Below are 52,256 nucleotides of genomic sequence, written 5' to 3'. Positions count from 1 at the left end.
AACTCCGCAACGAAGGGATCAGCATGGCCATCGCCACGTACAGCCTCGTAGCACTCGACTGCCCGGACCCGCCCGCCCTGGCGGAGTTCTACGCGAGCGTCCTGGGCGGCGAGGTCAAGCCGTACAACGACAACTGGTACGACCTCTACGCGCCCGGCGGGCACCGCATCTCCTTCCAGCGGGTCCCGGACCACCGCCCGCCGGACTGGCCGAACGCCGACTCCAACTCCCAGCAGCTGCACCTCGACTTCGACGTGCCGGACATCGGCGCGGCCCAGGCCCAGGTGCTGGCCCTCGGCGCCACCCCGCTCGACCTGGACGACGAGGGCGGCACCCGGGGCTTCCGCGTGTACGCGGACCCCGCGGGCCACCCGTTCTGCCTCTGCAAGGGCTGACCGGGACCGACGACCGGCTGACCACGAAAGAACAACCGCACGAAAGAAACAACCGAACGACCGGCGGAGGAAGCACCGTGGGTGTGCGCAAGCGGCTCCAGGACTGGCCCGTCTACCGTCAGCTCACCGGGGCGGACCCACTGGGCCGCGGCAGCGCCGTCACCTCGGCGCGCACCCAGCAGCTGCGCCCGCGCACCGAGACGGCCGACCGGGTCGCCCGGTCCGTCTGCCCGTACTGTGCCGTCGGCTGCGGTCAGCAGGTGTACGTGAAGGACGACAAGGTCGTCCAGATCGAGGGCGACCCGGACTCGCCGATCAGCCGCGGCCGCCTCTGCCCGAAAGGCTCGGCGACCCTCCAGCTCACCACCGGCGACGCCCGCCTCCACCAAGTGCTCCATCGCCGCCCGTACGGCACCGAATGGGAGCCCCTCGACCTGGAGACGGCGATGGACATGGTCGCCGACCGGGTGGTCGAGACGCGGCGCCGCACCTGGGAGTGGGAGCACGAGGGGCTGCGTACGGCCCGCACGCTCGGTATCGCGAGCCTGGGCGGCGCGACCCTCGACAACGAGGAGAACTACCTGATCAAGAAGTTGCTGACCGGCCTCGGCGTGGTCCAGGTGGAGAACCAGGCCCGGGTCTGCCACAGCTCCACCGTGGCCGGCCTCGGCACCTCCTTCGGCCGGGGCGGCGCCACCACCTTCATGCAGGACCTCCAGCACGCCGACTGCGTCGTCATCCAGGGCTCCAACTTCGCCGAGTGCCACCCGGTCGGCTTCCAGTGGGTCATGGAGGCCAAGGCGCGCGGAGCCCGCATCATCAACGTCGACCCGCGCTTCACCCGCACCAGCGCCCTCGCCGACCTGCACGTCCCGCTCCGGGCCGGAACCGACATCGCCTTCCTCGGCGGGATCATCAACCACGTCCTCACCGAGGAGAAGGACTTCCGCGAGTACGTCCTGCACTACACCAACGCGGCGGCCCTGGTCGGCGAGGACTTCCGCGACACCGAGGACCTCGACGGAGTCTTCTCCGGCTTCGACGAGGACAAGCACCACTACGACCCGCACAGCTGGCAGTACGAGGGCGTCGAGGTCCAGCAGCCCACCGGCGAGGCCGACGAACAGTACGAGGACCGGGTGCGCAAGGCGGCGGGCCCCGAGGCACACGGCTCGGGCGGAGCCAGGACCGGCCGCCGCGCCCCGTCCGACGAGACACTCCAGCACCCGCGCTGCGTCTACCAGGTCCTCAAGCGGCACTACGCCCGCTACACGCCCGAACTGGTCGAGGACGTCTGCGGCGTACCCCGCGAGACCTTCCTGCGGGTGTGCGACGAGCTGACCTCCAGCTCCGGCCGCGAGCGCACCAGCGCCTTCGTCTACGCGGTCGGCTGGACCCAGCACTCGGTGGGCTCCCAGTACATCCGCGCCGCGAGCATCCTTCAGCTGCTCCTCGGCAACATCGGCCGGCCCGGCGGCGGCATCCAGGCCCTGCGCGGCCACGCCTCCATCCAGGGCTCCAGCGACATCCCGACCCTGTTCAACCTGCTGCCCGGCTATCTGCCCATGCCGTACGCCCACGAGAACGAGACCTTCGACGACCTGATCACGGCGAGCCGTACGGACAAAGGCTTCTGGGGCAACATGCGGGCCTACTTCGTCAGCCTCCTCAAGGCCTACTACGGCGACGCGGCCACCCCCGAGAACGACTTCTGCTTCGACCACCTGCCCCGGCTCACCGGCTCCCACTCGACCTACGACACCGTCCTGGCGCAGCTCGACGGCGTCTGCAAGGGCTACTTCCTGATGGGCGAGAACCCGGCGGTCGGCTCGGCGAACACCCGGCTCCAGCGGCTCGGCATGGCACAGCTGGAGTGGCTCGTCGTCCGCGATTTCTCGCTCATCGAGTCGGCGACCTGGTGGCAGGACGGACCCGAGATCGAGAACGGGGAGCTGCGCACCGAGGAGATCGGCACGGAGGTCTTCTTCTTCCCCGCCGCCGCGCACACGGAGAAGTCGGGCTCCTTCACCAACACCAACCGCTGGGTGCAGTGGCACCACGCGGCCGTCGAACCCGAGGGCGACGCGCGCAGCGACCTGTGGTTCATGTACCACCTGGGCCGCCGCATCAAGGAGAGGCTGGCCGGCTCCACCGACCCGATGGACCGACCGGTCCAGGACCTCACCTGGGACTACCCGGTGGACGGCCCGCTGCGCGAACCCCAGGCGGCCTCGGTGCTCGGCGAGATCAACGGACACGCCGCGGACGGCAGCCCGCTGAGCGCGTACACCGAACTCAAGGACGACGGTTCCACGCGGTGCGGCTGCTGGATCTACTGCGGTGTGTACGCGGACGGCGTCAACCAGGCCGCCCGCAGAAAACCGGAGTCGGAGCAGGACTGGGTCGCCGCCGAATGGGCCTGGGCCTGGCCCGCCAACCGGCGCATCCTCTACAACCGTGCCTCCGCCGCGCCCGACGGCACCCCCTGGAGCGAGCGCAAGGCGTACGTCTGGTGGGACGAGGCGGAGGGGAAGTGGACCGGCCACGACGTCCCCGACTTCGTGCCCGACCGGGCCCCGGGCCATGTGCCGGACCCGGACGCGACGGGCCCGGACGCGCTGCGCGGCGACGACCCGTTCATCATGCAGGCCGACGGCAAGGGCTGGCTGTACGCGCCCGCGGGCCTTGAGGACGGTCCGCTGCCCACGCACTACGAGCCGCAGGACTCGCCGTTCCGCAACGCCCTGCACCCCTCGACCACCCGCAACCCGGCCCGGCAGCTGCTGCCGCACGAGGGCAACCGCCACCACCCGAGCGGTGACGAGCAGGGCTCGGACGTCTTCCCGTACATCGTCACCACCTACCGGCTGACCGAGCACTTCACGGCGGGCGGGATGAGCCGCTGGTCCCCGTACCTCGCCGAGCTGCAGCCCGAGTTCTTCTGCGAGATCTCGCCCGAGCTGGCGGCCGAGCGCGGTCTCACGCACACCGGCTGGGCCACGATCGTCACGGCACGGGGAGCGGTCGAGGCACGGGTGCTGGTCACCGGGCGGATCCGGCCGCTGACCGTGCGGGGCCGCACCGTGCATCAGATCGGACTGCCCTTCCACTGGGGCCCGAACGGCCTGTCCAAGGGCGACGCGGCCAACGAACTCGTGGCCATCACGCTCGACCCCAACGCCCATATCCAGGAGGACAAGGCCCTCACCGCCGACATCCGCCCGGGCCGCCGCCCGCGCGGACCCGAACTGCCCCGGCTGCTGGCCGAGTACCGCACCCGCGCGGGGATCACCGCCGCCACCGGAACGGAGACCCGTACATGACGGAGACGACAGGCACGACAGGGACGACAGGGACGACAGGCACGACAGGGACAGCGGGGACGGCGGGGACGGCGCAGGCGGGCGACGGCCGGGAACGGGTGGGGTTCTTCACGGACACCTCCGTGTGCATCGGCTGCAAGGCCTGCGAGGTGGCCTGCAAGGAGTGGAACGCCATCCCGGAGGACGGCCTCTCCCTGACCGGCATGTCGTACGACAACACGCAGGCGCTCGGCGCCTCGACGTGGCGGCACGTGGCGTTCATCGAGCAGCCGGCGCGACCGGCGCCCGAGGGCCGGACCCAACTGCCGCTCGCCGACGGGCCACCCGAACCCCCGCCCGCCGACGGCGAGTTCCGCTGGCTGATGTCCTCCGACGTGTGCAAGCACTGCACCCACGCCGCCTGCCTCGACGTCTGCCCGACCGGCTCCCTCTTCCGCACGGAGTTCGGCACGGTCGTCGTCCAGGAGGACATCTGCAACGGCTGCGGCTACTGCGTGCCGGCCTGCCCGTACGGCGTCATCGAGCAACGGCCCGCCGACGGACGGGTGTTCAAGTGCACCATGTGCTACGACCGGCTCGGCGCCGGACAGGAACCGGCCTGTGCGAAGGCCTGCCCGACGGAGTCGATCCAGTTCGGCCCGCTGGACGAACTGCGCGAGCGGGCCGCCCTGCGGGTCGACCAGCTGCACGAGGCGGGCGTGAGCGACGCGCGCCTGTACGGCCACGACCCGGACGACGGAGTGGGCGGCGACGGCGCGTTCTTCCTGCTGCTCGACGAGCCCGAGGTCTACGGCCTGCCGCCGAAGCCCCGGGTCACCACCCGCGACCTGCCCGCCATGTGGAAGCACGCGGGCGCGGCGGCCCTCTCCCTCCTCGGGACCGCCGCCCTGTCCTTCGTCCTGCCGGCGCTCGCCCGACGGAAGAGGACCTCATGAAGGGGGCGAGGGGAACGAAGGGCGAGCAGGCGATGGTCCCGCGCGCCGAGTTCGCGTCGTACTACGGACGGCCCGTGATCAAACCGCCGTCCTGGTCCGCGACCGACATCGCCGGGTACTTCTTCCTGGGCGGGCTCGCGGGCGCCGGCTCGGTCCTGGCGGCGGCCTCGCAGCTGACAGGGCGACGCAGAACGGCGACGGCCCTGAAGGTGTCCTCGGCCGCCGCCGTGTCGTGCTCCGCGGCGGCGCTCATCCACGACCTGGGCAGGCCGGGCCGCTTCACCCACATGCTGCGCGTCTTCAAACCGACCTCGCCGATGAGCATGGGCTCATGGCTGCTCAGCGTCTACGGTCCGCTGTCCGGCGTGGCGGCCCTCACCGCCGTCACCGGCCGGCTCCCCAGAACCGGCACGGCCGCGACCGCGGGCGCCGCGCTGCTGGGCCCGGCCGTCGCCACGTACACCGCCGTCCTCGCGGCGGACACGGCCGTCCCCGCCTGGCACGGCGCCCACCGTGAACTGCCCTATCTGTTCGCCGCCTCGGCGACGGCCGCCGCGGCCGGGATGGCCCTCGTGGCCGGGCCCCCGGGCGAATCCGCCCCCGCCCGCTGCGCCGCCGCCCTGGCCGCGGCGGCCGAGACGGCGACCGACCGGGCCGCCGAACACCGCCTCGGCATGGTCGCGGAGACCTACCGTGAGGGCCGCGCGGGCACCCTGCTCCGTACGGCCAGGACCCTCACCCTCGCGGGCGCCGCCGGCGCGGTCCTGCTGGGCCGCCACCGCCCGGCAGCCGCCGCGAGCGGTCTGGCCCTGCTGGCCGGTTCGGCCTGCACCCGCTTCGGGGTCTTCGCCGCGGGCGTCGCGTCGGCGGAGGACCCGAAGTACACGGTGGTGCCGCAGCGCGAGGAACACTGAGGACGATCAGTACCGGTGGCGGGGAGGGGGGCGGTCACGACGGCCGCTCCAGATGGCTGAGCACCGTGCGCACGGCCAGGGCCACGGCCTCCCGGGACTCGTCCGTCGGTTCGTGGGTCTCGAAGCCGTGGCGGCCGTGCGGGACGTCGATGATCTCGACCGGGGCCTTCGTCTCCTCGGCCGCGGTCACGAACTCCGCCACCGTGGCGGCGATCTGCGGCGTCTCCAGGCCCGCCCGGGTGAGCACGAGAGGCGGCGGCGTCCCGTCGCCGGCGCGGAGCGCGCCGACCGGGCCGAAGCGGGGACCGACCGCGCCCCAGCCCGGCAGCGGCGCCAGGATCGGGTAGGTGAGGGCCAGGCAGCGCAGCCATGGGGGCGGGTCGGCGATCCAGTCCGCGGCGAGCAGCCCCGCGCCGGAGAAGAACCACACCGCGATGCGCCGCGCGTCCACACGGTGGTCGGCCCGCAGCAGTCCGACGGCCTCGGCCACGTCGTCCGCGGCCCGCGCGTAGTCGGTGATGCCGTGCAGACGGTGCTCCACGACCGCGCCCACCGCGCCCAGGCTCGCCGCGTACCGGGCGTATCCGACGTAGAACGCGGAGTCGCGCGGCGCCGGCACGAGGTCGGGCGGCACCGGGCCGCCGTGCACGAACAGCACCGCGGGACGGGGCTCTTGCGCACCTCCCGGTTCCGGCAGGTGCAGGTCCACCCGCCCGCTGCGCACCCGCGTCCGCTCCGGGGCGTCGAGCAGGAAGGGCCGCCGGGACGGCGCCTCGCACTCAGGTACGGTCAGCCGCCGCCCCTCGCCCGCTGCCGCGCGGAGCAGCACCCCGGCCAGTTCGTCCGGGCAGGAGAGCATCGGCCAGTGGCCGGTGGCCAGTTCGAAGAACCCCACCCGCGGATCGGCCAGCTTCCGCAGCTGCGGCGGACCCGTGCGTACCAGCGCCTCGACCAGCTCCAGGGTCATCCCGCCCGCCGTGCACAGGATTCCGCTGGTCGGTACGGTCGCGGCGGCGCCGATCAGCCGCAGCGGCTGCGTCAGGGTACGCGGCGGCTGCGGGGCGGCCAGCCGGCTCAGCAGCTCCAACTGCCCTGCCGACAGCCCTTCCGTGCTGCCCCACAGCTGCCACTGGTCCGGTTCCGGCGGTGGGAGGGGCCCGGCGTCCTCCGCACGCAGCAGGTCGTGCACCGACGGGTCCTGCACCAGGGCCAGCGCCGTATCCCCGTCCTGCGGCAGCCCGGCGTCCAGGTGAACGATCCGCGCCACCCGCTCCGGGCGGCGGTCCGCCGCGCCCAGCACGGGGTGGACGGCGTAGTCGTGGCCGACCAGCACCAGCTCGCCGCTCGGCGCCAGGGAGTCGATCAGCCGGACCACGTCCTCGACATGCGTCCGAAGACCGGCCTCGGGCTGTCTGCTCAGGGTCACCGGGTACGCCTCGGCGCCCGACTCCCGCAGCCGTCCGACCACCTCGCTCCAGATCCGTCCGTCGGTGAACGGGCCGGAGACCAGGATGAACACGGACATCAGCACCTCCAGGGGGTGAATGCGTCGTGGGTACCCTAGGAACTCCCCCTGAGGGAGGTGCAACCCTTGCCAGCTGACGGCGCCCTGAGCATCGGCGACCTCGCCGCGGGGGCGGGGACCACGGTCAAAACCGTGCGCTTCTACTCCGACCGGGGCCTGCTGCCCGAGGCCTCGCGCAGCGGTGGCGGCCACCGCAGGTACGGCCCCGAGGCGCCGGCCCGCCTGCGCACGATCCGCGCGCTGCGCTCGCTCGGCGTGCCCGTCCCCGAGATCGGGCGGCTCCTCGACCGCGGGGACACCCTGGAGGCCGTCGTGGCGCGCCGGCTGGACGACCTCGGCACCGAGCTCGCCGCCCTGCGCTGGCGCGAGGCCGCACTGCGGGCACTCCAGGACGGCGCCCCGGAGCAGCTCGCGGAACGCCTGGAGCTGATCGGGGCGGTCAGCGTCCCGCCCAGCACGTCCGCCCTCGCGCACTACTGGCGCCGCGTGCTGCCGGTCCGCCTCTCCGCCCGGCTCCGCGCCGCCGTCACCGAGCGGGCCGTCCCGCAGCCCTCGGCCGACCCGACCGCGGACCAGGTCCTCGCCTTCGCCCGCATCCACGCCCTGGCGACGGCCGCCACCGACCGCTGCCTCGTGTCCCACCGGCCCGTCACCGCCGCACACCCGGACCTGCTCTACGACGGCCTGCACGAGGCGTACCACCTGGTGGACGCCGCCCTGCGGGCCGGCCGCGCCCCCGGTCCCGGCGAGGCGCTGGACTGCTATGTCGCCGCCCACGCCCGCGACGGCGGCACCCGCGACAGCCCCGCCTTCCGCCGCGCCCTCACCGTGCGCCTCGCCGCGGCGGATCACCCGGTGATGTCCCGCTACTGGCAGCTGGCAGGGGAGCTGACGCCGGACCTGACCCTCGGCGGCGCGGACTCCTGGCTCCGCGAGGCGCTGACGGCGAGCACGGCGGCGGGCTGAGCGCCGCGGGCTGAGCAAGGCGGGGCCGACCCCTGCGGGACTGCGGGACTCGCCCCTACCGCGCTCAGAGCCGGCCTCAAGGGCGGTACCGCAGGGGATGATCTTCCGGGACCTCACAGATGACGATCTCTGTTCCGTCCGGGTCCGCGAGCCACATCTCGACGAGCCCCCACGGCTCCTTCACCGGCGGCCGGCGCACCTCGATCCCCGCGGCCACGAGTTCCTCGTACACCGCCGTCACGTCGGCCACCTGCAGCCACAGCTTGACGGCGGGGGAGGGGGGTTCCCCGGAACGGCCCGAGATCTCCAGGAAGCCGCCGCCGAGGAAGTAGACGGTGCCGCGCTCGGGGCCCGTACCGAACTCGCGGTAGACGGGCAGACCGAGCTTCTCGCCGTAGAAGGCACGGGATCGCTCGGGGTCGGTGGGGCGGAGCAAGGTCCGGCTGCTCAGTACATGCACCATGCGCCCCGAGCCTAGAGGGCTTCTGAAGGGAGCGACGGCAGCGACGGCAGCGACGGGAGCGTTACTCTCATCGGTGCCCGGGCCGCGCCGAGATCGGAGAATGTTCCATGCACATCGCCCCCGACGGACCGACCATCGACGGACTGACCTTCCGTGACGCCGTCGACGCCGACGTGGACACCCTCGTCGCACTGGTCGAGTCGGCCTACCGAGGCGACTCCAGCCGCGCAGGCTGGACCACCGAGGCAGACATACTGGAGGGGCAGCGGACGGACCCGGAGGGCGTCCTGGCGGTCGTCAGGTCGCCCGACAGCCGCCTGCTGATCGTCGAGCGCGACGGCGCGGTGGTCGCCTGCTGCCAGCTCGAACACCGCGGTACGCACGCGTTCTTCGGCATGTTCGCGGTCAGCCCCGCGCTCCAGGGAGCGGGGCTCGGCAAGGTGATCATCGCCGAGGCGGAGCGGCTGGCCCAGGAGACCTGGGGCGTCACGGAGATGCACATGACGGTGATATCCGTGCGTGAGGACCTCATCGCCTGGTACGAGCGGCGCGGCTACCGCCGTACGGGAGAGACGACTCCCTTCCCGTACGGCGACGAGCGGTTCGGCGTCCCACAGCGCGACGACCTGCGGTTCGAGCTCCTGGCGAAGCCGCTCGGACAGCCGCTCGCTTAGTCGTTTCGGCTGGTCGTCACGCTGTCGACGGTCACGCCGTGAAGCGGCCGGTGCGTTTGATTTCCGGGTAGTCGGTGGTCGCGCCGTCCAGCTCCAGGGCGCGGACCAGCCGCAGATGGTCCTGGGTGTTCACGACCCAGCCGATGATCCGCAGGTCCGACTTGCGCGCGCGCTCGACGACCTCCAGGGTCAGCCGCCGGATGTTCAGCACGAGGGTCGTGGCGCCGACCGCGGTCGCCCGCTCGACGACATCGATGCCATAGCGGCTGGCGACCAGCGCCGTGCGGACGCCGGGCACGAGCCGCGCGATCTCGGCGATCGCCTCGTCGTGGAAGGACAGGACCTCGACCCGGCCGACCAGGTCGCGCCGGTTCATGACCTCGGCGAGTGCCCGGGCCGCGGCCACGTCCTTGATCTCGGCCTGGAGCGGGGCCGTGACGGCGTCCAGGACCTCCTCGAACACCGGGACGCGCTCACCGCGTCCCGCGTCCAGCACCCGCAGCTCGGCGAGGGTCTTCTCGGCGATCGGCCCGGAACCGTCGGTCGTACGGTCCACGTCGGCGTCGTGCATGACGACGAGCGCGCCGTCCTTGCTCAGATGCAGATCCAGCTCGATCAGGTCGAGGCCCGCCTGCTGGGCGGCGGTGAAGGAACGAAGGGTGTTCTCCGGTTCGACACCCATGATTCCGCGATGACCGATGGTGAGGAAGTTCAAGGGTTGACTCCGCTTCCGTCGACGGCGGCTCGGCTGCCGCGTGCTGCGGTCCCGTGCCCACGCGGCAAGGCCGCAGCTTAATGGTCCCGACCGGCGTTGGACCCGCTCCGGTGGCCGGGAATGAGGCCTTCCCGCCGCGCGAGCGGGCCCTGCCGCACCCTTTCGGGCTCACCCCCTCGTGGGCGAGTCCCCGGCGGGTTGACCGGACGTCGCCAGGGGACTGGCCGGAACTCGGCGGCTACCCAGCGAACGGCCGAAGTAATCGCCTCAACGGTTTCTCGCAGGAAAAATAGCGGTGAAGTCGCGAGGTGACGGGACAATCTCCCGAGTCTCCACTTGTGGCGGAGAGTCCCGCACGCATACCGTGTCCCTACGCGAGGTTCTCCCGTGGAGGATGGGTCATGACGGAAATTCTTGTGCAGGTGGGTGCGGAGGAGCGGGTTCCTCCCCGGAGCAGGGTGGTGAACCACCCGGCATGGCCCGTGCTCAAGGACGCCGTGGAGCGAATCCGGCCATGGCAGTCGAAGGACGGCTCGATCGACTTCGACGCCGAGAGTGCCCCCGACCCGGCCGACATCGAACTGGCCGTGCGCCGGGTCATGGACGCCGTACAGGAGCTGTCGCCGCTCGTCCCGCACGACGCCGAGTACCACGCCGCGCTCGTCAAGGACCTGCGCCACTGGAGCGACGGCGGTTTCCGGGTGCCCGACTTCCTCGACTCGCTGCTGGCCTTCCAGCCCGCTGCGCACCGCGAGGACGGCCTTGAGCACCTGGTCCTCTTCCCGATGTACACGCAGAACGGCAATCCGGACCGCAACTTCGAAGCGGTCGTGCTGCGCATGGTCTGGCCCGACTGGCTGGCCGACCTGGAGCGCACCCGCTACGACAACCCGCTGTTCTGCGGCATCACCTTCGAGGACTTCACCGCCGGATACGACACCAACTCGGCCGTCCTCTTCCCCGAGACCATCGCCGTGCGCGAGGCCCCGGAGCGGTTCAGCTGGGGCGGCATCTTCTGCGACCGCGAGGCCGCCCGCTTCCGCCGGGTCACCGAGGCCGCCGTCGGCACGCTCGGCCTCGAACTGCCCGACGACATCCGTGAGATGGTCGGCGACCAGACACGCTGCGAGCAGGCCTTCGTCCTGTGGGACATGGTCCACGACCGCACCCACAGCCACGGCGACCTGCCCTTCGACCCCTTCATGATCAAGCAGCGCCAGCCGTTCTGGATGTACGGCCTGGAGGAGCTGCGCTGCGACCTCACCGCCTTCAGGGAGGCCGTGAAGCTGGAGGCCGACGGCTTCCCGCAGGGCCGTGACGTCCAGTACGCGGTGCTCTTCGACCGGATGTTCCGCTTCCCCGTGACCGGAGACCGCGTCCGCAACTACGACGGCCTCGGCGGGCAGCTGCTCTTCGCCTACCTGCACAAGCACGATGTCGTGCGCTGGACCGACAACAAGCTGTTCATCGACTGGCAGCGCGCCCCGCAGGTCACCAACGAGCTGTGCGCCGAGATCGAGAAGCTGTACCGCGACGGCATCGACCGTCCGAAACTGGTCCACTGGTTCGCCGCGTACGACCTGGTGTCCCAGTACCTCGCCCCGCACCCGGGTTCCCGCTGGGCCAAGGGCCCCGACGCCCTCGACGTGTCGCTGCCGCCGCGGAAACTGGTGGACGACGTGCTTCCGGACGAGTTTCCCCTGAGCATGTTCTATGAGGCACTCTCCAAGAAGCTGAAGAACGTGATCGCCTCGACCCGGGGCATCACCGCTGCGAGTGTCGAGCGGTCGGCCGCGTGAGCGACCGAGTCGGGAACACTGCTCAGGAGGCGAGGATCATGGCGAACGGTAACGGGGCGCTGAGCGGCGCGGTGATCGCGGTGGCCGGCGCGGGCGGGCCCGTGGGCCGGGCGACCCTGCTGCGGCTCGCCGAGGCCGGTGCCGTGGTGGTCGGCTCCGACAACGATCCCGTGCGGCTGGCCGAGGCCGTGGACGCGGCCCGCTACGCGCACGGCGGCGCCACCGTCGTCGGCGACACGGTCGACCTGCTCGACCGGGACTCCGCGAAAGACTGGGCCACCCGCGTCGAGAAGGACTTCGGGCGGGTCGACGGCCTCGTCCACCTCGTCGGCGGCTGGCGCGGCAGCGAGACCTTCACCAAGACCAGTCTCGACGACTGGGACCTGCTGGAACTGCTGCTCATCCGCACCGTGCAGCACACGTCCCTCGCCTTCCACGAGGCCCTGCAGCGCAGCGACCGCGGCCGGTACGTCCTGATCAGCGCCGCGGGCGCCGGCAAGCCCACCGCGGGCAACGCCGCGTACGCGGCCGCCAAGGCCGCCGCCGAGGCGTGGACGCTGGCCATGGCCGACTACTTCCGCAAGGCGGGGATCGCGGGCGGCGCCGACGGGCCGACGTCCGCGGCCGCCATCCTGGTCGTGAAGGCGCTGGTGCACGACGCGATGCGCGCCGAGCGCCCGAACGCCAAGTTCGCGGGCTTCACGGACGTCAAGGACCTGGCCGAGGCCATCGCCGGTGTCTGGGACCAGCCCGCCCCCGAAGTGAACGGAAAGCGTCTGTGGCTGACCGAGAAGCCGTGAACCCACCGAAGACGGACGCCCGGCGGCGCCACGACCCGCAGGTGCGCGGCTTCGCCAGCGACAACTACGCGGGGGCCCACCCCGAGGTGCTCGCCGCCCTGGCCCTGGCCAACGGCGGACACCAGATCGCGTACGGCGAGGACGACTACACCGGCCACCTCCAGCAGGTGATGCGCGGCCACTTCGGCGCGGGCGCCGAGGCGTTCCCCGTCTTCAACGGCACGGGCGCCAACGTCGTGGCACTGCAGGCGCTCACCGACCGCTGGGGTGCGGTGATCTGCGCGGAGAGCGCGCACATCAACGTCGACGAGGGCGGCGCTCCCGAGCGCATGGGCGGGCTGAAGCTGCTCACGGTGCCCACGCCCGACGGCAAGCTCACCCCCGAGCTGATCGACCGGCAGGCGTACGGCTGGGACGACGAGCACCGGGCGATGCCGCAGGTCGTGTCGATCACCCAGAACACCGAACTGGGCACGGTCTACACCCCCGACGAGGTCCGCGCGATCTGTGACCACGCCCACCGGCACGGCATGAAGGTGCACCTCGACGGGGCCCGGATAGCCAACGCGGCCGCCTCCCTGGACGTACCGATGCGGGCGTTCACCAACGCGGTCGGCGTGGACGTCCTGTCCTTCGGCGGCACGAAGAACGGCGCGCTGTTCGGCGAGGCCGTCGTCGTCCTCGACGCGGACGCCGTCAGCCACATGAAGCATCTGCGCAAGCTGTCGATGCAGCTCGCCTCCAAGGCGCGCTTCGTGTCCGTGCAGTTGGAAGCCCTGCTCAGCAAGGACCTGTGGCTGCGCAACGCCCGCCACGCCAACGAGATGGCGGAGCGTCTCGCCGAGGGGGTGCGCGCGGTGCACGGGGTCGAGATCCTGTACCCGGTGCAGGCCAACGCGGTCTTCGCCCGGCTGCCCCACGACGTGAGCGAGCGCCTGCAGAAGCGGTACCGCTTCTACTTCTGGGACGAGACCGCGGGAGACGTCCGCTGGATGTGCGCCTTCGACACGACAGAGGACGACGTCGACGGCTTCGTGGCGGCACTCAAGGAGGAGATGGCCCGCTAGGGCCCTTCTGATGGATCTCCGCCCGGGCCAGGACCGGATCACCGTCCAGGCCCCGCGGCAGCGGCTCAGCGGGCCTCGGCGGCCTTCACCTCTTCAGGTGTCGGAGCCGTGCCGCCGAGGTGCGCCGGCATCCACCACGTGTCGTGCGCGTCCCTGGGGCGTACGGGATAGGCGCGCTGCGCCGCTTCCAGGAGTTCCTGCACGCGCTCGCGCAGCTGCCGGGTGATCGCGCCCGCGTACTTGTCGCGCGAGGCCTCGATCGCCTCGCCGACGCGGATGGTGATCGGGATGTGGCTGCGCTTGAAGTTGCGCGGGTGGCCCTTGGTCCACAGCCGCTGCGTGCCCCACACGGCCATCGGGATCAGCGGGACGCCCGCCTCCTGGGCCATGCGCGCGGCGCCCGACTTGAAGCTCTTCAGCGTGAACGACTGGGAGATCGTGGCCTCGGGGAAGACGCCGATGATTTCACCCGAGCGCAGCGAGTCCAGCGCGTGCGCGTACGCCGTCTCGCCCTTCTCGCGGTCCACCGGGATGTGCTTCATGTTGCGCATCAGGGGGCCGGAGATCTTGTGCCGGAACACGGATTCCTTCGCCATGAAGCGGACCAGGCGCTTCTGCGGCAGGGCGGTGAGGCCGTCGAAGATGAAGTCGAGATAACTGATGTGGTTGCTCACCAGCACCGCGCCGCCCGAGCGCGGGATGTTCTCCGATCCCTTGAGATCGATCTTCAGGTCCCAGGCCTTGAACAACGTCCGGGCGGCACCGATGGCGGGACGGTAGACAAGCTCAGCCATGGACGGAGTGGACCCTTCTCTCTGTTCTGCCTGGGAAGGGGGGCTCCCGGCGGGAAACTTACGCTGCCGTAGGTTTACGGCATTGCGCAGATCGTGCCCCAAGAACGGACGAGTGACCAGTCCTGGTGCCGGAGATTGGCGAGATTCTCGTCACGTCCCCCTTGATCCACCCACCTCGGTGTTTTGCGGCGCCTTTACTCTGCGCGAACCGCCACTCGTCGCACCAGCAGGTACATCTCGCATCCGAGGCAGTACCCGAACGCCGCGTTGAGAAACGCCGCCGCGAGGGCCGCCCCGGCCGCCGTGAGCCCCAGCCACTCGGGGCCGACCGTGTATCCGACGAGACCGATGACCGCGAACGCGAGCCCGACCGCCTGGGCGAACCTCGGTGGCTCGGGCGCCTCGAACTCCGTCGGCGGCCCGATCCGGGGCCGTACGACCCCACGGAAGAACAGGCCGTACGGGGAGCGGCCGACGCCTCCCGCCGCGCCGAGCGCGAACGCCAGCGTCTGCCAGGCGAGCAGCCAGGCGCTGCCGGTGATCAGTACGGCCGCCAGGATCACGGTCGTCACGGCCGCTCCGAAGCGCGGCCCTCTCGCGTCGATGTTCATGAATCAAGTATTCCGCAGGGAGACTTCGGGAGTCACGGGAATCTTTGCGGCCTCGTGAACGCTGAAGCCGGGGATGACCGGGCTTGTGGTGTGTGTGGTGGTGCTCGCGGTGGCGAGCGCCTTCGGAGTGCTGAACCGACGGCGGAGCGGCAGAGTGAGAGTGCGCGTACGGGACGGCGGAAAGCGGCTGGGCGCGGCCGAGTTGGGCGAGGACCTCGGCGAGCGGGCCACCCTCGTCCAGTTCTCCAGTGCGTTCTGCGCCCCCTGCAGGGCGACCCGCAGGGTGCTCGGTGAGGTGGCCGGGATGGTCCCGGGCGTGCGGCACGTCGAGATCGACGCCGAGGACCGCCTCGCCCTCGTGCGTGAACTGGACATCCTCAAGACGCCGACCGTGCTCGTCCTCGACGCCGACGGCCACATCGTGCGCCGCGCGACCGGACTGCCGCGCAAGGCGGACGTGATCGCCGCGCTCGGTGAGGCGGTCGGGACCCCCTGATCGTGAGGCTGGAGGCCCTCGGTGACGCATCTCCCACATACCGGGACGCACTTGACTGCATCCACCACCTATCGTCAGTCTGACCGTATGCCCATGGAACCCCTTCTCTCCGAGCGTGCACGCCGTCGGGCCGCGGCCCTCGTCCGCGGGGCGGACGGGCGCTGTCCGGGCCGCTGAGCAGCCCAGGACCGTCCCCGCTCCCGGCTTCGAGAAGGACAACTGCATGACGGCCACGCCCGATCTCCGCACCTCCCGACTCGCCTCCCCCGACCTGCTCCGCTCCGTCTTCCGGCAACACGCGGCAGGCGTCGCCGTGATCACCGCGCGGGGCGACCAGGGGCCCGTGGGCTTCACCGCCACCTCGCTCGCCTCCGTGTCCGCCGAGCCCCCGCTGATCTCCTTCGGCGTCGGCACCGCCGCCTCCAGCTGGCCGGCGATCTCCCGGACGGACCACGTGGGCGTCCATGTGCTCGGCGAGCATCAGCAGGACCTGGCCGCCACCTTCGCCCGCAGCGGCGCCGACCGTTTCGGCGAGCCCACCGTCTGGCGGGAGGGCCCCGAAGGCGTTCCCGTGCTCGACGGCGTACTCGCCTGGCTGATGTGCCGGATCGTCACCCGTGTCCCGGCCGGGGACCACCGCATCGTGCTGGCCGAGGTGGTGCTCGGGGACCCCGCGGGTGCCGGGCGTCCTCTGCTGTACCACCAGGGGCGCTTCAACGGACTGCGGGAATGACGGGCAGGGCGCGCATCCATGAGGGCGTTTCCATGAGCGCGTGCATGAGGGCGTTTTCGTGAGGGTATCGACTTCCGGTTACGCTGCGTTGCGAAGGTCACAGTTCAAAGCGCTTGCTTAGTGGGAACCACTTGCGGGAGCGTAGTAGGTGCGTACTGGCGAGTAATATCTCGCTCGGAGCGTGGGTCGCCCCCACCGGGAACGGCCGCTTCAGGCGCCTATGCTGCCCATGAGCAGGCAGTCCAGAAAAAGACGATGCAGTAGGAGAGCCGGCGTGAGCTTGAGGATCGTTGTCACTGTGAAGCATGTGCCCGACGCCACTGGCGACCGGCACTTCGCCAAGGACCTGACCGTCGACCGTGACGACGTGGACGGCCTGTTGTCGGAGCTCGACGAGTACGCGGTCGAGCAGGCGCTGCAGATCGCCGACGCGGCGGACGACGCGGAGATCACCGTGCTGACCGTGGGCCCCGAGGACGCCAAGGACGCACTGCGCAAGGCGCTGTCCATGGGCGCGGACAAGGCCGTCCACGTCGAGGACGACGACCTGCACGGCACGGACGCCATCGGTACGTCGCTGGTGCTGGCCAAGGCGATCGAGAAGGCCGGCTACGACCTGGTCATCTCCGGCATGGCCTCCACCGACGGCACCATGGGCGTGCTCCCGGCCCTGCTCGCCGAGCGCCTGGGCGTCCCGCAGGTCACGCTGCTCTCCGAGGTCTCCGTCGAGGACGGCGTCGTGAAGGGCCGCCGTGACGGCGACAGCGCCTCCGAGCAGCTCGAAGCCTCGCTGCCCGCGGTCGTGTCGGTCACCGACCAGTCGGGCGAGGCGCGTTACCCCTCCTTCAAGGGCATCATGGCGGCGAAGAAGAAGCCGGTGCAGTCCTGGGACCTGGAGGACCTGGAGATCGAGGCGGACGAGGTCGGCCTCGACGGCTCCTGGACCAAGGTCGACGGCGCCACCGAGCGCCCGGCGCGTACCGCGGGCACGATCGTCAAGGACGAGGGCGAGGGCGGCAAGCAGCTCGCCGAGTTCCTGGCGGGCCAGAAGTTCATCTAGGACCGCGTGCCCGCCGCAGGCTCCCTGAGCGCCCCTCATCTTTCGCAAGATCTTCCGCAAGCAGGAGAGAAGAAGTCCCATGGCTGAAGTTCTCGTCTACGTCGACCACGTGGACGGTGCCGTCCGCAAGCCCACCCTGGAACTGCTGACGCTGGCCCGCCGTCTCGGCGAGCCCGTCGCCGTCGCGCTGGGCAACGGCGCCGCGGACACCGCCGCCGTACTCGCCGAGCACGGCGCCGTCAGGGTCCTCACGCACGAGGCCGCCGAGTACGCCGACTACCTCGTCGTACCGAAGGTGGACGCGCTGCAGGCCGCGTACGAGACGGTGTCCCCGGCCGCTGTGCTCGTGCCCTCCTCGGCCGAGGGCAAGGAGATCGCCGCCCGTCTCGCGGTCCGTATCGGCTCCGGCATCCTCACCGACGCCGTCGACCTGGAGGCCGGCGACCAGGGCCCGGTGGCCACGCAGTCCGCGTTCGCCGCCTCTTACACCACCAAGACCCGTGTCTCCAAGGGCACCCCGGTCATCACGGTCAAGCCGAACTCGGCCGCCGTGGAGGCCGCCCCGGCAGCCGGCGCGGTCGAGGCGCTGTCCGTCACGTTCTCGGACCAGGCGACCGGCACGAAGGTGACCGGCCGCACCCCGCGCGAGTCGACGGGGCGCCCCGAGCTGACCGAGGCCGCGATCGTGGTCTCCGGCGGCCGAGGCGTCAACGGCGCCGAGAACTTCTCGGTCATCGAGGCGCTGGCCGACTCCCTCGGCGCGGCCGTCGGCGCCTCGCGCGCCGCCGTCGACGCCGGCTGGTACCCGCACACCAACCAGGTGGGCCAGACCGGCAAGAGCGTGTCCCCGCAGCTGTACATCGCCTCCGGCATCTCCGGCGCGATCCAGCACCGCGCCGGCATGCAGACCTCCAAGACGATCGTGGCGGTCAACAAGGACGCCGAGGCCCCGATCTTCGACCTCGTCGACTACGGCGTCGTCGGCGACCTCTTCGAGGTCGTCCCGCAGCTCACCGAGGAGATCAAGACCCGCAAGGGCTGAGCACTCTCCCCGGGACGAGGCCTCCGCGACCGGTACGGGACACCGCGTCCCGGCACGGTCGCGGGGGCCTCGCCGCATGCAGGAGGCGGAGGCCCCGCTCACGCCAGGGTCAGCGACGCCTGTACGGGCAGATGGTCGCTCGGGAACTGGCCGTCCGCGGAGAAGGTGTTGATCGACGCCCGGTGCGTGCTCACGCCGGGCGAGGCGAGGATCCAGTCGATGCGGTCGCCGTCCGGGGTCAGCGGCCGGTAACCGTGGAACGTGGCGTACAGCCTGCTCCGTTCGGCCGCCGTGTCCCAGGTGTCGAGGAGTCCGGCGCCGAGCATCGTGTCGTAGACCGGGTTCCGGTGGGCGGCGACGTTGAAGTCGCCGGTCACCACCAGCGGCAGGGAGCGGTCGAGGCCCGCGATCCGCTCGGCGATCAGGGCCGCGGCACGCGCGCGTGCGTTCTGACTGGCGTTGTCCAGGTGGGTGTTGAGGAAGTAGAACTCCCGCTGCCCGTCCCGCAGATCGCGGAAGCGGACCCAGGTCACCATGCGTATGGACCCGCCGCCCCAGGTGTTCGAGCCGATCACGTCGGGCGTGTCGGAGAGCCAGAAGTGGTCGTACGCGACCGGCGCGAGTCTGCGGGTGTCGTAGAAGACCGTCATGAACTCGTCCCGGCTGCCGCCCGCGCGACCTGTGCCGATCCATTCGTAGTGCGCGCCGAGGTCCGCCCCGATGTCGCGCACCTGCTGGTAGAGGCCTTCCTGGGTGCCGATGACGTGGGGCCGTTCCTGGCGCAGCAGTTCACGGGTGACGGGACGGCGGACGGCCCAGCTGTTGGGTTCGGCGGTGCTCGCGTACCGCAGGTTGAACGACATGACCTCCAGCCGGCCACGGCGGTCCGCCGCCGAGGCGGGCGACCTGGAGAACGCTGTGCCGGCCAGGGGCAGGGCGACCGCGGCGGTGAGCGCCGCCTTGAGTCCCAGGCGACGCGTGACTCGGCTGTGATGGGGCACGGGATGCTCCTTCTGTGGCCAATGGCGGTTCTGCGGGGGGCTGTCGGTCGAGTCGTACGCTCCGCAGTCTCGAAGTTGGGCGTGAACATGTCGAGATGTCGGGATGGACCCCGAGGGAAGTCCGCGTTCTCGTGAGTGGCCGGCTTCGAGGCCGGGGAGCGGGGATTCTGGGAGCGTTCCAGCGAGAATGTGGGTGTTGACCAGCCGGAAGGTCGCGGATAACTTCGCTCTACGGATTGTTGATTCCGCGTAGCGGAAAACGAGAGGGTGTGGAATGGGTCAGGGTCAGCAGGAGAAGGTGGCCACCAGCCTCGCGGGCACCGTGAGCGAGGAGATCAGCGCCTCCCTCGCCCCGGTCGACGCCGAGTTGGAGCGCCGTTACCCCGGAGACCCCGGCATCCGTCAGCCCGTCCACACCGTGTACGTCCCCGGGGACGCCTTCACCGCCGGCACCATCCGCTCCTGGGGCGACCAGGCCCTCGCCGCCCTCGACGAGCACGCGCCCGACGCCGCCTCCTTCGCCGCCGTCCTCGGCCTCTCCGACGATCTCGCGGCGCCCGTGTACGACCGCGTACGCGCCAAGCTGGAGCGCGAACCCGTGGAAGACCTGCGCGTCGACTTCGAGGACGGCTACGGCCCGCGCCCCGACGCCGAGGAGGACGAGGCGGCGGCCCGCGCGGCCCGGCTGATCGCGGAGGCGTACGAGGAGGGCACGGCGGCCCCGTACATGGGCATCCGGATGAAGTGCATGGAGGCGCCGGTCCGCGACCGGGGCATCCGCACGCTCGACATCTTCCTCACCGGGCTGATGGCGGCCGGCGGGCTGCCCGCCGGGCTGGCGCTGACGCTGCCGAAGGTGACGTACGCGGAGCAGGTCACCGCGATGGTGCGGCTGCTGGAGGAGTTCGAGAAGGCACACGGTCTCGACCGGGGCCGGATCGGGTTCGAGATCCAGATCGAGACCAGCCAGTCCATCCTCGCCACCGACGGCACGGCGACCGTGGCCCGTATGATCCAGGCCGCCGGGGGCCGCGCCACCGGACTGCACTACGGGACCTTCGACTACAGCGCCTGTCTCGGCGTCTCCGCCGCGTACCAGGCCAGTGACCACCCGGCCGCCGACCACGCCAAGGCGATCATGCAGGTCGCGGCCGCAGGCACGGGCGTGCGTGTCTCGGACGGCTCCACCAACGTGCTGCCGGTCGGCCCGACATCCAAGGTCCACGACGCCTGGCGCCTGCATCACGGGCTCACCCGCCGCGCTCTCGCCCGCGCCTATTACCAGGGCTGGGACATGCACCCCGGTCACCTCCCGACCAGGTACGCGGCCGTGTTCGCCTTCTACCGCGAGGGATTCGAGCAGGCCGCGGCGCGGCTCGTCGCGTACGCCCACCGCGCCGGCGGCGACGTGCTGGACGAGCCCGCCACCGCCAAGGCGCTCAGCGGTTACCTGCTGCGTGGCCTGGACTGCGGGGCCCTCGACATCGCGGAGGTGGCACGGGCCACCGGGCTCACACGCGCGGACCTGGAGGGTTTCGCGGTGCCGCGGCGCGCCGACCTGACCGTCTCGGCCAGGTAGCGGCCCTGTCACAGCCGCGGCCATCGGCTTCCGCCGTCACCGCCTCCCCGTAGTCTGGTCGGCACTTCATTGAGTGCCACAGGGAACAGGAAACGGGGAACGGGGCAGCGGTGTCTGCGGGGGAGAACCACGAGCCGGGGGAGACGGACCGGCCCGGAGAGACGGAACGACACGGCGAGAAGGGCCCACTCGGGGAGGCGCAACAGCCGGAGGGGATCGGGCGGCTCCTGGTCGGGCGCTACCGCGTCCTGGCGCAACTGGGCCGCGGCGGCATGGGTGTGGTCTGGCGTGCCCTCGACGAGGTGCTCGGCCGCGAGGTGGCGGTCAAGGAACTGCGTACCTATACGGACGCCGGCGCGCCCGAACTGGCCGACCTGGGGCTGCGCATGCAGCGCGAGGCACGCGCGGCGGCCAGGGTGCGCCACCCCGGCGTCGTCGCCGTGCACGACGTGGCCGAGATCGACGGCCGCCCTCTGATCGTGATGGAGCTGGTGGACGGGCCCTCCCTGGACGACGTCCTGCGCGAGCGCGGCACCCTCGACGCCCGTGAGGCAGCCGATATCGGCGCGAAGGTCGTGGACGCACTCGCCGCGGCCCACAGAGCAGGGGTCCTGCACCGTGACGTGAAGCCCGGCAACATCCTCCTCGACCGCTCCGGCCGGGTCGTCCTCACGGACTTCGGCATCGCGACGATGGAGGACCCCGGCGACGGTTCCACCGCGCACCTCACGCGCAGCGGTGAACTGGTCGGCTCCCTGGACTACCTGGCACCCGAGCGCGCCCAGGGCCACGAGCCGGGCCCCGCCTCGGACATCTGGGCGCTGGGCGCCACGCTCTACGCGGCCGTCGAGGGGGTCTCGCCGTTCCGTCGTACGTCCACGTGGTCCACGCTGACGGCGATCGTGGTCGAACCGCTGCCGGAACCGCGGCGCGCCGGGCCGCTCGGTCCCGTGCTGCGGCAGCTGATGGACAAGCGGCCCGAGGCCCGTCCGGATGCCGGTCAGGCGGGTGAACTGCTGGAAGCGGTGGCCGGGGGGACGACCGACCGCGACTCGGCGACCCGCGGACTGAGGCCGCAGGCACCGCCCGCACCGCCGGCCCGGGACACGACCGAGCGGAACGTACCGGCGCCACCGCCGGGCTTCGGACCGCCGCCGCAGCAACAGGGCGCGGATGCGCCGGCGTTCGGGCCCGCGGACCCCGGGGCGGACCATCCGGAGTCCGGCAGTCCGCATGCGGGCGCCTCCGGCACTCCGGGTTTCGGGGCTACGGGCTTCGGTGCCGCTCCGTATCCGGGTGCGTCCGCCACCCCGGCGTCCGGTTCTGCTCCGTACGCGGGCGCGTCCGGTACCCCGGCCGCCCCGGTGTCCGCCGGACCGAGCGGGTCACCCGGCTCCGGAGGCTTCGGACCGCCGGAACCGATGCCTCATGCGGCCGGTCCGGCCACGCCCGCCTCAGCCACCCCCGCAATCCCGGCTGCCCCTGCCAACTCCCGACGCGGCAAGGGCCGCGTCCTGCTCGCCGCCGTGGCCGTCACCGTCGTGCTGGCCGCGACCGGCGTCGCCCTCGCCCTGCTGAAGAACTCCGACGGGTCCGGGACCGCCGCCGGGTCGCCCGAGGCCTCCCGGAGCGCGGGCGACACCGCCTCCCCGGGTGCCTCCCGAGGCTCGGTCGACCTGACGGACGGCGCGTCGCCCACGGAACAGGGCGACAAGAAGAAGTCCTCGTCACCGAGCGAGAAGCCCGACCGCGCCGAGGACGCCGAGCCGACGGACAAGGCCCCCGCTCCCTCGCCCGAAGGCACCGACGGCGGTACGACGGGAGGGAGTTCGGGCGGCGGTACGGCAGGCGGAGGGGACGAGGCAAGTCCCGCACCGGTCTGCCATGCCATCGGCGGCGGCAAGTACAACTGCCAGGTCTGGAAGACCGCGACGTCCTACACCGCCGCGGGAGCACAGGCGGGCACGCTCAACACCGGCACCAACTACTTCTACTGCCAGCAGAACCTGGGGCGCCGCGAGACCTCCGGGCAGTGGACGAACACCTGGTGGGCGAAGACCGACGACGACAGCGGCAACACCGGCGTCTACGTCAGCGACGTCTACATCAAGGGCGGCGACAACGACTCACCGCTGCCAGGACTGCCTGTCTGCTGACCGCGTACGAACGACACTCCGGCCCCGCCCACGCCCACGTACGCCTCCAGGCCGGAAGCCGTCGTGCGCCCCTGCCGGGCGAAGAGCCGGGTCCCCTCGGCGCAGAGCCGCGGAGCGCCGCGCGCCCGGGAGCAGAACTCCTCCGGCGTGGAGCCGAACAGCTCCCTCAACTCCGGTGACTCCGCCAGCAGTTCGGTGAGCAGTCTGCGCTCGCCCGGATGCTCGCGCGGAGTCCCGGTGCCGTCGTGGAGGACGCCATGGCGGTTCACGTAGAGGTGGACGTCGTCGAGCAGCTCGCCCGACTCCAGCTCGACCCGGAAGCCGGTGGCGGGCAGCAGCACGCGATCGTACGCACCTGACGGCCGGGTGACTCCCTCGCTCGCGTCGACCGCGGCCAGCTGCGCCGGGTCCAGCCAGGTGACGAACAGCTCCCGGGTGTGTCCGGGGGCGCGAAAGGGTGCCGCGGACATGTATCCCATGACGCTGACGTGCGCCGACACGCCGATCTTCAGGCCCGTGACGCGTGCCTTCACCAGAGGGATCGGGGACGACAGCTCGTACTGCCGCATCTTGTACCGGAGCTGAGCGGGGGAGGCGTTGGAGCCGACCGCGAGGACGGGGACCCGGCCCGGGAACGTGCGGCGGGTCAGCGGCAGCAGCCGGTCCCCGTCGAGGACCCCCGACTCCTCGGGCCAGGCGCCGGGATAGACCAGAGGGTGGTCGCACGGTGCCACGGCCAGGCCGAGGGCTTCGAGGGTGCGGTCGACGGGCTCGTACCGGAGCCCCATGTCCTCCGTGTCCCCCGCGTCCCCCTCCATGTGTTCCGTGTACTCCATGCGCTCTGTGTATCAGGCGGACGGCGGCAGTTCGCCCGAGCCGCGGGTGATCAGGCGTGTCGGGAGCTCGATGCGTTCGGGCCGCAGGAGCGAGCCGTCGAGCTGGCGGAACAGGCGGTCGGCGGCGGTGCGGCCCAGCTGGGCGGCATCCTGCGCGACGACGGTGACTCCGGGCTGGAGGAGGTCGGCGAGCTCGATGTCGTCGAAGCCGACCAGGGCGACGGGGCGACCGCGCTCGGCGATGACGCGTACGACCGTCACCGTCACGCGGTTGTTGCCCGCGAAGACCGCGGTCACGGGGGAGGTGCCCGAGAGCATGGTCTCGGCCGCCCGGCGGACCCGCTGCGGGTCGGTGACGCCCAGGGACATCCAGTCGTCCGCCACCGGAATGCCGGCGTCCTCCATGGCGGCGCGATAACCGCGCAGACGCTCGGCGGCGGTGTGGATGCGGGGCATGTCTCCGATGAACCCGATCCGGCGGTGCCCGTGCGCGACGAGGTGGGCGACACCGTCGCGCGCACCGCCGAAACTGTCGGAGAGTACGACGTCCGCGTCGATCTGCCCGGCCGGGCGGTCCACGAACACCGTGGCGACGCCCGCCTTTATCTCGGGCTCCAGATAGCGGTGGTCGTCACCGGCCGGGATGACGACCAGCCCGTCCACGCGGCGCGCGCACAGCGCGAGGACCAGTTCCTGCTCGCGTTCCGGGTCCTCGGCGCTCGAACCGTTGATCAACAGAGCGCCGTGGGCACGGGCCACCTCCTCCACCGCCCGGCTCAGCGGGCCGTAGAACGGGTCCGCCAGGTCCTCCAGGACCAGCCCGATGCTCGCGGTGCGGCCCTTGCGGAGCACCCGCGCGCTGTCGTTGCGCCGGAAGCCCAGCGCGTCGATCGCCTCCTGGACCCGGCGCTCGGTGTCCGGGGTGACGCCGGGCTCGCCGTTGACTACGCGCGATACCGTCTTCAGGCCGACCCCGGCACGCGCGGCGACGTCCTTCATCGTCGGACGGTTGCCGTAGCGGCTCTCGGTTCGGCGGGCGGTCTCGGCCACGATGCGCTGTCCTGTCCTGTAGTCCATGGGGCTGCGTCGGTCCCGACGGGCCCGGTGGACACCGGATCGGGATGTGCCGTCGAGCATAGAGCCTGGACAACGTTGTCAGATGCGGGAGAGACTGACCATCGCATTCTCCGGCCCGCCCTCCCCGCACCGCGTGACCGGCCTGCCCTTTCCTCATGGTCCAATCGGGATCCGATCGGGAGAACTGACACTGATGCACACCGACCTCGTTGCCGCGCTCGACATCGGCGGTACCAAGATCGCCGGAGCGCTGGTGGACGGCCACGGCCGGATCCTGCTGCGCGCCCAGCGGCCGACGCCCGCGCAGGAGCACGGCGACATCGTCATACGGGCCGTCGAGGCCGTACTCGGCGAGCTGACCGCCTCACCGCTGTGGAGCAGGGCCGCGGCGGTCGGCATCGGCAGCGCGGGACCCGTGGACGCCTCGGCAGGCACCGTGAGCCCCGTGAACGTACCCGGCTGGCGCGACTACCCCCTCGTCGAGCGGGTCCGTGCCGTGACGGACGCGCTGCCCGTCGAGCTGATCGGTGACGGGGTGGCGATCACGGCGGCCGAGCACTGGCAGGGCGCGGCCCGCGGTCACGACAACGCGCTCTGCATGGTCGTCTCGACCGGCGTCGGTGGCGGCCTGGTCCTCGGCGGACAGTTGCGTCCCGGACCCACGGGCAACTCCGGTCACATCGGCCACATCAGCGTGGACCTCGACGGCGACCTGTGCCCGTGCGGGTCCCGCGGGTGCGTCGAGCGCCTCGCCAGTGGACCGAACATCGCGCGCCGCGCCATCGAGGGCGGCTGGCGGCCGGGTCCCGAGGGGGACACCTCGGCGGCAGCCGTGGCCGCTGCCGCCCGCGCCGGCGACCCGGTCGCGACGGCCTCCTTCGAACGTGCCGCGCAGGCCCTGGCGGCGGGCATCGCGGCGACCGCGACCCTCGTGGAGATCGACATCGCGGTGATCGGCGGGGGCGTGGGCAAGGCCGGCGAGGTCCTGTTCGCACCCCTGCGAGCGGCACTGCGCGACTACGCCACGCTGTCGTTCGTACAGCGGCTCACCGTGACGCCCGCTCAGATGGGGACGGACGCCGGCCTGGTGGGCGCGGCGGCCGCTGCGCTCAGTCGCATGTCGGGCACGCGGACGGCGGGCGTGGCCGGCTGACACGCCGACACGCCGACAGGCCGACAGGCCGACAGGCCGACAGGCCGCGACACGCCGATACGCCGATACGAGGGGCGTCGGCCGGCCGGCGTGAGAGGTCGTCCCGGGACGCGGCGAGGCGTGCGGCTGCTTCTCCGCGTCGCAGGGCGAGCGCCGCGGGGTGTTCCGGACTTCCGGACGGTCCGGCCATACCTCCGGACGGTCCGGTCGTACCTCCGGGTTCCGGCCGGTCCGGTCGTACTTCCGGGCGGTCCGGCCGTGACCCATGGGCGGGTCGGCAGTTGAACCGGGCATGAAGAAGCGCAGCATGCTCGCCATCGCGTCCCTCGCCACAGGTTTCGTGGTGGCGGCCGTCACTCCGTCCCACTCCCTCGGCGGTGACGCCCTCGGCAACCTGGACCTCCAGGACACCGTCAGCACCGTCGACCGAACGATCAGCGACGACAGCCTGGCGATGGACGGCAATCCCCTGGAACAGGAGGGCTGACCGGCTCTTCCGTCCTGTTCCGACCACGAGCCCGGCCCGTCGAGGGCCGGGCTCGTGGTGCGTGTTCGACGCGTCGAACGCGACCTCATCAGGACCTGGTTTCCGTGGCAGGCTGGAGCGGGCAAGCCTCAGGGGGCCAACAGCAGAGGGGGGAACCGTGATCGTCTGGGTCAACGGTGCGTTCGGTGCGGGGAAGACCACCACCGCACGGGAACTGATCGACCTGATCCCGAACAGCACACTTTTCGACCCCGAGCTCATCGGCGCCGGGCTGGCGCACCTCCTGCCCGCCAAGCACCTCGCCGAGGTCGGCGACCTCCAGGACCTGCCGATCTGGCGGCGGCTCGTGGTCGACACCGCGGCCGCGATGCTCTCCGAACTCGGCGGCGTACTCGTGGTCCCCATGACACTGCTCCGCCAGGACTACCGCGACGAGATCTTCGGCGGGCTCGCGTCGCGCAGGATCGCGGTACGCCATGTGCTCCTCGCCCCGGCGGAAACGATCCTGCGCGAGCGAATAGCCTGCCGGGAGGTCCCGCCGGACCTCCCCGACGGGGAGATACGGGTGCGCCAGTGGTCGTACGACCACATCGAGCCCTACCACGCCGCCCTCGCCGGCTGGCTCACCGTGGACGCCCACCTCGTCGACAACAGCACGCTCACCCCGTACGAGACCGCCGTACGCGTCGCCGAGGCCGTGAGCGACGGCTCCGTACCGGTCTGCGACATCGTGCAGACCCCGGAGCCCACCTCGGAGACCGTCGCGGCGGGAGTGCTCCTCTTCGACGAGCAGGACCGTGTGCTGCTCGTCGACCCGACGTACAAGGCCGGCTGGGAGTTCCCCGGCGGCGTCGTCGAATCCGGCGAGGCACCCGCGCGCGCGGGCATACGCGAGGTCGCCGAGGAGACCGGCATCCGGCTCGCCGACGTCCCCCACCTGCTGGTCGTCGACTGGGAGCCACCGGCACCCCCCGGCTACGGCGGCCTGCGCCTCCTCTACGACGGTGGCAGGCTCGACGGAGGCGAAGCCCGGCGGATGCTGCTGCCGGGCCCCGAACTGCGTGACTGGCGCTTCGTCACCGAGGAGGAGGCAGCCGCACTCCTGCCGCCCATCCGCTACGAGCGACTGCGCTGGGCACTGCGCGCGCGGGCGCGGGGTGCGGCGCTGTACCTGGAGGCCGGGGTGCCGCGGGGATAGCGGCGTCCGTCGCCCGCCGCCCACCCGAGCCCGGCGGCGCCCGCCGCGCTCCGGCCGCGGGGCGTTCGTTCCTTCAGGTCGTCCGACGTCTGCGGGTGGGGTGTGGCTGGTCGCGCAGTTCCCCGCGCCCCTGGGAGCGGGGCTGCGCCCCTGCTCCCGACGCGGGACCGCTGGGAGTGGGGCTGCGCCCCTGCTCCCAGACTGTTCCGGCGCTTCCCGGCGGACGCGAACTCGCTCAGCTCGCCGCGTAGTTCCGCAGGAACAGCGCCTCCGCCACGGCGAGCCGCTCCAGCTCGTCGGGCGACACGCTCTCGTTCACGGCGTGGATCTGCGCCTCCGGCTCGCTCAGCCCGATCAGGAGGATCTCCGCCCGCGGGTACAGGGACGCGAGGGTGTTGCACAGCGGGATGGACCCGCCCTGGCCTGCGTACTGCATCTCCGCGCCGTCGTACGCGACGCCCATCGCCTCCGCCATCGCTGCGTACGCGGGGCTCGTGGTGTCGGCGCGGAACGCCTGCCCCTGACCGATCTGCTCGGTGCTCACCCGCGCTCCCCACGGGGTGTGCGCCGCCAGGTGGGCCTCAAGCAGCTTGGTCGCCTCGACGGCGTCCACGCCCGGCGGCACGCGCAGGCTGACCAGCGCGCGGGCGCCCGCCTGCACGGACGGCGTGGCGCCGACCACCGGCGGGCAGTCGATGCCGAGCACGGTCACGGAGGGCCCCGCCCAGATGCGGTCGGCGACCGTGCCCGAGCCGATCAGTTCCACCCCGTCGAGGACCTTGGCGTCCTTGCGGAACTGCGTCTCGTCGTACTGCAGTCCGTCCCACTGCGCGGCGCTCGTGAGCCCGTCGACCGTCGTCGAACCGTCCTCGGCACGCAGCGAGTCGAGTATGCGGATCAGCGCGCCCAGCGCGTCGGGTGCCGCGCCGCCGAACTGGCCGGAGTGCAGGTTGCCTTCGAGGGTGTCGACCCGGACGCGGACGAGCGTCATGCCGCGCAGTGCGGTGGTGACCGTCGGCACGCCGACCCGGAAGTTGCCGGCGTCGCCGATGACGATCGTGTCGGCCGTCAGCAGCTCGGGGTGGTCCTCGGCGTACCGCTCCAGGCCGCCCGTGCCCTGTTCCTCCGAACCCTCCGCGATCACCTTGACGCCGACCGGGATGCCGCCGTTCGCCTTGAGGGCGCGCAGCGCCAGCAGGTGCATGACCACGCCGCCCTTGCAGTCGGCGGCCCCGCGTCCGTACCAGCGGCCGTCCCGCTCGGTCAGCTCGAACGGCGGTGTCTCCCAGCCGTCCTCGTCGAGCGGCGGCTGCACGTCGTAGTGCGCGTACAGGAGAACGGTCTTCGAGCCCTCGGGACCGGGCAGGAAGCCGTACGCCGACTGCGTGCCGTCAGGGGTGTCGAGCAGTGCGACGTCCTGGAAACCCTCGGCGCGCAGCGCGTCGGCCACCCAGTTCGCGGCGCCCTCGCTCTCGCTCCTGGGGAACTGCTCGAAGTCCGCCACCGACTTGAAGGCCACCAGCTCGGTGAGCTCCGCCCTCGCCCTTGGCATGAGAGAGGCGACGGTCTCGGCGACCGGATTCGACGTCATGGGCACGCTCCTTGTGGGTGCGACGTTGTACGAGAATGGGTACGGGCGCGAATGCGTGCGCGTAACGGGTGTGCGCGCTGCATACGCTGCCGATCCTCCCACAGCGGTCTTCGCCGGACGCCGCCGTAGGATGCGTGGAGCAGGTGCGGCAGGCGGCTGGATCGGAGCAGCAGACCATCGTGAGCAGCAACAACTCTTCGGACGACGCACAACAGGTATGGGACGTCGTCGTGGTCGGGGCGGGGCCGGCGGGCGCCTCGGCCGCCTATGCGGCAGCGGTCGCGGGGCGCAGCGTCCTGCTGCTGGAGAAAGCCGAGCTGCCCCGTTACAAAACGTGCGGCGGCGGCATCATCGGACCGACCCGTGACGCACTGCCACCCGGTTTCGAGCTGCCGTTCCGGGACCGGGTCCACGCGATCACGTTCTCGCTCGACGGCAGGTTCGCGCGGACCCGGCGCTCCAAGCAGATGCTCTTCGGGCTCATCAACCGGCCGGAGTTCGACCAGCAGCTCGTCGAGCACGCGCAGAAGGCGGGCGCCGAACTGCGTACGGGCGTCACGGTCACCCGAGTGGAACAGCACGGCTCGGCGGTCCCCGACCGGCGCTCGGTCGCCGTCGTCCTCCAGGACGGCGAGACGCTGCTGGCGCGGGCGGTGGTCGGCGCGGACGGCAGTGCCAGCAGAATAGGAGCGCATGTCGGAGTCAAACTTGACCAGGTGGACCTCGGCCTGGAGGCGGAGATCCCGGTGCCGGAGACGGTCGCCGAGGACTGGAAGGGGCGGGTCCTCATCGACTGGGGCCCTCTTCCGGGCAGTTACGGATGGGTGTTCCCCAAGGGCGACACCCTCACCGTCGGGGTGATCTCGGCGCGGGGCGAAGGCGCCGCCACCAAGCGGTACTTGGAGGACTTCATCGCCCGGCTCGGCCTGGCCGGCTTCGAGCCCAGCGTCTCCTCCGGGCATCTGACGCGCTGCCGCGCGGACGACTCGCCACTGTCGCGGGGACGCGTGCTGGTGTGCGGGGACGCGGCGGGACTCCTGGAGCCGTGGACCCGCGAGGGCATCTCCTTCGCGCTGCGTTCCGGGCGGCTCGCGGGGGAGTGGGCGGTGCGGATCGCCGAGGCCCACGACGCCGTGGACACGCGGCGGCAGGCACTGAACTACGCCTTCGCGATCAAGGCGGGGCTGGGTGTGGAGATGAGCATCGGCAAGCGCATGCTCGCGATCTTCGCTCGCCGGCCCGGGGTGTTCCATGCCGCCCTCACCGGCTTCCGGCCGGCGTGGAAGGCGTTCGCGGGTATCACCCGTGGCTCCACCTCGCTGGGCGAGATGGTGCGCTCGCATCCGATGGCGGAGCGCGCCCTGACGAGGATCGACCGCTGACCGCCGGCTTCTGCCCCGGCGGGGTGGGTCGCGGCCCTGGCGGGGCGGGCCGGGCCCCGGCCGCAGCGCGTGTCGTACTCCGCCGGGAGTACGAGTGATCACCTCGCTCGGCTGACGCGCCCGGCGGCCCGTGACGTCTAGCGTGGCGGGTATGGAAGAGCACCGCACACGCCGGCGTGGCGGGCGCCCCTCGGCCAGGGGCGGTCCACCATGGGGCCGGCGGCACGGGCCCCCGTGGCGGTACCACCGCGACGAGGACGAAGAGGGCGGCGGCCACTCCCGTTGGCCGTGGCGTTCGACGCTGTTCCTCACCGTGTTCGTCCTCGTGGGCAGCAACTACGCCGCCCGCGAACAGCCCGACCGGGAGCAGCTCGACGCCCTCGCGCGTGCCCTGCTGCTCGGAGGCGGTCTGCTGCTCCTGTGGCGGCAGCGGTACCCGGTGTTCGTGGTGTTCGGTACCGCCGCCTCGGCGCTTGTCTACTTCAGCGCGGGACACCCGTACGGGCCGATCTTCCTCACGGTCGCGCTCGCCTGTTTCAGCGCGGTCGTCGCCGGGCACCGCCGGGCGGCCTGGGCCGCGCTCGGCACGTTGTGGACGGTCGACCTGCTTGTGGGGCACTGGCTCTACCGGTGGCTGCCGCCGAAGGGCGACGCGCCCTCCTCGTGGGGCGACGAGGTCGCCATCGCCGCCTGGATGGTGGCGATCGTCGCGGTCTCCGAACTCGCCCGCGTCCGCCGTGAGCAGTGGGACCGCGATCGGGCCGAACGCCGCCAGGCGGCCAGGCGGCGTGCCGACGAGGAACGGCTGCGCATCGCCCGCGAACTGCACGACGTCCTGGCACACAGCATCTCGGTCATCAACGTCCAGGCGGGCGTCGGTCTCGCGCTGCTCGACTCCGACCGGGAACAGGCACGGACCGCGCTGATCACCATCAAGGCCGCGAGCAAGGAGGCGCTGGGGGAGGTGCGCCAGGTGCTCGACACACTTCGCGCGCCCGGTGACGCGCCGCGCGCCCCGGCGCCCGGGCTCGACCGCCTTCCCGAACTCGTGGAACAGGCCGCGAGCGCCGGCCTCACCGTCGCCGTCGAGAACCGGGGCGGTGGCGGACGCCTGTCCCCGGGTGCCGACCTCGCCGCCTTCCGCATCGTCCAGGAGGCGTTGACCAACGTCGTGCGGCATTCCGGCTCCCGGCACGCGCGCGTGCGGGTCGACCGCACGCGCGACGCGTTGCGGCTCCGTGTCGACGACGACGGCCCGGCGACCGGCGAGGACGCGGGCGGCAGCGGCAACGGGCTGGCCGGAATGCGGGAGCGGGCGGCGGCCCTGGGTGGCACCATCGAGGCCGGGCCACGCGAGGACGGCGGCTTCCGGGTGCTGGCCGTGCTCCCGCTGAAGAACGCGCTCGGGGTGCCGGGGGCATCGCCCGGAACACCGCCGGTACGTGAGACGCCGCCGGTACCTGAGAACCCCTCGGCAGCCGAGACACCGCCGGTACCCGAGAAGCCCTCGGGGCCCGACGCATCCCGCACGTCCAAGGAGAACTCGTGATCCGCGTACTGCTCGCCGACGACCAGTCACTGGTCCGCGCAGGCTTCAAGGCGCTCCTCGACGCCCAGCCCGACATCGAGGTCGCCGGCGAGGCCGCGGACGGCGTGGAGGCGCTGCGGGGAGTACGGGAACTGCGGCCCGACGTCGTCCTGATGGACATCCGCATGCCGGTGCTCGACGGCCTCGCCGCGACCCGGCGCATCACCGACGACTCGGATCTGCGGGACGTCAGGGTCGTCATGCTCACCACTTTCGAACTCGACGAGTATGTCTTCGAGGCGATCCGTGCCGGGGCGTCCGGCTTTCTCGTCAAGGACACCGAACCCGACGAACTCCTGCGGGCCGTCAGGGCGGTCGTCGAGGGTGACGCACTGCTCTCGCCGGGCGTGACGCGTCGTCTGATCTCCGAGTTCGCGGCCCGCTCCAAGGAACCGGCGGCCGCGGACGCGCTCGCCGAACTCACCGAGCGGGAGCGGGAGGTGATGGCGCTGGTCGGCATCGGACTGTCGAACACCGAGATCGCGCGGCGTCTCGTGGTCAGCCCTCTGACGGCCAAGACCCATGTGAGCCGCACCATGGTGAAGCTGGGCGCCCGTGACCGGGCCCAACTGGTCGTGCTGGCCTACGAGTCGGGGCTGGTGCGACCGGGCTGGCTCGGCTGAGGCCCCTGCCGGAAACGAATCAGCACCGAGACCACCCGCAGAAGGAAGAGGACGACCGCGAGCGCCGTCCCCGCGACGACCAGAACGTCTTCGAACGCCCCCGGCAGGTCGAAGAGCAGCGCGGGACCGGCGAGGACTCCGAACACGATCGCCGCCGCGAACACGGCGCTGGCCAGCGCGTACCCGATCTCCACGGTGATCGCGTCCCGCTCGGACTGGGTCCGTCGCCCCCTGGTGTGTTCCATAGGGGGAGTGTCACAGCTGTGCGCCCGGCGCGGCAAGGAAGCCTGCCGGCACACAGCGCCGGTGCCGGGCGGTAGTAGGGTGCCGCCATGGCGGCTGCGGAGAAGGCCGAGCAGGGGCTCGTGGACCGGTGGCGCGACATCCTCGCGGTGCACGCGCGCACACTGTGCGAACTTGATCGTGCCCTGCATCAACACGGCCTGGGGGCCAGTGACTTCGAGGTCCTCGACGTACTGGCCACGGCGGTGTCCGCGGACGGCGGCGTCGCCTGTCGCGTCCAGGAGATCGCCGGGCGGGTGCATCTGAGCCAGAGTGCGCTGTCGCGGGTGATCGGCCGTCTGGAGAAGGACGGCCTCGTGGAGCGCTGCATGTGCGCGGAGGACCGGCGCGGGGTACGCGTGTCTCTCACCGAGAAGGGCCGCGCCCTGCATGGTGAGGTGCGGCCACTGCAACGGGCGGTCCTGGAACGGATGTTGGCGCAAGCGCCGCGGCGGAGCTGACCGGCACCGCCCGCCGGCCCCACCGGACCGACGGGCAGTGGCCACGAGCCAGTCGCCGACGGATCAGTGGCCGACGAGTCAGGGGCCGGCGAGTCAGCGGCCGACGAGTAAGGGGCCGGCGCTCGGGCCCGGCTCGGTGGCGGCTCAGCCCTCGGAGTCCTCGTCGAAGCTCGCGAAGTAGGCGGCGGCCATGTCCTCGTCGGCGTGGCCCTGCGCGGCGGCGCGGGCGAAGCGTTCGGCGCTCGCTGCCGCGACGTCGAGGCGCACCCCGTGCTGCTCGCCGGCCTCGACGATCAGGCGGGCGTCCTTGGCGGCGGTGGACACGGCGAAGGCGGCCGGCGACAACCGGTCCTCCAGGATGAGGGAGCTCTTGGCGTGCAGATACCCCATGTCGAGCGGACCACCTGCGATGGCGTCGAAGAAACTCCGCGGATCGACACCGAGTGCCTTGGCGAGGGCGAGGGTCTCGCCGGTCGCGGTGGTGGCGGCGATGACCCAGCTGTTGGCCACGAGCTTGAGACGGGTCGCACTGGCCGCTGCCCCGTCCTCGCCGGTCCACACCGTACGGGCGCCGACCGCGTCGAAGACCGGCGCCACGGTGTCCCGGCCGTCGCTCGGACCGGCGGCGAGGACGAGCAACTGCCCTGCCTCGGCGGGCTGCCGGGTGCCGAGTACGGGCGCGTCGTAGAAGAGCAGGCCCTTCTCGCGGGCGAAACCGGCCAGCTCACCGACGGCGGCGATGCCCGCGGTCGTCGACTGCACCCACGGAGTGCCGGCGCGCAGGGCGGGGGAGGCCTGTCGCATCACGTCCAGCGCGACGGGACCGTCGTACAGCATGGTCAGGACGACATCGGCGCCCTCGACCGCCTCGGCGGGCGTACGGGCGATGTGCGCACCGTCGGCGGCGAGCGGTTCGGCCTTGTCGTGGCTGCGGTTCCAGGCCCTGACGCCGTGTCCGGCACGGGCGAGGTTACGGGCCATCGCGGCGCCCATGATCCCGGTGCCCAGGACACTGACAGTGAGCTTGTCGGTCATGACATCAACTTCCTGATCCGTTCGGTGCGGTGGATACCACTGTGCCGTGCGCGACGGCCCGACGGCGGCACGGGGCCGGGTGAGTTCCGGGTGTCGCGTCGACCGCTGACCGCTGACCGCTGACCGTTGATCGCTCGGGCCAGGAAGAGTGTGCTGGGCGACGGGGTCGCCGGGTCGTCACAGAGACAGCACGACGTTGCCGTTCGGCCTGCTTTCCGCGAGCTCGTGGGCCTGGGCTATCCGGTCCAGAGGGAAGGACGCCGCGATCGTCGGTCGCAATGTTCTGTTTTTGAGGTTCGTGGTGATCGCTTCGACGGCTGCGGTGCGCAGCGACGCCGGCATGGTGAAGACCTGGATCGTCCGTATCGACACGCCCTTGTACTGCAGGGCGTAATAGGGCAGTGGGGGCTCCGGGGCCGACGTCGAGGAGTAACTCGCGATCACGCCGTAGGGCTGGATCATTTCGGCGTCCGCCCGGATGTTGGCTGCGAAATCGACTTCGATGACGCGATCGACTCCGGTCGGCGCCACGGCCCGGACCGCTGCCACCACGTCGCGTTCGCGATAGTTGACGACATGGTGTGCACCGGCGTCTCGCGCACGCTGAGCCTTGCCGTCCGAACTGACCGTCGCTATCACGGTCGCTCCGGCCTGAGCCGCGAACTGAACCGCCAGTTCGCCGACAGCGCCCGCACCGCCCTGCACCAGGACCGTCCTGCCCTTCACCGGCCCCTCCGCGAAGACCGCCGCGTAGGCGGTGAAGGCCGGTACGCCGAGGCACGCGCCGGTCGCGAAACTCGTGCCGTCCGGCAGGGCGCTCACGCAGGTCACAGGAAGGGCCACGAATTCCGCCGCCGTGCCCCACTCCCGCGGTTGCGGGGCGGCGTAACCGTTGCGGTTGACCGCATTCCACATCCAGACCGATCGGCCCACCCACGACGGATCCACCCCGTCACCGACCTCCACGACCACTCCGGAGCCATCGCTGTGCGGCACCGTCCTGACGCGCGATTCCGAGGGCACCTGGGCGGCCCCGCGACGCTTGTAGTCCGATGGGTTGATGCCGGACGCCTTGACCTGGACGAGGACCTCGCCCTCATGGGGTGTCGGTGTGGGCAGATGGCCTGTTTGAAGTACGTCCCGGGCCGGCCCAGAGGTGTCGTACCACGCTGCATACATCAGGAAGGGCTCCTTCGACCGAGACGCGTCGGCGTTGACGGTCCATGTGGTCTGTGACTACGCTCATGCTACAGCACGACACGATGTATCACGATGTGGCACGAAGGTTCCGAATGGCAGCAGCGTCAAGAAGCAGAACCGTGGCCGACCTTGAGGTTCACCGTTCGGGTGACACGACGATCCGGTACTCGGCCAGTGGTCCAGTGGGGGGACCGGTCCTGGTTCTCGTCCACGGCTGGGCCTGTGGCCGTACCGACTTCGACGCGGTGACCAGCCATCTGCCGCGGACCCACCGGGTGCTCGCGATCGACCTCGCCGAGCATGGCGAGTCACGATCCACCCGAGAGGTCTGGACGATGGAGGAGTTCGCCCGAGACGTGGTGGCGGTGCTGGAGGCAGAGTCGGTGGACTCGTGCGTCGTGGCCGGGCACTCGCTCGGCGCCGCGGTCGCCGTCGAGGTGGGTCGGCTGCTCCCGGACACCCATCGCCTGGAGGCACACGCATGACCGAACCTCTGCCGCTCTCCGGCATCACCGTCGTCAGCGTCGAGCAGGCCGTGGCCGCCCCCTTCGCCACGCGCCAGCTGGCCGACCTCGGTGCGCGCGTCATCAAGGTCGAACGCCCCGGGGGCGGCGACTTCGCCCGCAGGTACGACACCACCGTGCACGGGGAGTCCAGCTACTTCGTCTGGCTCAACCGTTCCAAGGAATCCGTGACACTCGACCTGAAGACGCCCGCGGGCCGAAAGGTCCTGGAAGACCTGCTCCCCACGGCCGACGTGTTCGTACAGAACCTGGCGCCGGGCGCGGCCACGCGTCTGGGCCTCGGTGCCGAGGCCCTGGCGGCCCGCTTCCCTACCCTGATCTCCTGTTCCGTCACCGGCTACGGGTCCACCGGACCGTGGGCCGACCGCAAGGCGTACGACCTGCTGGTGCAGTGCCAGACGGGCCTGGTCTCCCTCACCGGCAACGAGTACGGCAGTGCCCGCGTCGGGGTGTCCGTCGCCGACATCGCCGCCGGCATGTACGCCTACTCCGGGATCCTCACGGCCCTCTACACCCGGGCCACCACCGGTGTCGCCCGAGCCGTCGAGGTGTCGCTGTTCGAAGCGCTGGCCGAGTGGGTCAGCCAGCCCGCCCACTACACACGGCACGGCGGCACCCAGCCACCGCGCATCGGTACCCAGCACGCCACGATCGCCCCGTACGGTGCCTATACGGCGTCCGACGGCAGGGATGTCCTGCTCACGGTGCAGAACGAACGCGAATGGGCCTCCCTGTGCGATCAGTTCCTCCGGCGTCCCGACCTCGTCGAGGACCGGCGCTTCGCCACCACCGCCGACCGCGTGGCCCATCGCCGGGAGCTGAACGAGATCATCACCGCCCGCTTCGGTGAACTCGACAGCCAACAGGCGCGGGAACACCTGGACCGGGCCGGCATAGCCAACGCGGAGGTCTACGACGTCCAGGAATTCCTGGCCCACCCCGTGCTCAGGGCCCGCGGCCGTTGGCAGGACGTCCTCCTGCCCAGTGGGAAGGGGGTGCCCAGTCTGCTGCCGCCGGTCGGCCTGGCCGGCACCGTCCCGCGCATGGACGCGGTCCCGGCAGCGGGTCAGCACACCCTCGGCGTCCTGGCCGAACTCGGATACGGCGCCGACGACATCGACACCCTGCGGGCCGAGCACGCCATCTGAACCAACCGGCGGATGCCGGACCGATCCGGTCGCAAGGAGGAACTTCCGTGGAAGAGATCGCTGAGCGGAGCGAACTACTGCTTCCCGGCCCCGCGCACGCACTGGGCGGGCTGTTGGACGTACCGGTCCCGGATCTGGACAACGGCGAGGCGCTGCCCCTGCTGTGGCACTGGCTCTACCTCCTGGAGCGCCCCGCACAGAACGATCTCGGTTCGGACGGTCACCCGGCCCGGGGCACCGTCCCCGCCCCGCCAGGACCAGGACGCCGCCGGATGTGGGCGGGTGGCCGGGTCGAAAGCCGTGGGCCACTGCGCTGCGGTCAGGTCGCCACCAGGCGCACGAAGGTGCTGTCCGTCCGGGAGAAGCGCGGCAGGTCGGGTGCCCTCACCTTCGTCGTCGTGAGTCACCAGGTGATCCAGAACGGACGCGTCGTCATCGACGAGGAGCAGGACATCGTCTATCGCGAGGCCGTCGCGGCGTCGTCCGTCCGTACGGATCCGACGCCCGCGGCGGACGCGCGCGTGCCGGCCGCGGACCACGAGTGGGAGATCGCTGTGTCCCCCACCCTCCTGTTCCGGTTCTCGGCTCTCACCTACAACGGCCACCGCATCCACTACGACCGTGACTACGCGCGTGACGTCGAGGGATACCCGGGGCTTGTGACCCACGGCCCCTTGCAGGCCCTGGCCATGGCGGAGGCGGCCCGGGGACGGTCCGAAGGCCGGGACCAGCGTTTCGAATACCGGCTGCTGTCACCTCTCTTCGACCACCAGGGAATGGTGGTCGAGGCGGTGAGGGGACCGGAGGGAACCACGACCGCGGTGCGCGATGTCCACGGGCGGCAAACGGCCGCAGGCCGTCTGCACAGTCCCTGACCGACGGCCGGTCCTGTGCGGCGCAGCCTCGGCACTGTCTCTCGGCGCGCCTCGTCAGCTCGTCAGCTCGTCAGCTCGTCAACTCGTCAACGCAAAGGGATCAGCCCGTGGACACACACGCGTCCCCGCTCGCGGCGATCGTCGCAACCGCGCGGACCTTCCTCTTCGTACCGGGTCACCGGCCGGACCGGTTCGACAAGGCGGCGGCCGGCACGGCCGACGTCGTGATCGTCGATCTGGAGGACTCGGTCGCACCGGACCTCAAACGGCAGGCGCGCGACCATGCCGCGGCATGGCTGGGCCAGGGCCGGCGACATCGGGCGATGGTCCGTATCAACGGCGTGGGCACACCCTGGTACGAGGACGACCTGGCCGTGGTCGCGGGCCTGACCGATGTCGTGATGGTGCCCAAGGCGCAGGCGCCGGAGGACCTCGTCGCCCTGTCCCGGCGGCTGCCCGGGAACAGCGGCATCGTGCCGCTGATCGAAACCGCGGGCGGCATCCTGCGGGCACCGGACGTCTGCGCCGTCGCGTCGGTCATCAGGCCCGCCTTCGGCAGCGTCGACCTGGCCACGCAGCTCGGGGTCGACCACCGGTCGTACGACGCCCTGCACCACGCCCGTTCAGCGCTGGTCCTCGCTGCCGCGGCGGCAGGATGCGCGGCACCGGTCGACGGAGTGACGACCTCGGTCGAGGACGAGGCGCTGCTGTCGGCCGACGTGGAGCACGCAGCCGCCCTCGGGTACACGGGCAAGTTGTGCATCCACCCCCGGCAGGTCGATGTCGCCGACCGGGGCTTCACGCCATCGGAACGGGAGGTGTCCTGGGCGCACGGCGTCATCGCCGCGGCGGCGGGCGGCTCCGTGGCGGTTCACGAGGGACAGATGATCGACCGGCCGGTGGTACTGCGGGCGCGGGCTGTCCTCGCCCGGGCCTGCGGCAGCCGTCCTGCTCATCAGACCGACACCGGACCGGCTTGAGAGCAGCACGAGAGCGACACGAGGAGCTTCCCATCATGAGCACGCTGGACATCCTGTCCGCCGACGAGCAGTTCATCGTCAGCACCGTGCACGACTTCGTCGACAAGGACGTCAAACCGGTCGTCCAGGAGTTGGAGCACGCCAACGCCTACCCCGAAGCGCTGATCGAGCAGATGAAGCAGCTCGGCATCTACGGCCTCGCCATCCCCGAGGAGTACGGCGGGACTCCCGTTTCCATGCCGTGCTACGTCCTGATCACCGAGGAACTCGCCCGCGGCTGGATGAGTCTGGCCGGCGCCATGGGCGGCCACACCGTCGTCGCGAAACTGCTGCTGCACTTCGGCACCGAGGAACAAAAACAGCGCTACCTGCCGAGGATGGCCACCGGCGAGATCAGGGCGACGATGGCGCTGACCGAACCCGGCGGCGGCTCCGACCTCCAGGCCATGCGGACTGTGGCGCGCAGGGAGGAGGGAGGGGACGGGGAAGGGGAAGGGGACGGCTACGTGGTGAACGGATCGAAGACGTGGATCACGAACTCCCGCCGCTCACAGCTGATCGCCCTGATGTGCAAGACGGATCCCGACGCCGTCCCGGCGCACAAGGGGATCTCCGTCCTCCTCGTCGAACACGGACCGGGGCTGACCGTCTCACGTGATCTGCCCAAGCTGGGATACAAGGGCGTGGAAAGCTGCGAGCTGTCCTTCGACGGCTACCGGGCATCGGCCGACGCGGTACTCGGCGGAGTCGAAGGGGAGGGATTCGCGCAGATGATGAAAGGGCTGGAGACCGGACGCCTCCAGGTCGCCGCCCGTGCGCTGGGTGTCGCCCGGGCAGCCCTGGAAGACTCCCTCGCGTACGCCCAGGAGCGGGAATCGTTCGGCAAACCCATCTGGAAGCACCAGTCCGTCGGCAACTACCTCGCCGACATGGCCACGTCCTTGATGGCCGCGCGTCAGCTCACCCTGTACGCCGCACGAGAGGCCCAGGAAGGCCGCCGCGTCGACATGGAGGCAGGTATGGCAAAGCTGTTCGCCTCCGAGACCGCCATGCAGATCACCCTCAACGCCGTCCGTGTCCACGGTGGTTACGGCTACTCCACCGAATTCGACGTGGAGCGCTACTTCCGTGACGCCCCGCTGATGATCGTCGGCGAAGGCACCAATGAGATCCAGCGCAACGTCATCGCGGGCCAACTGGTCGAGCGAGGAGGACTCGGCACGTGAGGATCGTTGCCGCCGTGCAGTACGTGGTGCCCGACGCCCCCGGTAACCGGCAACCGGCAACCGGCAGGCGTACGCGCACGGGACTCAGCGTTCTGCCGCACGGCGTGTGACGAATCCGATGACGGCTGCCGTGGCGGCCAGCGCCGCGACGCTGGTGAGGGCGGCGGGAAGGGAGAACCAGTCCGCCATGAACCCGATGGCGGGTGGCCCCAGGAGCATGCCGCCGTAGCCGAGGGTGGAGGCGATCGCGACTCCGTCGGGGCCGGCCAGTGTGCCGGCGCGCTCGACCGCCGTGGGGAAGAGGTTGGCGAGGCCGAGCCCGGTGATCACGAAGCCGAGGAGCGCTGCCCACAGGGAGGGGGCGAGGGCGCCGATGAGCATGCCGATCGCGGCGGTCGTGCCGCCGGCCACCAGGGTGCGTGTCTGGCCCAGGCGTTCGAGCAGCCGGGTGCCGGTCAGGCGGCCGATGGTCATGGCGAGCGCGAAGCAGGAGTAACCGACCGCCGCGGTGCCCGGTGAGGCGGCCAGGTCGTGTTCCAGGTGCAGGGCGCTCCAGTCGGCCATGGCCCCTTCGCCGTATGCCGTGCACAGGGCGATGAGACCGAAGGTGATCACGAGCGGGCGGGTACGGGGTCCGAGGCGGCGCGGCGCCGACTCGGACCGCGGTGCGTTCTCCGGTGGTGCCGGGGGCCGGATACGCAGCAGGGCCCGGCCCGCGAGGACGGTGACGAGCAGCCCGATCGCGGTGAGGCCGAGCAGGTGCTGGGTGGGGGACAGGACACCGGCGACCAGCGCGCCCAGTCCGGCACCGGTCATGCCGCCGAGGCTGAAAGCGGCGTGGAAGCTGGACATGATGGGGCGGCGCATCGCCTTCACCAGGTCGACGGCGGCGCTGTTGAACGCGACGTTTATCCCCCCGTACGCGCTGCCGAAGATCAGCAGAACGGCGCCCAGCGCGAGTGCCGAGTGGGTGAGCGGTGGCAGAGCGATGCTGAGCGAGAGCAGGGCGGCGCAGGCGACGGTGACGGGGTGGCTGCCGTAGCGCCGGCAGAGGCGGCCGGTGAGGATCATGGTGATGACGGCGCCCGCGGAGACGCCGAGGAGGGCGAGCCCCAGTGCGGTGGTGGAGGCGTTGGTCTGCTCTTTGATCGCGGGAATGCGGACGACCCATCCCGCGAAGACGAAGCCGTCCAGGGCGAAGAAGACGGTGAGGACGACGCGGAGCCGGGTGAGGTCGCTGCTGTGGTCACCCGGCACGCCGTTGTGCTTTCGGGTTTTGTTTATTAGCGGCACAAAAGCAGGCTAGGTCGGTGTGCGGGAGTGGGCAAGGAAGTTGTCCGACCGTGGGCCGCAGACGCCGCAGACGCCGCAGACGCCGCAGACGCGGCAGACGCCGCAGACGCGGCAGCGCATCGGCTGCCGTGAGAGCACCGGCCGCCGTCAGTGCACGGCCCGCCGCAGCGCCCGGTGACCGCCGTACCCGCCGTACCCGTCAGGCCTTGGCGCGCCCGCGGGTTCCCCGGGTCACACGCGTCACGAGCTTCCCCAGCAGCGGCCAGATCAGCAGCAGAGCCGTCACCGTGTACACCGTCACCGAGAAGGGCGTGTCGACCAGTCCCGAGACGCTGCCGTCGCTGATCTGCAGGGCGCGGCGGAGCTGTTGCTCGGCGTTGGGGCCGAGGATGACGCCGATGACGGCGGGCAGCACCGGCAGCCCGTAGCGCCGCATGCCGAAGCCGATCAGGCCGATGATCAGCAGGATCACCAGGTCGATGACCTCGCCGCCGACCGCGTACGCGCCGACCGCCGCGAAGAACAGGATGCCCGCGTACAGGTACGGACGGGGGATGCGCAGCAGCTTCGCCCACACCGGTGCCAGCGGCAGGTTGAGGGCCAGCAGCAGCACCATGCCGACGAAGAGGGAGGCGATCAGGCCCCACACCAGGTCGGGCTCGCGCTCGAAGAGGAGCGGGCCCGGCTGGATGCCGTACTGCTGGAAGGCCGCCAGCATGACGGCCGCGACCGCCGTCGTCGGCAGACCCAGGGTCAGCATGGACACCAGCGTGCCCGCCGCGGAGGCCGACGCCGCCGACTCCGGCCCCGCCACGCCCTCGATGGCGCCCCTGCCCCAGTCGTCCTTGTGCTTCGACAGGCGCTTCTCCGTGGCGTACGACAGGAAGGTGGGGATCTCGGCGCCACCGGCGGGGATCGCGCCGAACGGGAAGCCGATGAGCGGGCCGCGCAGCCACGACTTCCAGGTCCGCTTCAGATCGTCACGGCCCAGCCAGGGGCGGCCCACCGGGATCGGTTCTCCCGGCAGGCGCCGCAGGTGCGCCGCCACCCACAGGGCCTCGCCGATCGCGAACAGACCGACCGCCACGATCACCACGTCGATGCCGTCGGCGAGTTGCAGGGACCCGAAGGTGAGCCGCTGCTGGCCGGTCATCTGGTCCAGGCCGACGAGGCCGAGGGTCAGGCCGATGAGCAGGGACGCGAGCCCTCTGATCCGTGACGAGCCCAGCACCGACGTCACCGCGATGAACGCCAGCACCATGATCGCGAAGTAGTCCGGCGCGCCGATGTCCACCGCGAGGTCGGCGACCGTCGGAGCGAGCGCGACCAGCAGGACCGTACCGATCAGGCCGCCCGCGAAGTGGCCGATGGCGGCAGCCGCGAGCGCCTGTGCGCCGCGCCCCGCCTTGGCCATGGGATTGCCCTCCATGGCCGCGACCACGGCAGCGCTCTCGCCGGGCGTGTTCAGCAGGATCGAGGTGGTCGAACCGCCGAACATCGCGCCGTAGTAGATCCCCGCGAACATGATGAACGCGCCGATCGGCTCAAGCCCGTACGTCACCGGGAGCAGCAGCGCCACCGCCATCGCGGGCCCGATGCCGGGCAGTACGCCGATCGCGGTACCCAGCAGCACGCCGAGGGCGGCCCACAGCAGATTGACGGGTGTCAGAGCCGTACCGAAGCCGTCCATCAGGGAGTTGAAGGCGTTCATGTCACAGCACTCCCATCAGCGGGCCGCCCGGCAGTGGCACCCCGAGCAGGTTGTTGAACACGGCGTACGTGACGAGGGACAGGACGGCCGCGATGAGCGGATCACGGTCGAAGCGGCGGCTGCCCAGGGTGAAGGCGGCTCCCCAGAAGAGGAGCGCGCCCGCGATGGGGAAGCCGAGTGGTTCGATGAGGACGGCCGCGCCGAGGAACACCCCGGCGAGCAGTGACACCGTGCGCCAGTCGGCCGGTTCGGAGAGGTCGATGTCCTCGCCGCCCTCCGCCTCGCCACGACCGCCGCGCAGCACGTCGACGGCGAGCAGCGCGGCGATCACCAGGAGCCCGATACCGACCACGACCGGCACGGTCTTCGGCCCGACGGGCCCGCGCTGGGTGATCTCGACGTCCATGGTGAGCGCGTCGGTCAGCACCAGCACGCCGAGCGCCAGCAGCATGACGCAGACGCCGAGTTCGGAGTGCTCCCGCAGCCATGAGCGCCGCGGGTCCCCGGGCGTCGGGGGGACGTCGGTGGTCCGCGTCGTCACAGTCCCAGCTCCTTCAGCACCGAAATCACGCGCTTGTCCTGGGCGGCCAGGAAGTCACCGAACTTCCCGCCGGTCAGGAAGGCGTCGTCCCAGCCGTTCTGCTCCAGGGACTTCTGCCACTGGGGGGAGTCGTGCAGCTCCTCGACGAGGCGTACGAGCTTGTCGCGTTCGGCGTCGGACAGGCCCGGCGGCGCGACGATGCCGCGCCAGTTCGTGAAGTCCACGTCGTAGCCGGACTCCTTGAGGGTGGGCGCGTCCAGTTCGTCGACCCGCTCGGGCCCGGTGACGGCGAGCACGCGCAGCTCGCCCGCCTTGATCTGGTCGAGGTACTCGCCGACGCCCGACACCCCGAACGCGACCTTGTCGCCGAGGATCGAGGCGAGCAGTTCGCCACCGCCGTCGAAGGGGATGTAGTTGACGTCCTTCGGGGCTATCCCCGCGGCCCGCGCCATCAGCATGGGGGCGAGATGGTCGGGCCCGCCGGGCGAGGAACCGCCGCCCACCGGCAGCTTGCCCGGGTTCGCCTTCCAGGCGTCCACGAGCTGGTCGACCGACGTGTACGGGGACTCCTTGCCGACCACCACGACGTCCTGCTCCTCGGTGAGCCGGGCGATGGGGGTGGTGTCGGCGAGGGTCTTGGGGGAGTCGTTCGAGTGCACCGCGCCCACCACGCCGAGGCCCATCGACATGGCGAGCTTGCCGTTGCCGTGCTCGCTCACCAGCCGGCTCAGCCCGACGGTGCCGCCCGCGCCGGGCAGGTTGAACACCTCGATGTTGTGGGTGAGTTCGGCGTCCTCGGCGTTCTTCGCGGCCGTCCGGGCCGTGATGTCGTAGCCGCCGCCGGGCGTGTTGGGGACCATGAAGCGCAGGCCCGGGATCTGCGTGCCGGTCTCGGAGCCGCTGCCGGTCGTGAGCAGCGGAGGCCCCACGAGCAGGAGCACGGCGGCCCCGAGCAGGGCGAGGGGAGCGCTCAGACGCACGGATTCCACCACCTGTTGTCGGTACGCCGGTCACGTCTGGTCGATGACGTCTGGTCGAGCACGTCGATCGCCACGATCACGGTGATGCGTTGGACGCGTTGGACGCGTGCGTTGAAGTCGAAGACGTCGATGAGGCGGGGGGAGGGGCGTCCCCGTACGGAATACGGGGGAGTACGGGGACGCCCTGGGGAGGGTGACGTGGGCCACATGTTGCCCGTACGTCCGGTGTCTGTCTCGCTTGCGGAACCAACGGAGGTTGTGGTCTTTGTGTCAGCCGGACCCTTTTCCCCGTCGCGGGCGGGGGCCATGATGGTGCGGTCCGGCAGCTGAGCCGTGCCGTGTCATGCCGTGCCATGCCGTGTCAGCGCGAGAGATTGAGTCCGTCGTGGTCGCCGCCCTCCGTCGCCAGACCCTCGCGGGCGAGATGCTGGTGCTGCAGCTCGCCATCGTCGTGGTGGTGCTGCTGGCCGTCGCCGCGGTCTCCCTCGCGCAGTCGGAGGCGACCTTCAACCGCGTCGAGGGCCGCCGGGTCATCGCGCTCGCCGAGCAGCTCGCCGCGAACCCCCTGACGCGCAGCCAACTCGTGCGGCCCGCGCCGCAGCAGGCCCTCGCCCCGCTGGTGAACTCCACCCAGACACAGTCCGGGGTCACCTCCGTGACGGTGGCCGACGCCGACGACCGGATCGTCAGTTCCACCAACCCCACGGTGATCGGTGCTCAGTTGCCCCTCAGTGAGGGCGCCGCACAGGGCCGGGGCTGGTCCGGCTCACTCACGCTGGACGGCAGCCGCGAACTCGTGGCCCAGGTGCCGGTGCTCGGCGCCACGCAGGAGAACCTCGGCCGGCGCCTGGGCACGGTGATGATCGGCGAGGCGGACCCGACGGTGTGGCAGCGGCTGAGCGGGGCCTCCTCGTATCTGCTCGCCTACCTGGGCATCGCCAGCGGGCTCGGCCTGGTCGGCTCCTGGCTGCTGGCCCGGCGCGTCAAGCGGCAGACTCTCGGCCTGGAACCCCGCGAGATCGCCGGCCTCGCCGAGCACCGCGAGGCGATGCTGTACGGGATCGCCGAGGGCGTGATCGCCCTGGACCCGCAGCATCGGCTCACCCTGGCCAACGACATGGGCCGCCGCCTGCTCGACCTCCCCGAGGACTGCGTGGGCCGCAGCCTCGCCGAACTCGGCATCGAGGGACGGCTGCGGGACGTCCTGGCGGGGGCTGCCGGGGCCCGGGACGGGGACGGGGACCGGATCAGGGACGGTGATGGGGATGGGGATGGTGCGGCCGGTGAAGGTGACGAGTTCCAGCCGGGCCGGCACGGTGAGCCCGGCGAACGTGACGAGGTCGTCGTCCGTCGCGGCCGGGTGCTGGTGATGAACCGGATGACCGTCGTCAAGGACGGCCGCCCGCTGGGCTCGGTCACCACCCTGCGGGACCGCACCGAACTGGCCCGGCTGGAACGGGAGATCGGATCCTTCCGCAGCTCCTCCGAGCTGCTGCGCGCGCAGGCCCATGAGTTCGCCAACCAGCTGCACACCATCTCGGGGCTGATCCAGATCGGCGAACAGGACGAAGTCGTGCGCTACATACGGGCGTTGAACCAGCGCCGCCAGTCGCTGGACATCACCCTCAGCCGGCGTGTCCGTGACACCGCCGTCGCCGCCCTGCTCATGGCCAAGTCCTCGCTGGCCGCCGAGCGGAAGGTCAGCCTGCGCATCTCGCACGGCACCGCCCTCGACCGGCTCACCCCGGAGGACGCCGCCGACGTCGCGACGGTGGTCGGCAACCTCGTCGACAACGCCGTGGACGCCGCGTCCGCCGCGTCCGTCGCGTCCGCCGCCCGTGCACCCGACGGCCACGCCGACTCGAACGAGGCCTGGGTGGAGGTCGAACTGCGGCAGGACGCCACCAGCGTGGAGATCGTCGTCCGCGACTCCGGTCCCGGCGTCGCACCCGAACTCGCCCGCGAGGTCTTCTCGCACGGCTTCACCACCAAGGCCGCCCAGGAGGGCGAGCGCGGGATCGGACTGGCGCTCACCCGGCTCGTCTGCGAGCGTCACGGTGGAGAGATCTCGGTGACCAACACCCCCGACGGGGCCATGTTCACCGCACGCATGACCGTGAGCCACCTCGCCGACGCGGTGGCGGAAGGAGCGACACGATGAACGGGGCGCCCGGCGCGGCAGGTACGGCAGGTACGGCCGCGACGACCGGCACGACGAGTACGGCCGACATGACGAGTACGGCAGGTGCGACCGGCACGATCGACGTGCTCGTGGTCGACGACGACTTCATGGTGGCCCGGGTCCACCACGCCTTCGTCGACCGCGTCCGGCCGTTCCGGGTCGTCGGCGTGGCCAGCACCGGCGAGCAGGCCGTCCGCGCCGTGGACGAACTGCACCCCGATCTCGTCCTGCTGGACCTGTATCTGCCGGACCTCTTCGGTCTTGACGTCATTCCCCGGCTGCGTACCGCCGGTCACGACTGTGACGTCATGGTCATCAGCGCCGCGCGGGAGGCAGAGACGGTGCGTGGCGCCGTCCGCCACGGCGTCGTCGACTACCTGCTCAAACCGTTCGAGTTCGAGGACCTGCGCTCCCGGCTGGAGCGTTACGCCGTCCAGCGTGGCCGTCTGCTCGCCACCGTCGTGCACGGCCAGGCCGACGTCGACCGGGTGCTCGCAGGAGCCGCCGTGCCCACATCGGCCGCCGTCACGCTGCCCAAGGGCATGAGCGTGGAGACGGCCGCGCTGATCGAACGTACGCTCAGGAGCGCGGAGAACACCCTGTCCGCGGCCGAGTGCGCGACCCTGGCCGGTATCTCCCGCGTCAGCGCCCGCCGCTACCTGGAGCACTTCCACGGCACCGGCAGCGCCGACGTGACCCTGCGCTACGGAGCGGCCGGGCGGCCCGAGCGCCGCTACCGTTTCCGCGGACCCGCGAAGGCACAACGGCGACCCGGGGACGAGGCCCGCGGCTAGGACAGTCCTGGCGCCGGCTCAGGGCCGCGTGACGTCCCCGGACTGTTTGACGGCCTTCAGGACCACGAACTTCGTGTCGCTCGCGACCAGTTCGCTGTTGCCGAAGAGGCGCCGCAGCTTCACGTGGTAGCCGAGATGACGGTTACCGACCACCCACAGCTCGCCACCCGGCCGCAGCGCGCGGCGCGCCCCGGTGAACATCCGCCACGCCGTGGCGTCGGTCGTCGCCTGGTGCGAGTGGAAGGGCGGGTTGGTCAGGACCAGATCGACGCTCGCCTCCGGGACACCGTTCAGGCCGTCGTCGACGCGGAACTCCGCCTTGCCGTGATCCGCCGTGTCGTCGGTGTTCGCCCGGTACGTCGCCTCCGCCGAGGCCACCGCCTGGTACGACTCGTCCACGAACAGCACCTCGGTCTGCGGGTGCGCCAGCGCCACCGCGGTACCGACCACGCCGTTTCCGCAGCCCAGGTCCACCACGCGTCCCGCATCGTGCCCGTACGGCAGATGCTGGAGGAAGAACCTGGTGCCGATGTCCAGGCGCTCGGCGCAGAAGACACCCGCCTCGTTGACGACGGTACGGCCCGAGACGGGACCGATGCCGTCGGGCAGGGTGTAGCTGTGCGGCCAGGGGTTGGCCGATCTCACGAGCCCAGGGTTCGGCGTGCAGAAGACGAGCCGGGCCTTCTTCTCGGCCAGCGACGTGCGGGTCGGTCCCAGGATGCGCTCGAACAGCTTGAGCGTCGAGGTGTGGATCTCCTTGACCATGCCGGTGCCGACGACGACCGTCCCCTCGTGCACGGAGGGCGCCAGCCGCAGCAGTTGGTCCTCCAGGAGCGCGAGGCTCTTGGGCACGCGCACCAGCAGCACGTCGACGCGCTCGGGCGCCGCGTCCCGGGTGGTGAGCAGACGTACGGATTCCTCGCCGGAGCCGTTGCGCGCCAGATTGGCCCGGGTCGCCTCCCGGGTGAGGAACGAGTCGGTGATCTGCACCGGCCGGTGCGCCGCGAGGGCCGTGCTGAGGGCGCCCCAGCGGTCACCGACCACGACGACCGTGCCGTCGAGCGCCTGGCCGCTGTCCGCGAGATGCTTCAGCAGGTACTCGTCGGAGGCATCCCACGCACGGAGCTGGTCACGGGAGTCCTCGGGGAAGCGCGCCAGCATCAGCTCGGCCGAGGGGGTCGTCATACGGTCGGTCATTGGGTCCAGGCTAACTGAGGCGCAGATCAGGGACTCCCGGCGGTCACCTGCGCACATTGGCGCGAGGCACGTGCATGCCCTGTATGCCGCGCGCGAGGATGGCAGCCATGGACGCGGAACTGTTTCCCAGGAACCGGACGGAGATCGCGCCGGGCGCCGTACACCTGCCGGACTGGCTGACGCCCGAGCGGCAGCACGGACTCGTGGAGGCCTGCCGCGACTGGGCCCGCCCGCCCGCGGGGCTGCGCACGGTCCGGACACCAGGCGGCGGCACGATGACCTCCCGGCAGGTCTGCCTCGGCCGGCACTGGTACCCGTACGGGTACGCGTCCACGGTCGTCGACGGGGACGGGGCACCCGTGAAGAAGTTCCCCGCCTGGCTGGGCGAACTGGGCCGACGAGCGGTGCGGGACGCCTTCGTGAACGACGCCCCGAGGGGAGAGGGCCCGGCGGCAGGCGCCGAGGCACCCCCTTACGCCACCGCACTGACCTACGACATCGCACTGATCAATTTTTACGACGCCGACGCCCGTATGGGTATGCACCGCGACAGCGACGAGAAGTCCGACGCCCCCGTGGTGTCGCTGAGCCTCGGTGACACCTGCGTCTTCCGGTTCGGGAACACCGAGTCGAGAGGGCGCCCCTACACGGACGTCGAGCTGCGCAGCGGCGACCTGTTCGTGTTCGGCGGCGCCTCCCGGCTCGCTCACCACGGTGTGCCGCGCGTCCACGCGGGCACGGCCCCGCCCGACTTGGGACTGACCGGCCGTCTGAACATCACCCTGCGCGTGAGCGGCTTCCCGACCGCCGACCCGGTCACCGGGTGACCGGATCATGGGAGACTCGCCCTCATGAGCGGCAATACGGCCCCCGGAGCGGTGGGAGAAGGAAGCACCAGAACGCGGCTGGACCGAGGGCGGGGTGCGCTCGGGCCCGCGTTGGAGCTCGTGCACACCGGACGCGCGCCGACCCGGGCCGTGCTCACCGCGGAGCTGGGCGTCACCCGCGCGACGGCGGGCGCGGTCGCCGCGGAGCTGGAGGCGCTCGGCCTGATCCGCGTCGACGCCCGTCCCGGCGCCGCCGCCGGCTCGCAGGGCCGCCCCTCGCACCGCCTCGAACTCGCCGAGGACGGTCCCGTCGCGCTGGCCGCCCAGGTGCACTCCGACGGCTTCCGCGCCGCTCTGGTCGGCCTCGGGGGGCGCATCGTGGCGACCGCTCCCGGCTGCGAGACCGTGGACGCCGACCCGGCGAAGGTGCTCGGCTCGGTCGTGGAGGCGGGCGCCGAACTGCTCCGCAAGACCGGACGCCGCTGTGTGGGCGCCGGAGTCGCCGTCCCGTCGGCCGTCGCCGAACCCGAGGGCACCGCGCTCAACCCCCTCCACCTGGCCTGGCCGGCCGGCGCGCCCGTGCGGAAGATCTTCGCGGAGTGCGTCCGCGCGGCAGGCATCACCGGGCCGGCGTTCGCCGCCAACGACGTCAACCTCGCCGCGCTCGCCGAACACCGGCACGGCGCGGGACGGGGCGCCCGCGACCTGCTGTGCGTGGCGACCGGGCACCGGGGTGTCGGCGGTGCGCTGGTACTCGACGGGCGTCTGCACACGGGCAGTTCGGGCCTCGCGCTCGAAGTGGGTCACCTCACGGTCAACCCGGAAGGCCGCCCCTGCCACTGCGGCGGCCGGGGCTGCCTGGACGTCGAGGCGGACCCGCTGGCGTTCCTGACGGCGGCCGGCCGCGACCCCGGCCCCGAGGTGTCACTGCTCCAGCAGGCCAACGAGCTGATCCGCGACCAGTACACCGACCCGACCGTACGCACCGCCGTCGGGGCGCTGATCGACCGGCTGGGCCTGGGCCTGGCGGGGCTCGTCAACATCCTCAACCCGGACCGCATCATCCTCGGCGGCCTGCACCGCACCCTCCTCGACACCGACCCGCAGAGGCTGCGGGCCGTCGTCGCCGACCGCAGTCTGTGGGGACAGAGCGGCGGGGTCCCGATCCTGGCCTGCACGCTGGACCACAACAGCCTGGTGGGCGCGGCCGAGTTGGCGTGGCAGCCGGTGCTGGACGACCCGATCGCGGCCCTCGCACAGACCTGATCCCGGTCCACGCCTCCGGCCCAGGCCCTGGCGGCCCGCGCCCCGGCCGGGGATCCGGGCCTCGGCCCGCGCCCCGGCGCGAGGAGCAGCCGAAGTCCCCGCTCGTACTCCCGTGGAGGTACGCGCACTGCCGCTGGCCGTACGACGACCCGGACCCCCTCCCGGCAAAAGCATCGAAGCATCACCGGAACACCCGAGGAGATGACTTCAGATGCAGACCCTGGCGTACGGGGACGGCGGGCCCGGCCCGTGGATCGTCCTTTTCCCGCTGATCTGGGCAGCCGTCGTGATCGGTGTCGTGACCGTCCTGCGCCGCACGGGGTGGCGTGGCCGCCATGGCCACTGGCACGGCCCGGAGCGGATCCGCCCGTCCGGCGACTCGCCGATCGCGATGCTCGGCCGGCGCTTCGCCGCCGGTGAGATCGACGAGGACGAGTACTGGCGCCGCCTCTCCGTCCTGGACGAGCAGTTCGGAGGCCCGGGCGTGGACGAGCGCTTCGGACGTACGGGCAAGAGCGGCGCGGCGTGAACACGGCGACTGCCAAGGCCCGCCCCCCCCACACACAGACCACCCGAACCGCGGCGCGCGTCACCGACGCAGTTGCCGTCACCGATGCCGTCACCGCCCGGTCAGCCGGCGACGGCCGACCGGGCGGGAGCGTGTCCGCCCTGGAGCACGCCGGCGGCGTGCTCCACCTCCGCGAAACCGCAGGCGGGCGCATCATCGGCTACCGCGGCGTACGGCGGGCAG

At 71.5% G+C, this 52,256-nt stretch carries 50 protein-coding genes; 33 read left to right on the top strand and 17 right to left on the bottom strand.

The window, feature by feature from the left end:
• The first annotated feature begins 23 nt into the window (after positions 1–23).
• The 4 genes from AOK01_RS23235 (at position 24) to nrfD (ending at position 5,567) form a co-directional block, all read left to right on the top strand.
• Entirely contained in the window at positions 24–395 is a 372-nt protein-coding gene (locus tag AOK01_RS23235) for a VOC family protein (RefSeq protein ID WP_055514772.1), read from the top strand.
• Between the two features lie 77 nt (positions 396–472).
• Entirely contained in the window at positions 473–3,718 is a 3,246-nt protein-coding gene (gene fdh, locus AOK01_RS23230) for a formate dehydrogenase (protein WP_055514770.1), read from the top strand.
• The gene (locus tag AOK01_RS23225; RefSeq protein WP_245702376.1) at positions 3,715–4,653 is read left to right on the top strand and encodes a 4Fe-4S dicluster domain-containing protein; all 939 of its coding nucleotides are present in this window, start codon (positions 3,715–3,717) and stop codon (positions 4,651–4,653) included. The genes fdh and AOK01_RS23225 overlap by 4 nt, the downstream gene beginning before the upstream one ends.
• Positions 4,650–5,567 carry an NrfD/PsrC family molybdoenzyme membrane anchor subunit gene (gene nrfD / locus AOK01_RS23220; RefSeq protein ID WP_245702375.1) on the top strand — a complete coding sequence of 306 codons (918 nt, stop codon included), beginning with the start codon at positions 4,650–4,652 and terminating at the stop codon, positions 5,565–5,567. Before AOK01_RS23225 ends, nrfD begins: the two co-directional genes overlap by 4 nt.
• Positions 5,568–5,601: 34 nt before the next feature.
• On the opposite strand, the gene AOK01_RS23215 is transcribed toward nrfD, so the two are convergent.
• Complete coding sequence (locus AOK01_RS23215) at positions 5,602–7,092, bottom strand: alpha/beta hydrolase (RefSeq protein WP_055514766.1); 1,491 nt, start codon at positions 7,090–7,092, stop codon at positions 5,602–5,604.
• A 66-nt stretch (positions 7,093–7,158) separates the two neighbouring features.
• On the opposite strand from AOK01_RS23215, the gene AOK01_RS23210 reads away from it, so the two are divergent.
• The gene (locus AOK01_RS23210; RefSeq protein WP_055514764.1) at positions 7,159–8,058 is read left to right on the top strand and encodes a helix-turn-helix domain-containing protein; all 900 of its coding nucleotides are present in this window, start codon (positions 7,159–7,161) and stop codon (positions 8,056–8,058) included.
• 76 nt (positions 8,059–8,134) lie between these two features.
• Here the strand turns inward: AOK01_RS23210 and AOK01_RS23205 are convergent, their stop codons facing one another.
• Positions 8,135–8,521, bottom strand: a complete 387-nt coding sequence (locus AOK01_RS23205) for a VOC family protein (protein ID WP_055514762.1) — start codon at positions 8,519–8,521, stop codon at positions 8,135–8,137.
• Positions 8,522–8,628: 107 nt separating this feature from the next.
• Between AOK01_RS23205 and AOK01_RS23200 the strand changes: the two genes are divergently transcribed.
• Positions 8,629–9,195 carry a GNAT family N-acetyltransferase gene (locus AOK01_RS23200; protein WP_055514760.1) on the top strand — a complete coding sequence of 189 codons (567 nt, stop codon included), beginning with the start codon at positions 8,629–8,631 and terminating at the stop codon, positions 9,193–9,195.
• A 31-nt stretch (positions 9,196–9,226) separates the two neighbouring features.
• Here the strand turns inward: AOK01_RS23200 and AOK01_RS23195 are convergent, their stop codons facing one another.
• A complete protein-coding gene (locus tag AOK01_RS23195) occupies positions 9,227–9,910 on the bottom strand; it encodes a glycerophosphodiester phosphodiesterase (protein WP_055514758.1) in 684 nt (227 codons plus the stop codon).
• 401 nt (positions 9,911–10,311) lie between these two features.
• On the opposite strand from AOK01_RS23195, the gene AOK01_RS23190 reads away from it, so the two are divergent.
• From AOK01_RS23190 to AOK01_RS23180, 3 genes are read left to right on the top strand one after another with little or no spacing between them, the layout of a single operon-like run.
• A complete protein-coding gene (locus AOK01_RS23190; protein WP_055514756.1) occupies positions 10,312–11,709 on the top strand; it encodes a DUF6421 family protein in 1,398 nt (465 codons plus the stop codon).
• 38 nt (positions 11,710–11,747) lie between these two features.
• Positions 11,748–12,509: an SDR family NAD(P)-dependent oxidoreductase gene (locus tag AOK01_RS23185; protein ID WP_055514754.1), complete on the top strand. Its 762-nt coding sequence runs from the start codon at positions 11,748–11,750 to the stop codon at positions 12,507–12,509.
• On the top strand, positions 12,506–13,576 hold the full coding sequence (locus AOK01_RS23180) for a threonine aldolase family protein (protein WP_055514752.1): 1,071 nt from the start codon (positions 12,506–12,508) through the stop codon (positions 13,574–13,576). Before AOK01_RS23185 ends, AOK01_RS23180 begins: the two co-directional genes overlap by 4 nt.
• Before the next feature lie 65 nt (positions 13,577–13,641).
• Here AOK01_RS23180 and AOK01_RS23175 read toward each other — a convergent pair whose 3' ends face one another.
• On the bottom strand, positions 13,642–14,370 hold the full coding sequence (locus AOK01_RS23175) for a lysophospholipid acyltransferase family protein (RefSeq protein ID WP_055514750.1): 729 nt from the start codon (positions 14,368–14,370) through the stop codon (positions 13,642–13,644).
• 194 nt (positions 14,371–14,564) lie between these two features.
• Entirely contained in the window at positions 14,565–14,981 is a 417-nt protein-coding gene (locus AOK01_RS23170; protein WP_055514747.1) for a DUF4395 domain-containing protein, read from the bottom strand.
• 73 nt (positions 14,982–15,054) lie between these two features.
• Here AOK01_RS23170 and AOK01_RS23165 point away from each other — a divergent pair, with 73 nt between their 5' ends.
• The 4 genes from AOK01_RS23165 to AOK01_RS23150 all read left to right on the top strand — a co-directional run bounded on the left by AOK01_RS23165 (position 15,055) and on the right by AOK01_RS23150 (position 18,312).
• Complete coding sequence (locus AOK01_RS23165; RefSeq protein WP_055514746.1) at positions 15,055–15,477, top strand: TlpA family protein disulfide reductase; 423 nt, start codon at positions 15,055–15,057, stop codon at positions 15,475–15,477.
• A gap of 223 nt (positions 15,478–15,700) precedes the next feature.
• Positions 15,701–16,210, top strand: coding sequence for a flavin reductase family protein (locus tag AOK01_RS23160; RefSeq protein WP_055514744.1), 510 nt, complete (start codon positions 15,701–15,703; stop codon positions 16,208–16,210).
• Positions 16,211–16,484: 274 nt separating this feature from the next.
• Positions 16,485–17,270 carry an electron transfer flavoprotein subunit beta/FixA family protein gene (locus AOK01_RS23155; protein ID WP_055514742.1) on the top strand — a complete coding sequence of 262 codons (786 nt, stop codon included), beginning with the start codon at positions 16,485–16,487 and terminating at the stop codon, positions 17,268–17,270.
• A 79-nt stretch (positions 17,271–17,349) separates the two neighbouring features.
• A complete protein-coding gene (locus AOK01_RS23150; RefSeq protein WP_055514740.1) occupies positions 17,350–18,312 on the top strand; it encodes an electron transfer flavoprotein subunit alpha/FixB family protein in 963 nt (320 codons plus the stop codon).
• Between the two features lie 98 nt (positions 18,313–18,410).
• On the opposite strand, the gene AOK01_RS23145 is transcribed toward AOK01_RS23150, so the two are convergent.
• Positions 18,411–19,313 (bottom strand): endonuclease/exonuclease/phosphatase family protein, encoded by a 903-nt coding sequence (locus tag AOK01_RS23145; protein ID WP_055514738.1) that lies wholly within the window; start codon positions 19,311–19,313, stop codon positions 18,411–18,413.
• Positions 19,314–19,587: 274 nt separating this feature from the next.
• Here AOK01_RS23145 and AOK01_RS23140 point away from each other — a divergent pair, with 274 nt between their 5' ends.
• A complete protein-coding gene (locus AOK01_RS23140; protein ID WP_055514736.1) occupies positions 19,588–20,892 on the top strand; it encodes a DUF6986 family protein in 1,305 nt (434 codons plus the stop codon).
• A gap of 215 nt (positions 20,893–21,107) precedes the next feature.
• Positions 21,108–23,048 (top strand): serine/threonine-protein kinase, encoded by a 1,941-nt coding sequence (locus AOK01_RS23135; RefSeq protein ID WP_055514791.1) that lies wholly within the window; start codon positions 21,108–21,110, stop codon positions 23,046–23,048.
• Here AOK01_RS23135 and AOK01_RS23130 read toward each other — a convergent pair.
• The gene (locus tag AOK01_RS23130) at positions 22,994–23,836 is read right to left on the bottom strand and encodes a hypothetical protein (RefSeq protein WP_055514789.1); all 843 of its coding nucleotides are present in this window, start codon (positions 23,834–23,836) and stop codon (positions 22,994–22,996) included. The two genes, AOK01_RS23135 and AOK01_RS23130, sit on opposite strands and share 55 nt — an antisense overlap.
• 60 nt (positions 23,837–23,896) lie before the next feature.
• Positions 23,897–24,961 (bottom strand): LacI family DNA-binding transcriptional regulator, encoded by a 1,065-nt coding sequence (locus AOK01_RS23125; RefSeq protein WP_055514734.1) that lies wholly within the window; start codon positions 24,959–24,961, stop codon positions 23,897–23,899.
• Between the two features lie 193 nt (positions 24,962–25,154).
• Here AOK01_RS23125 and AOK01_RS23120 point away from each other — a divergent pair, with 193 nt between their 5' ends.
• The 3 genes from AOK01_RS23120 to AOK01_RS23110 all read left to right on the top strand — a co-directional run bounded on the left by AOK01_RS23120 (position 25,155) and on the right by AOK01_RS23110 (position 27,799).
• Positions 25,155–26,114 carry an ROK family protein gene (locus AOK01_RS23120; protein ID WP_055514732.1) on the top strand — a complete coding sequence of 320 codons (960 nt, stop codon included), beginning with the start codon at positions 25,155–25,157 and terminating at the stop codon, positions 26,112–26,114.
• Between the two features lie 292 nt (positions 26,115–26,406).
• On the top strand, positions 26,407–26,601 hold the full coding sequence (locus AOK01_RS23115) for a hypothetical protein (RefSeq protein ID WP_055514730.1): 195 nt from the start codon (positions 26,407–26,409) through the stop codon (positions 26,599–26,601).
• Between the two features lie 157 nt (positions 26,602–26,758).
• The gene (locus AOK01_RS23110; protein ID WP_055514728.1) at positions 26,759–27,799 is read left to right on the top strand and encodes an NUDIX hydrolase; all 1,041 of its coding nucleotides are present in this window, start codon (positions 26,759–26,761) and stop codon (positions 27,797–27,799) included.
• A gap of 235 nt (positions 27,800–28,034) precedes the next feature.
• Here AOK01_RS23110 and AOK01_RS23105 read toward each other — a convergent pair whose 3' ends face one another.
• On the bottom strand, positions 28,035–29,390 hold the full coding sequence (locus AOK01_RS23105) for a dipeptidase (RefSeq protein WP_055514727.1): 1,356 nt from the start codon (positions 29,388–29,390) through the stop codon (positions 28,035–28,037).
• A 176-nt stretch (positions 29,391–29,566) separates the two neighbouring features.
• On the opposite strand from AOK01_RS23105, the gene AOK01_RS23100 reads away from it, so the two are divergent.
• The 3 genes from AOK01_RS23100 to AOK01_RS23090 all read left to right on the top strand — a co-directional run bounded on the left by AOK01_RS23100 (position 29,567) and on the right by AOK01_RS23090 (position 32,983).
• Positions 29,567–30,772: a geranylgeranyl reductase family protein gene (locus AOK01_RS23100; protein ID WP_055514787.1), complete on the top strand. Its 1,206-nt coding sequence runs from the start codon at positions 29,567–29,569 to the stop codon at positions 30,770–30,772.
• A gap of 151 nt (positions 30,773–30,923) precedes the next feature.
• Positions 30,924–32,321, top strand: coding sequence for a sensor histidine kinase (locus AOK01_RS23095; protein ID WP_079103679.1), 1,398 nt, complete (start codon positions 30,924–30,926; stop codon positions 32,319–32,321).
• Positions 32,318–32,983 (top strand): response regulator transcription factor, encoded by a 666-nt coding sequence (locus AOK01_RS23090; protein ID WP_055514725.1) that lies wholly within the window; start codon positions 32,318–32,320, stop codon positions 32,981–32,983. The genes AOK01_RS23095 and AOK01_RS23090 overlap by 4 nt, the downstream gene beginning before the upstream one ends.
• On the opposite strand, the gene AOK01_RS23085 is transcribed toward AOK01_RS23090, so the two are convergent.
• Positions 32,944–33,228: a DUF6332 family protein gene (locus AOK01_RS23085; RefSeq protein ID WP_055514723.1), complete on the bottom strand. Its 285-nt coding sequence runs from the start codon at positions 33,226–33,228 to the stop codon at positions 32,944–32,946. The two genes, AOK01_RS23090 and AOK01_RS23085, sit on opposite strands and share 40 nt — an antisense overlap.
• A gap of 87 nt (positions 33,229–33,315) precedes the next feature.
• Here AOK01_RS23085 and AOK01_RS23080 point away from each other — a divergent pair, with 87 nt between their 5' ends.
• Positions 33,316–33,726, top strand: coding sequence for a MarR family winged helix-turn-helix transcriptional regulator (locus AOK01_RS23080; protein WP_055514721.1), 411 nt, complete (start codon positions 33,316–33,318; stop codon positions 33,724–33,726).
• 144 nt (positions 33,727–33,870) lie between these two features.
• Here the strand turns inward: AOK01_RS23080 and AOK01_RS23075 are convergent, their stop codons facing one another.
• Positions 33,871–34,761, bottom strand: coding sequence for an NAD(P)-dependent oxidoreductase (locus AOK01_RS23075; protein WP_055514719.1), 891 nt, complete (start codon positions 34,759–34,761; stop codon positions 33,871–33,873).
• 177 nt (positions 34,762–34,938) lie between these two features.
• On the bottom strand, positions 34,939–35,940 hold the full coding sequence (locus AOK01_RS23070) for an NADPH:quinone reductase (protein WP_055514717.1): 1,002 nt from the start codon (positions 35,938–35,940) through the stop codon (positions 34,939–34,941).
• A gap of 140 nt (positions 35,941–36,080) precedes the next feature.
• Here AOK01_RS23070 and AOK01_RS23065 point away from each other — a divergent pair, with 140 nt between their 5' ends.
• The 5 genes from AOK01_RS23065 (at position 36,081) to AOK01_RS23045 (ending at position 40,714) form a co-directional block, all read left to right on the top strand.
• Entirely contained in the window at positions 36,081–36,446 is a 366-nt protein-coding gene (locus tag AOK01_RS23065) for an alpha/beta fold hydrolase (protein ID WP_245702374.1), read from the top strand.
• The gene (locus tag AOK01_RS23060; protein WP_055514715.1) at positions 36,443–37,633 is read left to right on the top strand and encodes a CaiB/BaiF CoA transferase family protein; all 1,191 of its coding nucleotides are present in this window, start codon (positions 36,443–36,445) and stop codon (positions 37,631–37,633) included. Before AOK01_RS23065 ends, AOK01_RS23060 begins: the two co-directional genes overlap by 4 nt.
• Before the next feature lie 47 nt (positions 37,634–37,680).
• Positions 37,681–38,508 (top strand): HTD2 family dehydratase, encoded by an 828-nt coding sequence (locus tag AOK01_RS23055; protein WP_055514713.1) that lies wholly within the window; start codon positions 37,681–37,683, stop codon positions 38,506–38,508.
• Positions 38,509–38,615: 107 nt separating this feature from the next.
• Positions 38,616–39,488: an HpcH/HpaI aldolase/citrate lyase family protein gene (locus AOK01_RS23050; protein WP_245702373.1), complete on the top strand. Its 873-nt coding sequence runs from the start codon at positions 38,616–38,618 to the stop codon at positions 39,486–39,488.
• A gap of 35 nt (positions 39,489–39,523) precedes the next feature.
• The gene (locus AOK01_RS23045; protein WP_055514711.1) at positions 39,524–40,714 is read left to right on the top strand and encodes an acyl-CoA dehydrogenase family protein; all 1,191 of its coding nucleotides are present in this window, start codon (positions 39,524–39,526) and stop codon (positions 40,712–40,714) included.
• An 84-nt stretch (positions 40,715–40,798) separates the two neighbouring features.
• Here AOK01_RS23045 and AOK01_RS23040 read toward each other — a convergent pair whose 3' ends face one another.
• From AOK01_RS23040 to AOK01_RS23025, 4 genes are all read right to left on the bottom strand, one after another.
• On the bottom strand, positions 40,799–41,971 hold the full coding sequence (locus tag AOK01_RS23040) for an MFS transporter (protein WP_055514709.1): 1,173 nt from the start codon (positions 41,969–41,971) through the stop codon (positions 40,799–40,801).
• Between the two features lie 235 nt (positions 41,972–42,206).
• Positions 42,207–43,718 carry a tripartite tricarboxylate transporter permease gene (locus AOK01_RS23035; RefSeq protein WP_055514708.1) on the bottom strand — a complete coding sequence of 504 codons (1,512 nt, stop codon included), beginning with the start codon at positions 43,716–43,718 and terminating at the stop codon, positions 42,207–42,209.
• A gap of 1 nt (position 43,719) precedes the next feature.
• Positions 43,720–44,259, bottom strand: coding sequence for a tripartite tricarboxylate transporter TctB family protein (locus AOK01_RS23030; RefSeq protein WP_055514706.1), 540 nt, complete (start codon positions 44,257–44,259; stop codon positions 43,720–43,722).
• Complete coding sequence (locus AOK01_RS23025; protein ID WP_055514784.1) at positions 44,256–45,239, bottom strand: Bug family tripartite tricarboxylate transporter substrate binding protein; 984 nt, start codon at positions 45,237–45,239, stop codon at positions 44,256–44,258. Before AOK01_RS23025 ends, AOK01_RS23030 begins: the two co-directional genes overlap by 4 nt.
• A gap of 424 nt (positions 45,240–45,663) precedes the next feature.
• Between AOK01_RS23025 and AOK01_RS23020 the strand changes: the two genes are divergently transcribed.
• Both AOK01_RS23020 and AOK01_RS23015 read left to right on the top strand, forming a co-directional pair.
• Entirely contained in the window at positions 45,664–47,400 is a 1,737-nt protein-coding gene (locus tag AOK01_RS23020; protein ID WP_055514781.1) for a sensor histidine kinase, read from the top strand.
• Between the two features lie 68 nt (positions 47,401–47,468).
• Positions 47,469–48,215 (top strand): response regulator, encoded by a 747-nt coding sequence (locus tag AOK01_RS23015; protein ID WP_055514779.1) that lies wholly within the window; start codon positions 47,469–47,471, stop codon positions 48,213–48,215.
• Positions 48,216–48,233: 18 nt separating this feature from the next.
• On the opposite strand, the gene AOK01_RS23010 is transcribed toward AOK01_RS23015, so the two are convergent.
• On the bottom strand, positions 48,234–49,400 hold the full coding sequence (locus AOK01_RS23010; RefSeq protein WP_055514777.1) for a methyltransferase: 1,167 nt from the start codon (positions 49,398–49,400) through the stop codon (positions 48,234–48,236).
• Positions 49,401–49,519: 119 nt separating this feature from the next.
• On the opposite strand from AOK01_RS23010, the gene AOK01_RS23005 reads away from it, so the two are divergent.
• From AOK01_RS23005 to AOK01_RS44450, 4 genes are all read left to right on the top strand, one after another.
• On the top strand, positions 49,520–50,239 hold the full coding sequence (locus tag AOK01_RS23005) for an alpha-ketoglutarate-dependent dioxygenase AlkB family protein (RefSeq protein ID WP_055514704.1): 720 nt from the start codon (positions 49,520–49,522) through the stop codon (positions 50,237–50,239).
• Between the two features lie 24 nt (positions 50,240–50,263).
• Complete coding sequence (locus tag AOK01_RS23000; protein ID WP_079103677.1) at positions 50,264–51,505, top strand: ROK family protein; 1,242 nt, start codon at positions 50,264–50,266, stop codon at positions 51,503–51,505.
• A 211-nt stretch (positions 51,506–51,716) separates the two neighbouring features.
• Positions 51,717–52,034, top strand: a complete 318-nt coding sequence (locus tag AOK01_RS22995; RefSeq protein WP_055514702.1) for an SHOCT domain-containing protein — start codon at positions 51,717–51,719, stop codon at positions 52,032–52,034.
• A partial coding sequence (locus AOK01_RS44450; RefSeq protein ID WP_055514700.1) for a hypothetical protein occupies positions 52,031–52,256 on the top strand: 226 nt, incomplete at its 3' end. The genes AOK01_RS22995 and AOK01_RS44450, both read left to right, overlap by 4 nt.

The sequence above is a fragment of the Streptomyces aurantiacus genome, assembly GCF_001418335.1.
GTDB classification, from domain to species: domain Bacteria; phylum Actinomycetota; class Actinomycetes; order Streptomycetales; family Streptomycetaceae; genus Streptomyces; species Streptomyces aurantiacus.
The sequence above is the reverse complement of the archived record's forward strand: the minus strand, read 5'-3'. Positions and strand labels throughout refer to the sequence as shown.

Bases quoted from the DNA above. Each gene is read 5' to 3' on its own strand.
- AOK01_RS23235 (WP_055514772.1), top strand. From the start codon at position 24: ATGGCCATCGCCACGTACAGCCTCGTAGCACTCGACTGCCCGGACCCG.
- AOK01_RS23225 (WP_245702376.1), top strand. From the start codon at position 3,715: ATGACGGAGACGACAGGCACGACAGGGACGACAGGGACGACAGGCACG.
- nrfD (WP_245702375.1), top strand. From the start codon at position 4,650: ATGAAGGGGGCGAGGGGAACGAAGGGCGAGCAGGCGATGGTCCCGCGC.
- AOK01_RS23215 (WP_055514766.1), bottom strand. From the start codon at position 7,092: ATGTCCGTGTTCATCCTGGTCTCCGGCCCGTTCACCGACGGACGGATC.
- AOK01_RS23205 (WP_055514762.1), bottom strand. From the start codon at position 8,521: ATGGTGCATGTACTGAGCAGCCGGACCTTGCTCCGCCCCACCGACCCC.
- AOK01_RS23200 (WP_055514760.1), top strand. From the start codon at position 8,629: ATGCACATCGCCCCCGACGGACCGACCATCGACGGACTGACCTTCCGT.
- AOK01_RS23190 (WP_055514756.1), top strand. From the start codon at position 10,312: ATGACGGAAATTCTTGTGCAGGTGGGTGCGGAGGAGCGGGTTCCTCCC.
- AOK01_RS23185 (WP_055514754.1), top strand. From the start codon at position 11,748: ATGGCGAACGGTAACGGGGCGCTGAGCGGCGCGGTGATCGCGGTGGCC.
- AOK01_RS23175 (WP_055514750.1), bottom strand. From the start codon at position 14,370: ATGGCTGAGCTTGTCTACCGTCCCGCCATCGGTGCCGCCCGGACGTTG.
- AOK01_RS23170 (WP_055514747.1), bottom strand. From the start codon at position 14,981: ATGAACATCGACGCGAGAGGGCCGCGCTTCGGAGCGGCCGTGACGACC.
- AOK01_RS23165 (WP_055514746.1), top strand. From the start codon at position 15,055: ATGACCGGGCTTGTGGTGTGTGTGGTGGTGCTCGCGGTGGCGAGCGCC.
- AOK01_RS23160 (WP_055514744.1), top strand. From the start codon at position 15,701: ATGACGGCCACGCCCGATCTCCGCACCTCCCGACTCGCCTCCCCCGAC.
- AOK01_RS23150 (WP_055514740.1), top strand. From the start codon at position 17,350: ATGGCTGAAGTTCTCGTCTACGTCGACCACGTGGACGGTGCCGTCCGC.
- AOK01_RS23140 (WP_055514736.1), top strand. From the start codon at position 19,588: ATGGGTCAGGGTCAGCAGGAGAAGGTGGCCACCAGCCTCGCGGGCACC.
- AOK01_RS23130 (WP_055514789.1), bottom strand. From the start codon at position 23,836: ATGGGGCTCCGGTACGAGCCCGTCGACCGCACCCTCGAAGCCCTCGGC.
- AOK01_RS23125 (WP_055514734.1), bottom strand. From the start codon at position 24,961: ATGGACTACAGGACAGGACAGCGCATCGTGGCCGAGACCGCCCGCCGA.
- AOK01_RS23120 (WP_055514732.1), top strand. From the start codon at position 25,155: ATGCACACCGACCTCGTTGCCGCGCTCGACATCGGCGGTACCAAGATC.
- AOK01_RS23115 (WP_055514730.1), top strand. From the start codon at position 26,407: ATGAAGAAGCGCAGCATGCTCGCCATCGCGTCCCTCGCCACAGGTTTC.
- AOK01_RS23105 (WP_055514727.1), bottom strand. From the start codon at position 29,390: ATGACGTCGAATCCGGTCGCCGAGACCGTCGCCTCTCTCATGCCAAGG.
- AOK01_RS23095 (WP_079103679.1), top strand. From the start codon at position 30,924: ATGGAAGAGCACCGCACACGCCGGCGTGGCGGGCGCCCCTCGGCCAGG.
- AOK01_RS23085 (WP_055514723.1), bottom strand. From the start codon at position 33,228: ATGGAACACACCAGGGGGCGACGGACCCAGTCCGAGCGGGACGCGATC.
- AOK01_RS23080 (WP_055514721.1), top strand. From the start codon at position 33,316: ATGGCGGCTGCGGAGAAGGCCGAGCAGGGGCTCGTGGACCGGTGGCGC.
- AOK01_RS23075 (WP_055514719.1), bottom strand. From the start codon at position 34,761: ATGACCGACAAGCTCACTGTCAGTGTCCTGGGCACCGGGATCATGGGC.
- AOK01_RS23070 (WP_055514717.1), bottom strand. From the start codon at position 35,940: ATGTATGCAGCGTGGTACGACACCTCTGGGCCGGCCCGGGACGTACTT.
- AOK01_RS23060 (WP_055514715.1), top strand. From the start codon at position 36,443: ATGACCGAACCTCTGCCGCTCTCCGGCATCACCGTCGTCAGCGTCGAG.
- AOK01_RS23045 (WP_055514711.1), top strand. From the start codon at position 39,524: ATGAGCACGCTGGACATCCTGTCCGCCGACGAGCAGTTCATCGTCAGC.
- AOK01_RS23035 (WP_055514708.1), bottom strand. From the start codon at position 43,718: ATGAACGCCTTCAACTCCCTGATGGACGGCTTCGGTACGGCTCTGACA.
- AOK01_RS23020 (WP_055514781.1), top strand. From the start codon at position 45,664: ATGCTGGTGCTGCAGCTCGCCATCGTCGTGGTGGTGCTGCTGGCCGTC.
- AOK01_RS23015 (WP_055514779.1), top strand. From the start codon at position 47,469: ATGACGAGTACGGCAGGTGCGACCGGCACGATCGACGTGCTCGTGGTC.
- AOK01_RS23010 (WP_055514777.1), bottom strand. From the start codon at position 49,400: ATGACGACCCCCTCGGCCGAGCTGATGCTGGCGCGCTTCCCCGAGGAC.
- AOK01_RS23005 (WP_055514704.1), top strand. From the start codon at position 49,520: ATGGACGCGGAACTGTTTCCCAGGAACCGGACGGAGATCGCGCCGGGC.
- AOK01_RS23000 (WP_079103677.1), top strand. From the start codon at position 50,264: ATGAGCGGCAATACGGCCCCCGGAGCGGTGGGAGAAGGAAGCACCAGA.
- AOK01_RS22995 (WP_055514702.1), top strand. From the start codon at position 51,717: ATGCAGACCCTGGCGTACGGGGACGGCGGGCCCGGCCCGTGGATCGTC.